At 56.0% G+C, this 57671-nt stretch carries 48 protein-coding genes, 5 tRNA genes and 6 pseudogenes (2 of these 59 running past the window's edge); 34 read left to right on the top strand and 25 right to left on the bottom strand.

The window, feature by feature from the left end; genetic code table 11:
* Positions 1–1073, top strand: the 3' portion of a protein-coding gene (locus tag GKC70_RS16030; RefSeq protein ID WP_342649260.1) for an MFS transporter. Its footprint begins 238 nt before the window's first position; the window shows 1073 of its 1311 coding nt (coding positions 239–1311); the start codon falls outside the window, past its left edge; the stop codon is at positions 1071–1073.
* Positions 1074–1080: 7 nt separating this feature from the next.
* Here GKC70_RS16030 and GKC70_RS16025 read toward each other — a convergent pair whose 3' ends face one another.
* From GKC70_RS16025 to GKC70_RS16010, 4 genes are all read right to left on the bottom strand, one after another.
* A complete protein-coding gene (locus GKC70_RS16025) occupies positions 1081–3021 on the bottom strand; it encodes a methyl-accepting chemotaxis protein (RefSeq protein ID WP_342649259.1) in 1941 nt (646 codons plus the stop codon).
* A gap of 207 nt (positions 3022–3228) precedes the next feature.
* On the bottom strand, positions 3229–3402 hold the full coding sequence (locus GKC70_RS16020) for a PA1571 family protein (protein ID WP_162889501.1): 174 nt from the start codon (positions 3400–3402) through the stop codon (positions 3229–3231).
* A 269-nt stretch (positions 3403–3671) separates the two neighbouring features.
* Positions 3672–3748, bottom strand: a tRNA-Pro gene (locus GKC70_RS16015).
* Positions 3749–3829: 81 nt separating this feature from the next.
* Positions 3830–4051 carry a YgdI/YgdR family lipoprotein gene (locus tag GKC70_RS16010; protein WP_029613518.1) on the bottom strand — a complete coding sequence of 74 codons (222 nt, stop codon included), beginning with the start codon at positions 4049–4051 and terminating at the stop codon, positions 3830–3832.
* A gap of 163 nt (positions 4052–4214) precedes the next feature.
* On the opposite strand from GKC70_RS16010, the gene moaB reads away from it, so the two are divergent.
* The 3 genes from moaB to yegS all read left to right on the top strand — a co-directional run bounded on the left by moaB (position 4215) and on the right by yegS (position 6975).
* Positions 4215–4754, top strand: coding sequence for a molybdenum cofactor biosynthesis protein B (moaB, locus tag GKC70_RS16005; protein ID WP_029613519.1), 540 nt, complete (start codon positions 4215–4217; stop codon positions 4752–4754).
* Entirely contained in the window at positions 4738–5964 is a 1227-nt protein-coding gene (glp, locus tag GKC70_RS16000) for a gephyrin-like molybdotransferase Glp (protein WP_342649258.1), read from the top strand. Before moaB ends, glp begins: the two co-directional genes overlap by 17 nt.
* 123 nt (positions 5965–6087) lie before the next feature.
* Positions 6088–6975 carry a lipid kinase YegS gene (gene yegS / locus GKC70_RS15995; protein ID WP_342649257.1) on the top strand — a complete coding sequence of 296 codons (888 nt, stop codon included), beginning with the start codon at positions 6088–6090 and terminating at the stop codon, positions 6973–6975.
* On the opposite strand, the gene GKC70_RS15990 is transcribed toward yegS, so the two are convergent.
* The 3 genes from GKC70_RS15990 to GKC70_RS15980 form a co-directional block, all read right to left on the bottom strand.
* Positions 6959–7615, bottom strand: a complete 657-nt coding sequence (locus GKC70_RS15990) for a response regulator transcription factor (protein ID WP_342649256.1) — start codon at positions 7613–7615, stop codon at positions 6959–6961. The two genes, yegS and GKC70_RS15990, sit on opposite strands and share 17 nt — an antisense overlap.
* Positions 7608–8501 (bottom strand): sensor histidine kinase, encoded by an 894-nt coding sequence (locus GKC70_RS15985; RefSeq protein ID WP_342649255.1) that lies wholly within the window; start codon positions 8499–8501, stop codon positions 7608–7610. Before GKC70_RS15985 ends, GKC70_RS15990 begins: the two co-directional genes overlap by 8 nt.
* A 384-nt stretch (positions 8502–8885) precedes the next feature.
* Positions 8886–9356, bottom strand: coding sequence for a histidine kinase (locus tag GKC70_RS15980; RefSeq protein ID WP_342649254.1), 471 nt, complete (start codon positions 9354–9356; stop codon positions 8886–8888).
* 314 nt (positions 9357–9670) lie between these two features.
* On the opposite strand from GKC70_RS15980, the gene GKC70_RS15975 reads away from it, so the two are divergent.
* The 5 genes and pseudogenes from GKC70_RS15975 to GKC70_RS15955 all read left to right on the top strand — a co-directional run bounded on the left by GKC70_RS15975 (position 9671) and on the right by GKC70_RS15955 (position 15091).
* Positions 9671–10606: a chemotaxis protein CheV gene (locus GKC70_RS15975; RefSeq protein WP_029613525.1), complete on the top strand. Its 936-nt coding sequence runs from the start codon at positions 9671–9673 to the stop codon at positions 10604–10606.
* Positions 10607–10667: 61 nt separating this feature from the next.
* A complete protein-coding gene (locus GKC70_RS15970; RefSeq protein ID WP_342649253.1) occupies positions 10668–11471 on the top strand; it encodes an MOSC domain-containing protein in 804 nt (267 codons plus the stop codon).
* Positions 11472–11569: 98 nt separating this feature from the next.
* Complete coding sequence (locus tag GKC70_RS15965; RefSeq protein ID WP_039576556.1) at positions 11570–12253, top strand: response regulator transcription factor; 684 nt, start codon at positions 11570–11572, stop codon at positions 12251–12253.
* Positions 12250–13571: pseudogene (locus GKC70_RS15960) on the top strand (ATP-binding protein). Before GKC70_RS15965 ends, GKC70_RS15960 begins: the two are co-directional and overlap by 4 nt.
* Positions 13572–13690: 119 nt before the next feature.
* Complete coding sequence (locus GKC70_RS15955; protein WP_342649252.1) at positions 13691–15091, top strand: aspartate aminotransferase family protein; 1401 nt, start codon at positions 13691–13693, stop codon at positions 15089–15091.
* A gap of 78 nt (positions 15092–15169) precedes the next feature.
* Here the strand turns inward: GKC70_RS15955 and folD are convergent, their stop codons facing one another.
* Complete coding sequence (gene folD, locus GKC70_RS15950) at positions 15170–16024, bottom strand: bifunctional methylenetetrahydrofolate dehydrogenase/methenyltetrahydrofolate cyclohydrolase FolD (RefSeq protein WP_039576569.1); 855 nt, start codon at positions 16022–16024, stop codon at positions 15170–15172.
* A gap of 259 nt (positions 16025–16283) precedes the next feature.
* Here folD and GKC70_RS15945 point away from each other — a divergent pair.
* The 11 genes from GKC70_RS15945 to GKC70_RS15895 all read left to right on the top strand — a co-directional run bounded on the left by GKC70_RS15945 (position 16284) and on the right by GKC70_RS15895 (position 25907).
* Positions 16284–16360, top strand: a tRNA-Arg gene (locus GKC70_RS15945).
* Between the two features lie 42 nt (positions 16361–16402).
* A tRNA-His gene (locus GKC70_RS15940) sits at positions 16403–16478 on the top strand.
* 54 nt (positions 16479–16532) lie between these two features.
* Positions 16533–16617 (top strand) — tRNA-Leu (locus tag GKC70_RS15935).
* A 35-nt stretch (positions 16618–16652) separates the two neighbouring features.
* Positions 16653–16728, top strand: a tRNA-His gene (locus GKC70_RS15930).
* Positions 16729–16909: 181 nt separating this feature from the next.
* Complete coding sequence (locus GKC70_RS15925; RefSeq protein WP_342649251.1) at positions 16910–17209, top strand: DUF6388 family protein; 300 nt, start codon at positions 16910–16912, stop codon at positions 17207–17209.
* 235 nt (positions 17210–17444) lie between these two features.
* On the top strand, positions 17445–18758 hold the full coding sequence (tig, locus tag GKC70_RS15920) for a trigger factor (protein WP_342649250.1): 1314 nt from the start codon (positions 17445–17447) through the stop codon (positions 18756–18758).
* A 90-nt stretch (positions 18759–18848) separates the two neighbouring features.
* Complete coding sequence (clpP, locus tag GKC70_RS15915) at positions 18849–19490, top strand: ATP-dependent Clp endopeptidase proteolytic subunit ClpP (RefSeq protein WP_029613529.1); 642 nt, start codon at positions 18849–18851, stop codon at positions 19488–19490.
* A gap of 108 nt (positions 19491–19598) precedes the next feature.
* Positions 19599–20882: an ATP-dependent Clp protease ATP-binding subunit ClpX gene (clpX, locus tag GKC70_RS15910; RefSeq protein WP_029613530.1), complete on the top strand. Its 1284-nt coding sequence runs from the start codon at positions 19599–19601 to the stop codon at positions 20880–20882.
* Positions 20883–21036: 154 nt separating this feature from the next.
* The gene (gene lon, locus GKC70_RS15905) at positions 21037–23433 is read left to right on the top strand and encodes an endopeptidase La (protein ID WP_342651538.1); all 2397 of its coding nucleotides are present in this window, start codon (positions 21037–21039) and stop codon (positions 23431–23433) included.
* 147 nt (positions 23434–23580) lie between these two features.
* Positions 23581–23853, top strand: coding sequence for an HU family DNA-binding protein (locus GKC70_RS15900; RefSeq protein ID WP_029613532.1), 273 nt, complete (start codon positions 23581–23583; stop codon positions 23851–23853).
* 182 nt (positions 23854–24035) lie between these two features.
* Complete coding sequence (locus GKC70_RS15895) at positions 24036–25907, top strand: SurA N-terminal domain-containing protein (RefSeq protein ID WP_342649249.1); 1872 nt, start codon at positions 24036–24038, stop codon at positions 25905–25907.
* Positions 25908–26026: 119 nt separating this feature from the next.
* On the opposite strand, the pseudogene GKC70_RS15890 reads toward GKC70_RS15895, so the two are convergent.
* Positions 26027–27063: pseudogene (locus tag GKC70_RS15890) on the bottom strand (patatin-like phospholipase family protein).
* Positions 27064–27217: 154 nt separating this feature from the next.
* Between GKC70_RS15890 and GKC70_RS15885 the strand changes: the two are divergent.
* From GKC70_RS15885 to GKC70_RS15875, 3 genes are all read left to right on the top strand, one after another.
* Entirely contained in the window at positions 27218–27496 is a 279-nt protein-coding gene (locus tag GKC70_RS15885; RefSeq protein WP_029613534.1) for a hypothetical protein, read from the top strand.
* Positions 27497–27511: 15 nt separating this feature from the next.
* Entirely contained in the window at positions 27512–28279 is a 768-nt protein-coding gene (locus GKC70_RS15880; RefSeq protein WP_342649248.1) for a CHAD domain-containing protein, read from the top strand.
* Between the two features lie 91 nt (positions 28280–28370).
* The gene (locus GKC70_RS15875; protein WP_342649247.1) at positions 28371–29168 is read left to right on the top strand and encodes a thioesterase family protein; all 798 of its coding nucleotides are present in this window, start codon (positions 28371–28373) and stop codon (positions 29166–29168) included.
* Between the two features lie 10 nt (positions 29169–29178).
* Here GKC70_RS15875 and GKC70_RS15870 read toward each other — a convergent pair whose 3' ends face one another.
* From GKC70_RS15870 to GKC70_RS15860, 3 genes are all read right to left on the bottom strand, one after another.
* The gene (locus tag GKC70_RS15870) at positions 29179–29547 is read right to left on the bottom strand and encodes an Mpo1-like protein (RefSeq protein WP_342649246.1); all 369 of its coding nucleotides are present in this window, start codon (positions 29545–29547) and stop codon (positions 29179–29181) included.
* A gap of 75 nt (positions 29548–29622) precedes the next feature.
* Entirely contained in the window at positions 29623–31101 is a 1479-nt protein-coding gene (locus GKC70_RS15865; RefSeq protein ID WP_342649245.1) for a methyl-accepting chemotaxis protein, read from the bottom strand.
* Between the two features lie 87 nt (positions 31102–31188).
* Positions 31189–31986: a TatD family hydrolase gene (locus tag GKC70_RS15860; RefSeq protein WP_342649244.1), complete on the bottom strand. Its 798-nt coding sequence runs from the start codon at positions 31984–31986 to the stop codon at positions 31189–31191.
* A gap of 127 nt (positions 31987–32113) precedes the next feature.
* Between GKC70_RS15860 and GKC70_RS15855 the strand changes: the two genes are divergently transcribed.
* The 4 genes and pseudogenes from GKC70_RS15855 to greB (GKC70_RS15840) form a co-directional block, all read left to right on the top strand.
* Positions 32114–33523, top strand: a complete 1410-nt coding sequence (locus GKC70_RS15855) for a transglycosylase SLT domain-containing protein (protein ID WP_342649243.1) — start codon at positions 32114–32116, stop codon at positions 33521–33523.
* Positions 33524–33627: 104 nt separating this feature from the next.
* The gene (locus GKC70_RS15850) at positions 33628–34062 is read left to right on the top strand and encodes a DoxX family protein (protein WP_342649242.1); all 435 of its coding nucleotides are present in this window, start codon (positions 33628–33630) and stop codon (positions 34060–34062) included.
* Between the two features lie 213 nt (positions 34063–34275).
* Positions 34276–34584: a hypothetical protein gene (locus GKC70_RS15845; protein WP_342649241.1), complete on the top strand. Its 309-nt coding sequence runs from the start codon at positions 34276–34278 to the stop codon at positions 34582–34584.
* A 98-nt stretch (positions 34585–34682) separates the two neighbouring features.
* Positions 34683–34829 (top strand): annotated as a pseudogene (greB, locus tag GKC70_RS15840) (transcription elongation factor GreB); the annotation flags it as partial.
* Between the two features lie 148 nt (positions 34830–34977).
* Here the strand turns inward: greB (GKC70_RS15840) and greB (GKC70_RS15835) are convergent.
* The 7 genes and pseudogenes from greB (GKC70_RS15835) to GKC70_RS15805 form a co-directional block, all read right to left on the bottom strand.
* Positions 34978–35479 (bottom strand): annotated as a pseudogene (gene greB, locus GKC70_RS15835) (transcription elongation factor GreB).
* Between the two features lie 29 nt (positions 35480–35508).
* Positions 35509–36060 (bottom strand): gamma-mobile-trio protein GmtX, encoded by a 552-nt coding sequence (gene gmtX / locus GKC70_RS15830; protein WP_342649240.1) that lies wholly within the window; start codon positions 36058–36060, stop codon positions 35509–35511.
* Between the two features lie 42 nt (positions 36061–36102).
* Positions 36103–36807, bottom strand: a complete 705-nt coding sequence (locus GKC70_RS15825) for a hypothetical protein (RefSeq protein ID WP_342649239.1) — start codon at positions 36805–36807, stop codon at positions 36103–36105.
* Positions 36808–36875: 68 nt separating this feature from the next.
* On the bottom strand, positions 36876–40289 hold the full coding sequence (locus GKC70_RS15820; RefSeq protein WP_342649238.1) for a VPA1269 family protein: 3414 nt from the start codon (positions 40287–40289) through the stop codon (positions 36876–36878).
* Between the two features lie 26 nt (positions 40290–40315).
* The gene (gene gmtY / locus GKC70_RS15815; protein ID WP_342649237.1) at positions 40316–41680 is read right to left on the bottom strand and encodes a gamma-mobile-trio recombinase GmtY; all 1365 of its coding nucleotides are present in this window, start codon (positions 41678–41680) and stop codon (positions 40316–40318) included.
* Positions 41681–41854: 174 nt separating this feature from the next.
* Positions 41855–43243 (bottom strand): DEAD/DEAH box helicase family protein, encoded by a 1389-nt coding sequence (locus tag GKC70_RS15810; RefSeq protein WP_342649236.1) that lies wholly within the window; start codon positions 43241–43243, stop codon positions 41855–41857.
* Positions 43240–43560 (bottom strand): hypothetical protein, encoded by a 321-nt coding sequence (locus GKC70_RS15805; RefSeq protein WP_342649235.1) that lies wholly within the window; start codon positions 43558–43560, stop codon positions 43240–43242. Before GKC70_RS15805 ends, GKC70_RS15810 begins: the two co-directional genes overlap by 4 nt.
* Before the next feature lie 351 nt (positions 43561–43911).
* Between GKC70_RS15805 and GKC70_RS15800 the strand changes: the two genes are divergently transcribed.
* From GKC70_RS15800 to GKC70_RS15770, 7 genes are all read left to right on the top strand, one after another.
* Positions 43912–44133 (top strand): helix-turn-helix transcriptional regulator, encoded by a 222-nt coding sequence (locus GKC70_RS15800; RefSeq protein WP_253168435.1) that lies wholly within the window; start codon positions 43912–43914, stop codon positions 44131–44133.
* Positions 44134–44724: 591 nt separating this feature from the next.
* Positions 44725–45258, top strand: coding sequence for a hypothetical protein (locus tag GKC70_RS15795; protein WP_342649234.1), 534 nt, complete (start codon positions 44725–44727; stop codon positions 45256–45258).
* A 38-nt stretch (positions 45259–45296) separates the two neighbouring features.
* Positions 45297–46247, top strand: coding sequence for a hypothetical protein (locus GKC70_RS15790; protein WP_342649233.1), 951 nt, complete (start codon positions 45297–45299; stop codon positions 46245–46247).
* 569 nt (positions 46248–46816) lie between these two features.
* On the top strand, positions 46817–48523 hold the full coding sequence (locus GKC70_RS15785) for an AAA family ATPase (RefSeq protein WP_342649232.1): 1707 nt from the start codon (positions 46817–46819) through the stop codon (positions 48521–48523).
* Entirely contained in the window at positions 48516–49943 is a 1428-nt protein-coding gene (locus tag GKC70_RS15780; protein WP_342649231.1) for a UvrD-helicase domain-containing protein, read from the top strand. Before GKC70_RS15785 ends, GKC70_RS15780 begins: the two co-directional genes overlap by 8 nt.
* A gap of 230 nt (positions 49944–50173) precedes the next feature.
* Positions 50174–51616, top strand: a complete 1443-nt coding sequence (locus GKC70_RS15775) for a hypothetical protein (RefSeq protein WP_342649230.1) — start codon at positions 50174–50176, stop codon at positions 51614–51616.
* Between the two features lie 2 nt (positions 51617–51618).
* Positions 51619–52548: a hypothetical protein gene (locus tag GKC70_RS15770; RefSeq protein ID WP_342649229.1), complete on the top strand. Its 930-nt coding sequence runs from the start codon at positions 51619–51621 to the stop codon at positions 52546–52548.
* A 9-nt stretch (positions 52549–52557) separates the two neighbouring features.
* Here GKC70_RS15770 and GKC70_RS15765 read toward each other — a convergent pair.
* The 6 genes and pseudogenes from GKC70_RS15765 to GKC70_RS15740 form a co-directional block, all read right to left on the bottom strand.
* Positions 52558–52728 (bottom strand): annotated as a pseudogene (locus tag GKC70_RS15765) (ATP-binding protein); the annotation flags it as partial.
* 129 nt (positions 52729–52857) lie between these two features.
* Entirely contained in the window at positions 52858–54402 is a 1545-nt protein-coding gene (locus GKC70_RS15760) for an IS66 family transposase (protein WP_342649228.1), read from the bottom strand.
* 18 nt (positions 54403–54420) lie between these two features.
* A complete protein-coding gene (gene tnpB / locus GKC70_RS15755) occupies positions 54421–54780 on the bottom strand; it encodes an IS66 family insertion sequence element accessory protein TnpB (RefSeq protein ID WP_029614001.1) in 360 nt (119 codons plus the stop codon).
* Positions 54781–54863: 83 nt separating this feature from the next.
* Positions 54864–55163: pseudogene (locus GKC70_RS15750) on the bottom strand (IS21 family transposase); the annotation flags it as partial.
* Between the two features lie 118 nt (positions 55164–55281).
* Positions 55282–56088: a hypothetical protein gene (locus GKC70_RS15745; RefSeq protein WP_342649227.1), complete on the bottom strand. Its 807-nt coding sequence runs from the start codon at positions 56086–56088 to the stop codon at positions 55282–55284.
* Positions 56089–56616: 528 nt separating this feature from the next.
* A protein-coding gene (locus GKC70_RS15740; RefSeq protein ID WP_342649226.1) for an IS256 family transposase crosses the window boundary here: on the bottom strand, positions 56617–57671 show its 3' portion. Its footprint extends 142 nt past the window's final position; 1055 of the gene's 1197 nt are visible here — the last part of the coding sequence; its start codon lies off the right edge, out of view — the gene reads right to left on this strand; the stop codon is at positions 56617–56619.

Below are 57671 nucleotides of genomic sequence, written 5' to 3'. Positions count from 1 at the left end.
TGGCCCATTTCGCCGACCACCTGGGCCGCAAGCGCGTTTTCAGCCTAAGCATTCTGATGATGGCGCTGCCGTGCCTGCTGATCGGCGTGATGCCCACCTACGCCGACATCGGCTACGCTGCGCCGCTGCTGCTGCTGGCCCTGCGCATCCTGCAGGGCGCCGCCGTCGGTGGCGAGGTGCCCAGCGCCTGGGCTTTCGTCGCCGAACATGCGCCACCGGGTCGACGTGGCTATGCATTGGGCTTTCTCCAGGCAGGCCTGACCTTCGGCTACCTGCTCGGGGCGTTGGTCGCCACGCTCTTGGCCCGACTCTATAGCCCGCAGGAAATCCTCGAATTCGCCTGGCGCTATCCCTTCGTGCTTGGCGGCGTGTTCGGCGTGCTCGGCGTATGGTTGCGCCGCTGGTTGAGCGAGACGCCGGTCTTCCTGGCCCTGCGCGAACGCCAGACGCCGCCCGTGGCGTTCCCGCTGCGCAGCGTGTTGACCGAGCACCGACGTTCGCTGATCCCAGCGGCGCTGCTGACCTGCGTGCTGACCTCGGCGGTGGTGGTGCTGGTGGTGATTACCCCCACCGTGATGCAGCAACGCTTTGGCATCGATGCCGGGCGAACTTTCGCCTTGAGCAGCGTCGGGATCGTCTTTCTCAATATCGGCTGCGTGCTGGCCGGACTGCTGGTCGACCGCATCGGTGCTTGGCGCGCGCTGATGCTCTACAGCCTGGTCCTGCCGCTGGGCATTGGCCTCTTGTATGCGAGCCTCATGGGGCAGTGGGGCTGGAGTTGGCTGGCCTATGCGCTGGCGGGTCTGAGCTGCGGCGTGGTGGGGGTGGTGCCGTCGGTGATGGTCGGGCTGTTCCCGGCGCAGATCCGCGTGTCCGGGATCTCCTTCACCTACAACCTGGCCTATGCGCTGTGGGCCAGTACCACGCCCTTGGCGTTGATCGCCCTGATGCCGTGGAGCCCCTGGGTGTGCGTAGGCTTCTGCCTGATCATGGGCGTTGTGGGCGCCGTGACCGGTGCCGTCTACGGTCTGCGCGCTCCTCTGTGTGTCGAAGAGCGCGCTGTGGGCTACTGAGTCGGGGTCAGGACTTGAAGCGTCCGACCAGGCCGTTGAGCTCTTCCGACAACTGCGACAACCGCCCGGAGTCCGATTGCGCCGAGCTGGCCAGACCCTCGACCAGGTGCGCCTCGTCGTAGATCTGCTGGATATGCCGGTTGATCTCCTCGGCCACGCTGTGCTGCTCCTCGGCTGCGGCGGAAATCTGCAGGTTCTGGTCGCGGATCTCGTTGACCGACAATTGGATGCCCTCGAAGCTGTCGCGCGCGCTTTCGATCGATGACACGCTGGCGCGCGACAGGTCCAGGCAACTGTCCATCTTCTGCGACACTTCTTGAGTCTTGTTGCCCAGCGCGTTGAGCAACTGATCGATTTCACCCGTGGAGTCGGCGGTGCGTTTGGCCAGTGCCCGCACTTCGTCGGCGACCACCGCGAAGCCACGGCCCTGATCGCCAGCGCGGGCGGCCTCGATCGCTGCGTTCAACGCCAGCAGGTTGGTCTGTTCGGCGATGGCGCGGATGGTGCCGAGAATCTGGTTGATGTTGCGGCTGCCTTCTTCGAGTTCGACCATCGCCTGCGACGATTCGCTCAGGCGCGTGCCCAGGCGGTTGACGTTGTCGGTGGTCTGTTCGATCTGCTGCTTGCCCTCGGCCACCCGACGATGTCCGTTCTCTGCAGCGCCCGCCGCACTGCTGCACGAGCGGGCCACTTCGTTGGCGGTGGCGACCATTTCGTTGAAGGCGGTGGAGACCAGTTCCACGGCTTCGCGCTGGCGACCGGCGGCTTCATTCATGCTGCCGGCCAGCTCGCTGTTGGCGCGAGAGGCTTCATGCAAGTTACCGGACGCGGCGCCGATATGCTGGATCAGCTGGCGGATCGCGGCGAGGAACTTGTTGAACCAGCCGGCCAACTCGGCGGTTTCGTCCTTGCCTTGCACCACCAGGTCGCGGCGCAGGTCGCCCTCACCTTGGGCTATTTGCTGCAGGCCGGTACTCACTTGGCCGATGGGTTTGACGATGACTCGCGAGAACGCAGCGGCGATCAATGCGAAGACCAGCGCCAATACCAGCACGATGACGATCGTGAGGTAGGTCATGGAGGTGGCGGCGCCCATCACTTCGCTATATTCGATCAGGCCGACGAAGCGCCAGCCGAGCACCGGCGAGGTCCAGACGTTGGCCATGTAGCGCACCCCGTCGATCACCACCTCGGTCGAGCCCTGATCGGTGGCCGCCAGTTGCGCATAAGGTGCACCGAGGTCCTTGAGCTGCTTGAAACCGTGGCTGGCATCGCGCGGATCGACCAGCACCGTACCGTTCTCGATCAGCATCACATAGCCGCTGTCGCCCAGCTTGATGCTCTTGATCAGCTCGGTGAGATTCTTCAGTGACACGCTGACCACGAACACGCCCTTAGGCTTGCCGGCAGCGTCGTTGAGGGTGCGGGCCGTGCCGACCAGGGCGACGTCATCTTTGTCGTAGTAGTACGCCGCCGTGCGCACGGTTTTGCCCGGTGCAGCCATGGCGGCCTTGTACCAGGGGCGGGTACGTGGGTCATAGCTGGCGAGCTTGGGGTCGTCTGGCCATTTGGCGTAGGTGCCGTCTTCCAGGCCGATGGAGAGGATCGCGGCGGCCGGATGGGTGGTGCCGTAGCGGGAGAAGGCGTCGATGACCTGTTGAGCGGAGGCGAGGAGTGGGCGGCTGGCGGCGTCGGCCGCGGTGTAGTCCTTCAGGGTGCTGACCGAGGTGTAGAAGGGGTCGGTCGCCATCTGCTCGACGTTCTGCAGGGTCCCGTCGAAGAACTGGCGCATGTTGCCGTCGATCTGACGAATCTCACGGGTGCTGCCATCGATGAACTGATCGACGGCCTCGGTGCGAATGTTCAGCACGGAGATGGCGCCGACCAAGGCCACCGGGATAAATGCCACCAGAACGAACGCAATCACCAGCTTATTTTTTATCTTCATCAGGACGAACCATTCGTGGGAAAACACGCAGGGCGTGGCCCGCCGTAAAACTGGCCACAGGCTATCTACCCTGTTTCGGCGCGTACCTGGCAAAGCTTTAGGGGTATTTCGTGTACAAAAATGTCCTCGATTGTTCTGAGAGCGTTTCCGGCCCGCCAGAAATGAAAAACCCGGCGCGGGCGCCGGGTGTAAGCAATTCGGTGAGGCTCAAGCCTGGCGGATCTTTTCCACTCGGCTTTCCTCCAGCTCCTTGCAGGCCTTCTGGATCATCTGCTCGGTGATCGGAATTTCGCGGCCTTGGGCATCGATGATCGAGCCGCACACCTGATGTTGAGTGTGCTGGGCGTTCTTAACGGTGTCGCTGCTATGTTGCAAGCTCATTTCCTGTCTCCTCTTCAGGTTGCAAGCTCAGACTAAACGCTCGCCGTGACTGACCTGTGACAGTTCCCTCGGTATCACGACACGTACAGTCCAACAGAAAGCATGAGAAAGCTCCAGTGCCCCATTTAGATCGATGAGCTATAGGCACTGTGCTCACTCGGCATGCGATCGCGCTGACCCTTCGAGAGTTCCAACAGGATGAACAAGCGGTGTTTCATGCTTTCCACAGGCAACAAAAAACCCGCACGAGGCGGGCTTTTCGAAGGATTTGGTCGGAGAGACAGGATTCGAACCTGCGGCCTTCTCGTCCCGAACGAGACGCGCTACCTGGCTGCGCTACACTCCGATGGGCAAAATCCTACTGCATCGCATTTTTCAACGCAAGCCCTTGTTGTGTAAAGGGCCTTTGCCTCAAACACGGCGCGAATCAGAGCTCTTTGACAGTCCGCACCTGGTCTTTGTTGATGCGTGCACGCTTGCCGTCGAGCTGCTCGAATTCGTAGAAGCCGGAGTCTTCGTCGTAGGAAGGTTTGTCCACGGCTTGAATCTCGCGGCCATCGTTCAGCGTGATGACGGTGGGCGATGCGCAACCGGCGACGGCAGCCAGGCCCAGGGCAAGCAGGAAGGCGGGGAGGGTCCGTTGGATCATCGTGTGTCTCCATTTCGATGGTGCATGATGTGCCTCTGACGCTACCTGAGCATGCAAAGTTCCTCGTGGCGTGCAGTGCAAGGACAATCGCGTGGATACCGATCCAGGACGGAGGCGGCCTTGTGCTATAACGGGCGCTTTACTTCCCGCATGACGGATTCCCATGAAAGCCAAGGCAGATACTCCCTTCGTGCCGCTGAACATCGCTGTGCTGACGGTCAGTGACACCCGTGCGTTCGACACCGACACTTCTGGCCAACTGTTCGTCGACCGGCTCACCGCTGCCGGGCACCGGCTGGCTGAGCGCGTGCTGCTCAAGGACGACCTGTACAAGATTCGCGCCCAGGTCGCCACCTGGATTGCCGATGACCTTGTGCAGGTCGTACTGATCACCGGCGGAACCGGCTTCACCGGTCGCGACAGTACCCCGGAAGCCGTCGCGTGCCTGCTGGACAAGCAGGTCGATGGCTTCGGCGAGCTGTTCCGCCAGATATCGGTGCCGGATATCGGCACGTCCACCGTGCAGTCCCGTGCGCTGGCAGGTTTGGCCAACGGTACCCTGGTGTGCTGCCTGCCCGGTTCGACCAACGCGGTGCGTACGGGTTGGGACGGCATTCTCGCCGAGCAACTCGACGCACGTCATCGTCCGTGCAATTTCGTCGCTCACTTGAAGCAGGCACCGGCCTGTGAAAGTCGTGGCTGAGGCGGCTGCTAGCCGGCCCTTGATGCCGGTGGAGCAGGCCTTGGAGCGCCTGCTGGCGCTGGCCGAGGCGGCGCCTATCGAGGACGTCGAGGAGGTCGCCCTGGGCGATGCCGAGGGGCGCGTGCTGGCCCAGGCGCTGGTTGCCAACCTCGACTTGCCGCCTTGGCCGAACAGCGCCATGGACGGCTACGCCGTGCGCCTGGAGGACCTGCACGATCAGCCTCTGGCGGTCAGCCAACGCATCTTCGCCGGCCATGCGCCGGCGGCTTTGCAAGCGGGCACCTGTGCGCGGATCTTCACCGGGGCACCGCTGCCCGAAGGCGCCGACTGCGTAGAGATGCAGGAAAACACCGAGGTGCTCGCAGACGGCCGGGTGCGTTTCCTGCACCCGCTTACCGCCCAGCAGAACGTGCGGCCCCAAGGTCAGGAAACCCGTGCCGGCGAACAGATCATGGCCGCGGGCACCCGTTTGGGGCCGATCGAGCTGGGTCTGGCTGCGACCCTGGGGCATGCCACGGTTCAGGTGCGTCGACGCCCGCGCGTCGCGGTGTTGTCGACCGGCGACGAACTGGTCGAGCCCGGACTGCCCCTGGGGCCCGGACAGATCTATAACAGCAATCGTAGACTGCTGGTCGGTTGGTTGCAGCGCATGGGCTGCCAAGTGATCGACGCCGGGATCCTCGCCGACGATCTGACGCTGACCCGCCAATGCCTGGAGCATCTGGGCGAAGTCGATTTGATCCTCTCCACCGGCGGGGTTTCCGTGGGTGAGGCCGACTACTTGGGCATGGCGTTGCGCGAGGCGGGCGAGTTGGCACTCTGGAAGCTTGCAATCAAGCCCGGCAAGCCGCTGACTTGCGGGCAATGGCGGGGTGTGCCGGTAATCGGACTGCCTGGCAACCCGGCCTCCACCTTGGTCACCTTCGCCTTGCTGGCGCGACCTTACCTGCTGCGTCGGCTTGGCGTCAGCGAGGTCGCACCGCTGCGCTTCTCGGTCCCGGCAGGCTTCGACTGGCCAAAGCCTGGCAGTCGCCGCGAGTATCTACGGGCACGCATCGAGGACGGCCAGGTGCGCCTTTATCCCAACCAGAGCTCTGGCGTGCTGCGCAGTGCAGTCTGGGCACAAGGGCTGGTCGAGGTGCACGAAGGTCGCACCGTGGCCATGGGCGACAGTGTCCCTTTCATCCCTTTCAGCGAATTGCTCGATTAGCGTCCGACCTCAAACAACTAAATCCATCCGTCAGGGATTCGCGCAGATTCGATCGACGGTGTGCAGCATTCGTCGATCTGCGGTGGTCGAGATTGCTATGGGTGTCTATCAGGAGAGTTTCGGATGCACGGGCACAAGGCGATGTTGATCCTGCACGGCAAGCAGGCGCTGAACGAAGAGGTACGCGAGGCGGTAGGGGCCGTGCGCGAACGTGGCCAGCATCTGGACGTGCGCTTGACCTGGGAAGCGGGCGATGCCCGGCGACTGGTGGAGGAGGCGCTGAGCGCCGGCTACACGCAAATCGTGGCGGGAGGCGGGGACGGCACCTTGCGCGATATCGCCGAGGCCATTGCCCAATCCGATGGTCAAGCCAGCCTGGTGCTGCTACCGCTTGGCACCGCCAACGATTTCGCCCGCGCGGCCGGGGTTCCGCTGGAGCCGGCAGCTGCATTGGCATTGCTCCAGGTGCCCGCGCGGGCAGTGGACCTTGGGCGCGTCGGCGAGCAGATGTTCCTGAACATGGCTACCGGTGGCTTCGGCAGTCAAGTGACGGCCAGCACCTCGGAGGATCTGAAGAAAGTGCTCGGCGGGGCGGCCTATCTGTTCACCGGTTTGTCACGTTTCAGCGAGCTGCAGGTGGCTTCGGCCACCTTGCACGGCCCGGACTTTCAATGGCAGGGCGAGTTGTTGGCGCTGGCTGTTGGCAATGGTCGTCAGGCGGGCGGAGGTCATGTGCTGTGTCCTGAGGCCCTGGCTGACGATGGACTGCTGGATGTCGCCATTCTGCCCGCGCCTCAAGCCATGGTTGGGGCACTGCGCGACTTGCTGAGCGGTGAGGAACTGTTCGTTCGGGCGCGGTTGCCTTGGGTGGAGATCGGCCAGGCTGAAGGACTGGCGCTGAATCTCGACGGCGAACCGTTGAAAGAGGGCGGTCTGCGCTTCGAGGCCGTGCCGGGGGCAGTGCGGGTGCACCTGCCCAGCGACTCACCCTTGCTCAGTCATCCAGGCTGATGATGCCTTCGCGCACGGCAAACAGCACCAGGCCCGCCACATCGTAGATCTGCAGGCGCTTCATGATCTGCGAGCGGTGGGTCTCGACGGTCTTTATCGATAATCCCAACCCATTAGCGATCTCCCGGGTGGATTTGCCGCGCACGATCAGGCGCAGGATTTCCAATTGCCGGGCCGTCAGGTGATGTCGGTCGCTGGAAGACGGCCTGCTGCTCTGGGCGCGCAGCAGGGCTTGATTGATCACCGTGTGGGCGATGGCTGGGCTCAGGTAACGTTCGCCGCTGCACAAGGCACCTAGGGCGTGCTCCAGTTCGCTGGCGCTGGTGTCTTTCAGCAGATAGCCGTGTGCGCCGCTTTCCAGCGCGCGCATGATCAAGTCCGGCTCGGTGTGCATCGACAGGATCAGTACTTTGCACGCGCAGCCGCTGTCGCGCAGTTGGGTCAAGGCATCCAGGCCGTTGGTCGAGCGCATGGAAATGTCCAGCAGGACGATGTCCGGGCTCAAGCTTTGTACCATCTCCATCAGGTGCTGGCCGTCATCGGCTTCGCCCACCACTTCATACCCGACGAGGTCGGTGACCAGCGCACGCACGCCGGCTCGAATCAGTGAATGATCATCGATCAGCAGCAGCCTAGTCATCGCAATGTGCCGTGCTGGCTCGTTCTTCGCGGCGTGCAGGCCAAGGGAACAAGACTTCGATGCGGGTACCTTGACCGGGCTGGCTGATCACCTCCAGGCGGCCTTGCAGCGCGGCTATCCGCTCCTGCATGCCGGCAATGCCGCCGTGGCCGCGCAGCCCTGCGACGTGGGTCGGTTCGAAGCCGATGCCATCGTCCTTGATGGACAGGCGCAGACCTTCCGGCATGCGCTTTAGGCGAATCAACAGGTTGTGTGCACGGGCGTGGCGCAGCACGTTGGTGACTGCCTCCTGGGTGATGCGAAAAGCTGCCATGGTCACCGCTTCGCCGATACCGCCCAGGCGCTGCTGGCATTCCAGGCTCCAATGCACGTCGCTGTTTTCCAGCGCTCGCAGTAGGTGAGCCCGCAAGCTCGCCTCCAGGCCCTGACTGCTCAGTTGTCGCGGATTGAGCAGCGCGGACACATCGCGCACGCTGTCCAAGGTGGTGTCGAGCGTGTCGCGCAGGATGTCGCAGTGCGGGTGCAGCGTGGTCGGCATCCGACGCCGTAGCCAGTCGAGCTGGAGCTTCGCGGCGGTGAGCGACTGTCCGATGTCGTCGTGCAGTTCGCGGCTCAGGCGCTGGCGTTCGCCCTCCTGGACTTCGAGCATGCGCTCTGCCAGTTCCTCGGGCTGCAGATGAATCGCGCCCCTGCAGCGGCACAGCTGCCACGCGACGGCGAGCAGGGCGATCAATTGCAGGATGAGCGCCGCTGTCGACAAGCGTTGAGCGCTGGCATAGGCGACCACGCTGGCGATCAAGGAGGCCGCACAGAGCACCGCAGTCGCCGCAGGCAGCCAGGTGACGCGCGGGCGGCAATGCAGAGGAATCTTCAAGCGTGAAAGCATAGATTGGAAAGCCACTGGATAATTGCCGGCGCAGGTCGCGAAACACGCCTTGGCGCTGTGAATGACCTGCTTATTCAATCAACAATGAACACGCTGATTAGTGTGGAACCCGCGTGTGGTGGGTGTTGTTTAGTGCGCATGGTATCACTTCGAATCGATTTGGTCGCGGCTGCTTAGTTGCTCTGAGCCGAGTTAATACGGGGCGCGCAGAGGTGTAAGTGAACCCTGGAGAAAATGGCCATGCGCTATTATCTCCACAGAATCAGAAACTTCTTGAATAACTAAGCTAATGCGCTATCACGGCCCTGACATAACTTGACCTATCTAACAAGTTATCGAGTGTTGATGGGGCAACACTTTGACTCGTTAGCGGGAATGGTCTCTTCACTCATTCAGGGAACGCGTTGCCGACGCGGGGGAGGGGCAAGGTTGGTCAAGGGCACTGGCCAAGGCGCCGACGAGCAATTGCTGCTCCGTGCCGTCCAAGTGCAGTTGGCCTGTGTGTGGATCGACCAACTCCAGTTGCCAATCCAGCAGATCAAGACACTCCGCCAGCGCCGAAAGCGCGCCAGACGGTAACCGACAACCCTCGCAGCTGGGCTGGAGTAACTGCCGCAGCACGGTTGAGTAACAGGATATTTCGCGCATCCCCGATGCGCTCGCGCCTTGGGCCAGCGTGTGCAGACATTCGTCCAGGCAGCGGCAGGCGTCGGGGTCGTTGCCGATCAGTGCCAGATGCTGCAAGCACTCTTGGGCGCGTTTGAGCAAGGCTTGCGCATCTGGCAGAAATTCCCGCAACACGTCGGAGTTAGAGGGCCCGCGTTCCATCGTCAGCCTCCGCTGCACGACGAGCAAGCAGGGGGTAACCACATCCAGATGTTCGCTGACAAAAGCCTGACTCCGTCCATGCACTGAGAATGGCGTCACATTAATGGCTAAAGGATATCGCGAATATCAGGTTGCTCCCGATTGAACCTAAGGGTTTCCCTGATGAGGTGTTTGCGAGGCGGCGCTAGGGCTTTGAAGTAGGTGGCAGCAGTTAAGCATGATGGTAAAGTGATATCAATCGCCGTTCGGGGATTTTGTCGTGTGCATCAAGCTCTGGCCAATTGTGCCGATACAGGTCAGATGCATCCAATATTTTCGCTTCAAAGCCTGGGGGTTGTGCAATGGCTGGCATTCTCGACACGGTAGATCAACGCACGCAATTGGTGGGCGAGAACCGCCTGGAAATCCTCATGTTTCACCTGGCTGGTCGACAGTTGTTCGCGATCAACGTGTTCAAGGTCCAGGAGGTGCTGCAACTGCCCAAGCTGACGCTCATGCCGCAGCGCCACACCTTCGTGTGCGGCGTGGTCAACCTGCGTGGGCAGACCCTGCCGGTGATCGACCTGTCCCAGGCGATCGGCATGCGTCCCCTGCAACCGGGGCCTGACAGCACCATCATCGTCACCGAGTACAACCGCTCGGTGCAGGCGTTTCTGGTCGGCGGCGTGGACCGCATCGTCAACATGAACTGGGAGTCCATCATGCCGCCGCCCACCAGCGCCGGCCGCCAGCATTACCTGACAGCCATCACCAAGGTCGATGACAAGCTGGTCGAGATCATCGACGTGGAAAAGGTCTTGGCCGAGATCGTGCCGTATAGCGCCAAGGTCTCGCGCGACAAACTCGAAGATCCGGTACTGGCCCGTGCTCGTGGTCGCGAAGTGCTGCTGGTCGACGACTCCAGCGTGGCCCTGGCGCAACTGCGCGACACCCTGTCGCAACTGGGGATGAAGCTGCACGTCGCCAGCGACGGTCTCAAAGCGCTGCGCCTGCTCAAAAGCTGGGCCGATGCTGGGGAGGATGTCTGCGAGAAATTGCTGATGATCTTCACCGATGCGGAGATGCCCGAGATGGATGGTTATCGCCTGACCACCGAGATCCGCAACGATCCTCGGCTGCGTGGGCTGTACGTCGTACTGCACACTTCATTGTCGGGTAGTTTCAACGAATCCATGGTGAAGAAAGTAGGTTGCGACAACTTCCTTTCCAAGTTCCAGCCAGACCGGTTGGTGGAAGTGGTGCGCGAGCGCCTGTCGCTCGATCACGCTGCGGTCTGAGCCCTGCACGCGACGTGCAGCGGGTATAAGCTTGGGCTTTGACGAGCGTGAGGCGGTTGGCATGTTTCTGAGTGCGTTGTACCGGTATCCGGTGAAATCAGGCCAGGCGCAGTGCCTGGCCGAATCGGCGCTCGACGCTCTTGGCCTGGACGGCGACCGACGCTGGATGGTGGTCGAGCAAGACACGGGTCGCTTTCTGACCCAGCGCGCCTGGCCGCAGCTTGGGCGGCTCAAGGCCTGCCCCGGTGAAGACGGCGCTTTGTTGCTGGAGGCGCCGGGGCAGTCGCCGTTGCAGGTGCGGGTGCCGGAAGCCGACGAAAACCTGCGAGGGGTCACTCTGTGGCGCGACACCTTGCGCGTGCCCGACGCTGGAGAGGCCGCCGCACAGTGGCTCAGCCAACTGCTGGACAAGCCCGTGCGCCTCGTGCATTGCCCACGCCAGCGTGCACGCTACTTGCCCAGCGGCTATGGGCTGGACACCGATCGGGCTGCCTTTCCCGACGGTTTTCCCTTTTTGTTGATCGGTCAGTCGTCGCTCGATGAGCTCAATCGACGCATCGGTCGCCCTCTGCAGATGTTGCGTTTTCGCCCTAACCTGGTGGTCGAAGGCGCCGAGCCCTTTGCCGAGGATGGTTGGAAGCGTATCCGTATCGGTGAACTGACCTTTCGCGTACTCAAACCGAGCGTGCGCTGCATCCTCACCACCCTTGACCCGGACACTGGCGAACGCAGCGCCGATCGGGAGCCGTTGACCACGTTGAAGACATTCCGCGAGCGCGACGGCGATGTGCTGTTCGGGCAGAACCTGGCCGTCGATGGCCGCGGACGTCTCGAGGTGGGCATGCCGGTGGAGGTGTTGGAGTAGCAGCTTGGGGGAGGCGACGGCAGGCGCTTGTCGCGCCATAATCGGCCCTTAATCGCACCCTGTTGCACTGCGCGTCCCATACCCGGAGATTCCCTTAAATGCATGTTCTGCTCTGCGAGGATGACGATCTGATCGCCAGCGGCATCTGCGCCGGACTGGCGGCTCAGGGGCTGACGATCGATCGGGTGGCCAGCGCCTCGGCGGCGCGGGCATTGCTGCAGGCAGCGCAGTTCGATGTGATGATTCTCGATCTGGGGCTGCCTGACGAAGACGGTCTCAAACTGCTGCGTCGTCTACGTCAGCAGGGCGAATTGCTGCCGGTGCTGGTGCTGACGGCCCGCGACGCCGTCACTGATCGTGTCGAGGGGCTTCAGGCGGGCGCCGATGATTACCTGCTCAAACCGTTCGACCTGCGCGAGCTCGCGGCGCGTCTGCACACCCTGCTGCGGCGCGTGGCCGGGCGTGCGGTCAATGTCATCGAGCATGGCCCTTTGTGCTACAACCCCAGCAGCTGCGAAGCGACGCTGGCTGGGCGGCCCGTGGATCTGTCGCGGCGCGAACAGGCGCTGCTCCAGGCGTTTCTGCAGAATCCTGGTCGGGTGCTGTCCGGCGAGCAGCTCAAGGATTGCGTATACGGCTTCAGCGACGAGGTCGAAAGCAACGCTCTCAACGTCCATATCCATCACCTGCGGCGCAAGCTCGGCAACAGCATCGTCGAGACCGTGCGTGGCCTGGGCTACCGTCTCGGTCCTGCGCAGGTCAACGAGGAGCGCGCGCCATGAGCCTGCGCGTGCGCCTGTCACTGATTCTCGGCAGTGCCTTCATCCTGATCTGGATTCTGGCGGCGGCCTGGATGCTGCGCGATTTGCGCCAACAAATGATGTTTTCCCTCGACCAGCGCCTAGTGGCCTCCGCGCGCATGGTGGCGGGACTTGTCGATCAACTGCCTCAGCCGCTGACCGGCAAGGACCGTGAAGCGCACTTTGCCGCCGACCAGTTCAGCGTTCCAGACGGCATGGCCTGCCAGGTCAGCTCCCTGCGTGGTGAGATTCTGGCCAGCAACCATAAGCACGACGGCAGCATGGACGACCAGCGCAGCGGCTTTCGCGATCAGACCATCGATGGCAGTGCCTGGCGTACCTTTACCTATAACCACGGGGATGTGCGCATTACCACGGCCGACAGGCATCAGGAGCGTGAGGCGCTCAATCGCTCGATTCTGCTGGCGGCCTCGGCGCCGGTGTTGATGGCCCTGCTCGGTAGTCTGGGGCTACTCTGGATCGGTCTGGGCAAGGGCCTGGAGCCGCTCAACCGCATGCGCGATGCCCTGCGTCGGCGTCGCGCCGACAGCGTCGAGCCGCTGCAGGTGTCGGGTATGCCCAGCGAGTTGCAGCCGCTGCTGGAAACCCAGAACCAGTTGTTCCTGCGCATCGCTCAGACCCTGGAGCGCGAGCGGCGTCTGACCGACGATGCCGCGCACGAGCTGCGCAGCCCCTGACCGCGATCAAGACCCATCTGCAGGTGGCGCGCATGACCGACGGCCAGGTACGCGAGCAGGCGCTGGAGCATGCCGAGCAAGGCACCGATCGCATGCACCGCACCTTGGAGCAGTTGCTGATGCTGGCGCGGGTCGAGGGCAGCTTGTCGTTCGACGATGGGGTGCAGTGCAGCGCCGAGCAGGTCGCACGCCTGGCGATGCAGGATGCCAGTGGTGGAGATAACCGGCGCATCGCGCTGCATTTGTCGCAGGAAGCGGCGCGCGTTTACCTGGGCATGCCGGCGCCACTGGCAGTAGCGGCATTGCGCAATCTGCTGGATAACGCGCTGCGCCACGGTGGCAGCGAGGCGGTGGAGCTGGAGGTGCAGATGGCCGAAGGGCAGGTGGGGTTCGTGGTGCGCGACCACGGTCCGGGTATCGCCGATGAAGATCTGGAGCATTTGACCGAGCGGTTCTGGCGCAACAGCAAGAGTCTGGGCAGCGGGCTGGGCTTGGCGATCGTGCAGGCGATCGTGCAGCGTTGCGCCGGCAGCTTGAAATTCGACAGTCGCAGCGATGGTCTGCGGGTGTGCCTGCAGGTGCCGGTGCGCGAGCTGACTTGAAGTAAGAAGCGGGCTAAATCCCCGCCTGGCTCAAGCGTTTCACAAGCAATGACTTCCCGGCACTCTCTGCGCTGACAGGCGCGTGACGGGCGTCTCTACTTGCTTGCGAGGGTTCGCCGATGTCGACCGTTTCCCGTCTCGCCCAGGCGCTGCCTGCCTGCGTGCCAGAGACCCTGTATACGTTTCGTGAGTCACCCCTGCTATTGCGTCAACAGCAGCAGGAGTCCAATGCGCGCAGCTATCCGCGGCGTATTCCGCTGGTACTCAAGCGCGCCCGTGGCATTCATGTGGAAGACGTCGAGGGGCGACAGTTCATCGACTGCCTGGCTGGAGCGGGCACTCTGGCATTGGGGCATAACCATCCGGTTGTGGTGGAAGCGATCCAGCGCGTGTTGGCCGACGAGTTACCGCTGCACACCCTCGACCTGACTACGCCGGTCAAGGATCAATTCGTTCAGGACTTGTTCGCCGTGCTGCCGGAGTCCTTTCGGCGGGATGCGAAGATCCAGTTCTGCGGGCCAACGGGCACCGACGCGGTGGAAGCTGCACTGAAGCTTGTGCGCACGGCCACCGGGCGCAGCACTGTGCTCGCTTTCCAGGGTGGCTACCATGGCATGACTCAGGGCGCGTTGAGCCTGATGGGCAGCCTGGGGCCGAAGAAAGCACTGGGGGCGCTACTGGGCAGCGGCGTGCAGTTCATGCCTTATCCGTATGATTACCGATGCCCGTTCGGCCTCGGCGGCGAGGCTGGCGTGCGGGCCAACCTGCATTATCTGGAAAATCTCTTGCTCGACCCCGAGGCGGGTGTGCAGTTGCCTGCTGCGGTCATCCTGGAGGTGGTGCAAGGTGAGGGCGGCGTCATTCCAGCGGACATCGAGTGGTTGCGTGGTGTGCGCCGAATCACCGATAAAGCCGGAGTGGCGTTGATCGTCGATGAAATCCAGAGCGGCTTTGCCCGCACAGGGCGGATGTTCGCCTTCGAACATGCCGGCATCGTGCCTGACGTGGTCACCCTGTCCAAGGCCATTGGTGGCAGCCTGCCGCTTGCCGTGGTGGTCTACCGTGATTGGCTGGATACCTGGGCCCCGGGCGCTCACGCGGGCACCTTCCGCGGTAATCAGATGGCCATGGCGGCAGGCTCCGCGGTGATCGACTATCTGGTGGAACACCGCTTGGACGAACATGCGCATGCCATGGGGCAGCGGCTGTGCGGCCATTTGCAGCACCTGCAGCGTGATTATCCGCAGTTGGGCGATATCCGCGGGCGGGGTTTGATGCTAGGTGTGGAATTGGTCGATCCGCAGGGTGCGCGGGATGCGCTCGGTCATCCGCTCGCCTCGCCGGAGCTGGCGCCCAAGGTGCAGCGCGAATGCCTGAGGCGCGGGCTGATTCTTGAGCTCGGCGGTCGGCATGGTGCGGTGGTGCGGTTCCTGCCACCACTGATCATCAGTGCCGAGCAGATCGATGAGGTCGCCGAGCGCTTCGCGCGTGCGGTACAGGCGGCGGTCGCCTCGGACTGAGTGAGCAGCCGTCTGTTCAGTTGGGCGCTGGCTTAGAAGAAAGGCACCTTTGCAGGTGCCTTTCTTTATAGGGTGCCCTCAGCCGTGCAGCTCTTCTGCTGCGTAGAGGGTGTTCTCCAGCAGACAGGCGCGGGTCATGGGGCCGACGCCGCCTGGAACTGGCGTGATCCATCCTGCACGCGGCAGGGCGGTTTCGTACACGACATCGCCGACCAGCTTGCCGTCGTCCTGACGATTGATGCCGACGTCAATGACGATGGCGCCTTCCTTTATCCATTCCCCCTTCACCAAGCCGGGCTTGCCCGCCGCCACCACGACCAGATCGGCGCGGCCGACATGGCCTGCCAGATCCTGCGTGAAGCGGTGGCAGACGGTCACGGTGCAGCCAGCCAGGAGCAATTCCATGGCCATGGGGCGGCCAACGATGTTGGAGGCACCCACGATCACGGCGTTCATGCCGTAAAGCTCCTGACCGGTGCTGTGCAGCAGGGTCATGATGCCTTTCGGGGTGCAGGGGCGCAGCAGTGGAATGCGCTGGGCCAGACGGCCGACGTTATAGGGGTGGAAACCGTCGACATCCTTGTCTGGACGAATGCGCTCGAGCAGCAGCGAAGCGTCCAGGTGGGCAGGCAGTGGCAGTTGCAGCAGGATGCCGTCGACGGCTGGGTCGTCGTTGAGGCGGTCGATCAGATCGGATAGGGCTTGCTGCGTGGTATCGCTGGGCAGGTCGAACGCCTGGGAGATGAAACCGACTTCTTCACAGTCTTTGCGCTTGTGCGAAACGTAGACTTGGGAGGCTGGATCGGTGCCGACCAGGATCACCGCCAGGCCCGGGGTACGCAGACCCTGCTGGCGGCGTTGCGCGACACGTTGGGCGATCTGCTGGCGCAGGTTGGCAGCGATCGCCTTGCCATCGATAAGGTGTGCAGTCATAGACGCGTGATTAACCATCGAGAAGGGAACAATAAAGAGGGCGTATTCTCGCACGACCGCAGCCGAGGGCAAAGGCGCGTGGTCGGGCAAATCTTCTAAGCCCTTCAATAATTTAAATTTTTTTGAGAAAGGTGTTGACGCTAATACAAGGTGCCTATTAAGATTCGCCGCACTTGTCGGGCACAGCCTAGCACTGGTTGGTGAAGTCGGGCAGAATGGGTGGTTTTCTGATCACTTGTTCGGTTTGGCATCAGCTCTTGCGCCCGTAGCTCAGCTGGATAGAGCATCCGCCTTCTAAGCGGATGGTCGCAGGTTCGAGTCCTGCCGGGTGCGCCATTAGGCAGCTTGGGCAAGCAAGTCGGTCTGTAAAGCGATATGGTGGGCGTAGCTCAGTTGGTAGAGCGCTGGATTGTGATTCCAGTTGTCGTGGGTTCGATTCCCATCGTCCACCCCATATTTTGCGAAGGCGCCTTGATGGTAAATCCGGCGCCTTTGTCTTGAGCGTCATGCGGACGTGGTGAAATTGGTAGACACACTGGATTTAGGTTCCAGCGGCGCAAGCTGTAAGAGTTCGAGTCTCTTCGTCCGCACCATGTTTCTCTAAGTTGTATGGTAACACTGCATTCTGGTGGGCGTAGCTCAGTTGGTAGAGCGCTGGATTGTGATTCCAGTTGTCGTGGGTTCGATTCCCATCGTCCACCCCATTTTCATTCGAGGGCGCCTTGATCTTGCGATCGGGCGCCTTTGTTGTTTCTGCTCGGGCTGTTGCGCTGCGTGAGGCGTGTCTGTTTTGCCGCTCGCGCGAGTCTACTGGTGGCGCGAGCCTGGAAGCTGATAGATTTCAACCGGTTGAGAAGCGGGTCGTGGCCGGTGGAGGGCTTACCGATGATTGCAAAAGAAGCACGTCAGGCTTTGGCATTGCAGCGCTTCTGCCAAAGCCATCCGCAACTGCTCGACGAGATTCGTGAGCTTGAGCCGCGCGAGCAGGCGCAGCAAATCGAATGGGCGTTCGAGGACGCGGCTCAGGAGCAGGGTATCGAGCCTTGGGAGTTGGCGTTGCAACTGATTGCAGAAACGCCGGAGCAGTTGCAGGTCATGCGCCTGGAGACCCATCGAGAGGTCGCAGATGCGCTGGGTATGTCGTGGCAAGAATACTGCGGTTTCAATGACATCGAGCCGTCTTGAGCGGCTTTGCGGCAAGCATTGAGCGAGTGAGTTCCAGGGTTCCTGGGTGATCACCCTCCAGGCCGCAATTAATGAGGCCTCAAGCGTTTCGGTGCAGGTTTATCAAGGAAAACGACCGTCGTAGCGTTCGGTATTCTGGGTGGGGTGACTTCTGGTGTCTGAATCACTAGAATATTCGCCCTTGATTCTGGAGTCGGGCTATCGCCGGCTAACGTCTGTGCAACGAGGAATATCCATGCAAGTTTCTGTTGAAAACACTTCCGCTCTCGAGCGCCGCATGACCATCGCCGTTCCGGCCGAGCGCGTCGAGAACGAAGTCAACAAGCGTCTGCAACAGACTGCCCGTCGTGCCAAGGTCCCGGGCTTCCGTCCAGGCAAGGTCCCGATGAGCGTTATCCGTCAGCGTTACGAAGACGCGGCCCGTCAGGAAGCCTTCGGTGACCTGGTGCAGGCCTCCTTCTACGAAGCCGTGGTCGAGCAGAAGCTCAACCCTGCGGGTTCGCCGGCCGTCGAGCCGAAGTCGTTCGAAAAAGGCAAGGATCTCGAGTTCGTTGCCATCTTCGAAGTATTCCCCGAGTTCACCGTCGCCGGTTTCGAATCGATCAACGTCGAGCGCCTGAACGCCGAAGTGGCGGATGCCGATCTGGACACCATGCTCGAAGTGCTGCGCAAGCAAAACGTGCGTTACGAAGCCGTCGAGCGCGCGGCCGAGAAAGACGATCAGGTCAACATCGACTTCGTCGGTAAGATCGATGGCGAAGCCTTCGCGGGCGGCTCGGCCCAGAACACCCCGTTGGTATTGGGCTCCGGTCGTATGATTCCGGGCTTCGAAGACGGCCTGGTCGGCGCCAAGGCTGGCGAAGAGCGCGTGGTCAACGTGACCTTCCCAGAGGATTATCAGAACCTGGACCTGGCCAACAAGGCTGCCGAGTTCACCATCACCGTGAACAGCGTTTCTGCGCCGGTGCTGCCTGAGCTGAACGAAGCGTTCTTCGCCCAGTTCGGTATCAAGGAATCGTCCCTGGAAGGTTTCCGCACCGAAGTTCGCAAGAACATGGAGCGCGAACTGCGCCAGGCCATCAAGACCAAGGTCAAGAATCAGGTCATGGATGGTCTGCTGGCCGCCAACCCGGTCGACGTGCCGAAGGCGCTGCTGGAAAATGAAGTCAATCGTCTGCGCGTCCAGGCTGTTCAGCAGTTCGGCGGCAACATCAAGCCTGATCAACTGCCAGCCGAGCTGTTCGAAGAGCAAGCCAAGCGTCGCGTGGTGCTGGGCCTGATCGTTGCCGAGGTAGTCAAGCAGTTCGACCTCAAGCCGGACGACGCCAAGGTTCGCGAGATGATCGAGGAGATGGCGTCCGCTTACCAGGAGCCTGAACAGGTCATCGCTTGGTACTACAAGAATGACCAGCAAATGAACGAAGTGCGTTCGGTTGTGCTGGAAGAGCAAGTTGTAGATACTGTCCTGCAGAAAGCGACTGTGACCGACAAGTCGGTCTCGTACGAAGAGGCTGTCAAGCCAGCACAGGCCTCTGCCGAAGCTGAGTGATTTGCTACTTTGTAGGAAACCCCACAAGCCAGCCTTCGGGCTGGCTTGTGCGTTATTAAAGCCATGACTATTTGGGAGTGAGTGCAGGACATGTCCCGCAATTCTTATATTCAGCAGAGCTCTGACATCCAGGCCGCAGGCGGTCTGGTCCCGATGGTTATCGAGCAGTCCGCCCGTGGCGAACGTGCCTACGACATCTACTCGCGCCTGTTGAAGGAGCGTGTGATCTTCCTGGTCGGGCCTGTAGAAGACTACATGGCCAACCTGGTCGTGGCGCAGCTGCTGTTCCTTGAGGCGGAAAACCCCGACAAGGATATCCATCTCTACATCAACTCGCCGGGCGGTTCGGTGACCGCTGGCATGTCGATCTACGACACCATGCAGTTCATCAAGCCCGACGTTTCCACCATCTGCATCGGCCAGGCCTGCAGCATGGGTGCGTTCCTGCTGGCTGCCGGTGCCGCGGGCAAGCGTCATTGCCTGCCCAACTCGCGAGTGATGATTCACCAGCCGCTGGGCGGCTTCCAAGGCCAGGCGACCGATATCGAGATTCATGCCCAGGAAATTCTCAGCATCAAAGCCCGCTTGAACGAGCTGTTGGCTTTCCACACCGGCCAGGATCTGGAAACCATCAAGCGCGATACCGAGCGCGACAACTTCATGAGCGCCTCGCGCGCGGCCGAGTACGGTTTGGTCGACTCGGTCTACGACAAGCGGCAACTGGTGTCCTGAGCCCAGGCGCCAGAGCGGGCGGGCGCCCAAGGCGCCTGCCTGCGGACTTGAAAAAGCCCGCAATTGCCTTCATCTTGTGTTGCAAGCCTACCGGATTGGATCGATCGAATGACTGACACCCGTAACGGCGAGGACAACGGCAAATTGCTCTATTGCTCCTTCTGCGGCAAAAGCCAGCACGAAGTGCGCAAATTGATTGCCGGGCCCTCGGTATTTATCTGCGACGAGTGCGTCGACCTGTGCAATGACATCATCCGCGAGGAGGTGCAGGAAGCCCAGGCCGAAAGCAGCGCGCACAAATTGCCTTCGCCGAAAGAAATCAGCGGCATTCTTGACCAGTATGTGATTGGTCAGGAACGTGCCAAGAAGGTGCTTGCCGTAGCGGTGTACAACCACTACAAGCGCCTCAATCAGCGTGACAAGAAAGGCGACGAAGTCGAGCTGGGCAAGAGCAACATCCTGCTGATCGGGCCGACTGGCTCGGGTAAGACCCTGCTCGCCGAAACCCTCGCTCGCCTGCTGAACGTACCCTTCACCATCGCTGACGCCACCACCCTGACCGAAGCCGGTTATGTCGGTGAGGACGTCGAGAACATCATTCAGAAACTGCTGCAGAAGTGCGACTACGATGTGGACAAGGCCCAGATGGGTATCGTCTACATCGACGAGATCGACAAGATTTCGCGCAAGTCGGACAACCCGTCCATCACCCGTGACGTTTCGGGCGAGGGTGTGCAGCAGGCGCTTTTGAAGCTGATCGAAGGCACCGTCGCCTCCGTACCGCCGCAGGGCGGTCGCAAGCACCCGCAGCAGGAGTTCCTGCAGGTCGATACCCGCAACATCCTGTTCATTTGCGGCGGGGCATTCTCGGGCCTGGAGAAGGTCATCCAGAATCGCTCCACCAAGGGCGGCATCGGCTTTAGCGCGCAAGTGCGCAGCCAGCAGGAAGGCAAGAAGGTGGGTGAGTCGCTGCGCGAGGTCGAGCCGGACGATTTGGTCAAGTTCGGCCTGATCCCTGAGTTCGTGGGTCGTCTGCCGGTTTTGGCGACGCTCGACGAACTGGATGAGGCTGCACTGATGCAGATCCTCACCGAGCCTAAGAACGCCTTGACCAAGCAGTACGCCAAGCTGTTCGAGATGGAAAGCGTGGATCTGGAATTCCGCAGCGACGCGCTCAAGGCCGTTGCCCGCAAGGCGCTGGAGCGCAAGACTGGTGCGCGCGGTTTACGTTCGATCCTCGAAGGCGTTCTGCTCGACACCATGTACGAGATTCCTTCGCAGAAGGAAGTCAGCAAGGTGGTCATCGACGAGAGTGTCATCGAAGGTACCTCGCAGCCGCTGCTCATCTACGAGAACAGTGAGCCGCAAGCCAAAGCCGCACCTGACGCCTGAGTCGGACGCGGCGTGAGTGAAGTCTGAAGGGGCCTACGGGCCCTTTCTGCTTTTCTGGCGCCAGCGCTTGTATTTTTGCCTACCTACCCCCACATTAGCCCCAAGCACTATTTCCACCGGTTTCCGGCCGACAGGCCGCTGTAGAGGCGAAATCATGAAGACCACTCTCGACTTGCCTCTTTTGCCATTGCGCGATGTCGTTGTTTATCCGCATATGGTTATCCCGCTGTTCGTGGGACGCGAGAAGTCCATCGAAGCACTTGAGGCTGCGATGATGGGTGAAAAGCAGATTCTCCTGCTCGCCCAGAAAAACCCAGCCGATGACGACCCGGGTGAAGATGCCTTGTACCGTGTCGGCACGGTCGCCACTGTCCTGCAATTGCTCAAACTGCCCGATGGCACCGTCAAGGTGCTGGTCGAGGGTGAGCAGCGGGGTGCGGTCGAACGCTTCAGCGAGATCGATGGGCATATTCGTGCCGAGGTCAGCCTGATCGACGAAGTCGAGACGGCGGAGCGTGAGTCTGAAGTCTTCGTACGTACGCTGCTGTCGCAGTTCGAGCAGTACGTGCAGTTGGGCAAGAAAGTGCCGGCAGAAGTGTTGTCGTCGCTCAACAGCATCGAAGAGCCTGGACGCCTGGTCGATACCATGGCGGCCCACATGGCACTGAAGATCGAGCAGAAGCAGGAAATCCTCGAGATCATCGAGTTGTCGGCGCGTGTCGAGCATGTACTGGCGCTGCTGGATGCCGAAATCGACCTGTTGCAGGTCGAAAAGCGTATTCGCGGCCGGGTCAAAAAACAGATGGAGCGCAGTCAGCGCGAGTACTACTTGAATGAGCAGATGAAAGCCATTCAGAAGGAGCTTGGCGACGGCGATGAAGGTCACAATGAAATCGAGGAGCTGAAGAAGCGCATCGATGCTGCGGGTCTTCCCAAAGATGCATTCACCAAGGCTCAAGCCGAGCTGAACAAGCTCAAGCAGATGTCCCCGATGTCTGCCGAGGCCACCGTTGTGCGCTCATACCTCGACTGGCTGGTCCAGGTGCCGTGGAAAGCCCAGAGCAAAGTGCGGCTGGACCTGACCAAGGCCGAGGAGATTCTGGACGCCGACCATTACGGTCTGGAAGAGGTCAAGGAGCGTATTCTCGAATACCTCGCTGTGCAGAAGCGGGTGAAGAAAATTCGCGGTCCGGTGCTGTGCCTGGTCGGCCCGCCTGGGGTGGGCAAAACCTCGCTGGCTGAGTCGATCGCCGCTGCCACCAACCGCAAGTTTGTGCGCATGGCGCTGGGTGGCGTACGTGACGAAGCTGAGATTCGCGGACACCGCCGCACCTACATTGGCTCGATGCCGGGTCGTCTGATTCAGAAAATGACCAAGGTGGGCGTGCGCAACCCACTGTTCCTGCTCGACGAAATCGACAAAATGGGTAGCGACATGCGCGGCGATCCTGCTTCCGCGCTGCTCGAAGTGCTCGACCCCGAGCAGAACCACAATTTCAACGATCACTATCTGGAAGTCGATTACGATCTCTCGGATGTGATGTTCCTGTGCACCTCGAACTCAATGAACATCCCGCCGGCGCTGCTCGACCGGATGGAAATCATCCGTCTGCCCGGCTACACCGAGGACGAGAAGATCAACATCGCGGTCAAGTACCTGGTGCCCAAGCAGGTCAAGGCCAATGGTTTGAAGAAGGACGAACTTGAGGTCGATGTTTCGGCGATTCGCGACATCATCCGCTACTACACCCGCGAAGCCGGGGTGCGCGGGCTGGAGCGTCAAATCGCCAAGGTGTGCCGCAAGGTGGTCAAGGAGCACACTGGCCAGAAGCAGGTGAAAGTCAAGGTCACAGGCGATCAACTGGAGCATCTGCTCGGTGTGCGCAAGTTCCGCTACGGCTTGGCCGAAACCCAGGATCAGATCGGCCAGGTCACCGGCCTTGCCTGGACTCAGGTCGGTGGCGAGTTGCTGACCATCGAGGCTGTGGTCATTCCGGGCAAAGGCCAACTGATCAAGACCGGCTCGCTTGGCGATGTCATGGTCGAGTCGATCACCGCCGCGCAGACCGTGGTTCGCAGCCGTGCACGCAGCCTCGGCATCGCTGCCGATTTTCACGAGAAGCACGATGTGCACATTCACATGCCCGAGGGCGCTACGCCCAAGGACGGTCCTAGTGCCGGTATCGGCATGTGCACCGCGTTGGTTTCGGCGCTGACCCAGATTCCAGTGCGTGCCGATGTCGCCATGACTGGCGAGATCACCTTGCGTGGGCAGGTGCTTGCCATCGGTGGATTGAAGGAAAAACTGCTGGCGGCGCATCGCGGTGGGATCAAGACCGTGATCATTCCCGAAGAGAATGTGCGCGATCTCAAGGAGATTCCGGAAAATATCAAACAGGATCTGCAGATCAAACCGGTTAAATGGATTGACGAGGTCCTGCAAATTGCGCTGCAATACGCCCCGGAACCCTTGCCAGATGTGGCTCCGGAGATTGTCGCGAAAGAAGAGAAGCGCGACAGCGATGCCAAGGAAAGAATGAGCACGCACTAGTTCGTATCTCATTGGGGGGCGATCGACACGCTTTCGTCGCCTCGCGCTGAAGCGCAGCGCCAGTGTCACCGAGCCACCCAATGATCGTTTCATGCGGTTTATTACATACTTAGAAACATACTCATTAGAGAGATAAGGGGACTTAGAGTGAACAAGTCGGAACTGATTGACGCTGTTGCTGCTTCTGCTGATATCCCGAAAGCTGTTGCTGGCCGTGCTCTGGACGCAGTAATCGAGTCCGTCACCAATGCTCTGAAAGAAGGTGACAGTGTGGTCCTGGTTGGCTTCGGCACCTTCGCTGTCAAAGAGCGCGCCGAGCGCACTGGCCGCAACCCGCAAACCGGTAAGCCGATCAAGATCGCAGCTGCCAAGACGCCAGGCTTCAAAGCTGGCAAAGGCCTGAAAGACGCCGTCAACTAAGTCGTCTCTTCAGCCGGATCCGGCCAAGTCGGTTCCGAGCACGTCGCGGCGGGGGCCGCAAACGTTCCCGCCGCCACGTTTGCTAAGAAAAGGCGCATCCTCGGATGCGCCTTTCTTTTATCAGGATTCTACCCACTCTCCGCGGTTGTCGATGCAGTGGTACGACCGTTTTTGGGGGACGCATGCTGCAGAATATCAGGGACAATTCACAGGGTTGGATTGCCAAGACCATCATCGGTCTCATCGTTGTGCTTATGGCACTTACCGGTTTTGAGGCCATCTTCCAGGCTGCCAGTCATAGCCAGGACGCTGCCAAGATCAACGGTCAAACCATCAGTCAGGCCGAACTGAGCCAGGCAGTGGACATGGGCCGCCGTCAAATCATGCAACGGATGGGCAAGGACTTCGACCCGGCAAGGCTGGACGAAAAAGTGCTGCGCGAGGCTGCACTGAAGCAGCTGATAGACCGCAAGCTGTTGCTGCAGGGTGCCGAGGATGCCAAGTTCGCCTTCCCGGAAACCGCGCTGGATCAGCTTATCCTGCAGATGCCACAGTTCCAGGTTGCTGGCGCCTTCAGTGCCGAGCGTTTCGACGGCGAAATTCGTCAGTTGGGCTATAACCGGATGCAGTTCCGCGAGGCGCTCAGCCAGGACATGCTGATCAATCAACTGCGTAACGGCATCGGCGGTAGCAGCTTCGTGACAGATCAGCAGGTCGATGCCTTCGCTCGTCTGGAAAATCAGACCCGCGACATTGCCACCATGACCTTCAAGGCCAACCCGGCAGCGGTGCAGGTGAGCGATGCAGAGATCAAGGCTCACTATGATCAGCACGCAAAGGAATTCATGACGCCCGATCAGGTGGTCATCGATTACATCGAGCTGAAGAAAGCAACCTTCTTCGACCAAGTATCGGTCAGCGACGATCAACTCCAGGCTGAATACCAGAAGGAAATCGCTAATCTTGCCGAGCAGCGCGATGCTGCGCATATTCTGATCGAAGTCAACGATAAGACTGACGACGCTCAGGCCAAGGCTCGAATCGAAGAGATCCAACAACGCCTGGCTAAAGGTGAAGATTTCGCCAAGCTAGCCAAGGAGTTCTCTCAGGATCCAGGGTCTGCCGCCAATGGTGGCGATCTGGGGCTGGCCGGCCCCGGTGTGTATGACCCAGCATTCGAAGCGGCGCTGTACAAGCTGAACAAAGATCAGGTATCCGCTCCGGTTCGTACCGAATACGGCTATCACCTGATCAAGCTGCTCGGCATCGAGGCGCCTCAGGTTCCGACCTTTGCCAGCCTCAAGGACAAGCTGACCCACGAGCTGAAAACTCAGCAGGTGGAGCAGAAGTTCGTCGAAGTCACCAAGCAGTTGGAGGACTCTGCCTTCGAAGCCTCGGACCTCGCCCAGCCTGCACAGGAACTGGGCCTGAAAGTGCATACCTCGGCGCCGTTCGGTCGTGAGGGTGGGGAAGGTATCACTGCCAATCGCGCGGTCATCCAGGCAGCCTTCAGCGAAGAAGTGCTGAATGAAGGCGCCAATAGCAATGGCTTGGAACTCGATCCGGAGACCGTGGTGGTCGTACGGGTCAAAGAGCACCGCAAACCTGAACAACTGGCCTTGGAAGCGGTGTCGTCCACCATCCGTGAGCATCTGGCCAAGGAAAAAGCCACCGCAGAGCTCAAGGTCAAAGCCGACAAGCTGATCGCCGGGCTGCGCGACGGCTCCATCGTGCCGGGCACCGCGCAGGAGGGTCAGCAATGGAAGGTCCTTGAGGCGGTGACTCGCGACCAGGAAGGCGTAGATCCTACCGAGTTGCAGGCGGCCTTCCGCATGGCCAAGCCTGAGTCCAAGGACAAGTCCGTCTACGCCAGCGTGGTGCTCAAGGATGGCAGCCTTGCGGTGTTGCAACTCAAGGGCGTCAACGAGGGTGCAGCAGCGTCCGAACTGGAGAAGCAGCAAATTCGTCAATACCTGGCCTCGCGTACGGGGCAGGCAGACTTCGCGGCTTATCTGAAACACCTGGAAGACACGGCAGACATCACTCGCTACTGAGGGACGCCTTGCTATTGAAACAGGCCGCTTAAGCGGCCTGTTTCATTTCAATACACACACGTGTTCGCAGCGCCCTACCGGCAGATCAGTCATTGTGCGGGCCGTTGAGCAACGCTCGTTCAGCGTTTCTGTGCTTCGTGTCCGTCGAGTGTATCGCGCGCGATTTCCCGCCCCAGCGCGATGAGTTCGGGCGCCTTGTAAAACTCGAAAAAACGGCATACCCGCTTGGGCACGTTGATCAGCACGTCTGGTGGATAACCTGCAATCTTGTACTGGGCTAATGAGGTTTGCATGACCTCGAAGCTTTGGTTGATCAGATCGAGTAGGGAAGCAGGTCCGACGTTGTCGATGATGAACGACCCGGTCGCCGACTTGGGCGCCCCTTCACGCTCTGGCGCTGCGGCCGGCTGCCCCTGTTGGTCGGTCGGGTCGCTCAACCATGGGTTGCTCTGGCTCATGCGCTCGGCGACGATTTCCTGCTCGATGCGCATCAACTGCTCCGCAGGCTTGCGCCTGAATGGAATGCGCGAACCCAGCGAACTGATCACTGATTCGAAACGCATCCGAAAAGCCGCCGGGCGTTCGACGACCGGCAACTGATACTGTTTCTGATTGGTAGCGTTGAGGTTGACCGCGATGATCAGGTCGCAGTGACTGGAAACCACAGGCACGATCGGCAGTGGGTTCAAGATGCCGCCATCGACCAGCATGCGATTGCCCTGCATCACTGGGGTGAATAGGCTGGGGATCGCTGCGGACGCACGCATGGCCTGATGCAGGCATCCCTCCTGAAACCAGATTTCCTGCTGGTTTGTCAGATCGGCTGCCACAGCAGTGTAGGGGATACGAAGTTGCTCAATGTTCATTTCCCCCACGATCTTGCGGATTTGTCCGAATACCTTGTCACCGCGGATGGCCCCAGGCGAAAGCTCACGTCGACCAGGCGCAGCACATCCAGATAGTCGAGGCTCTCGATCCAGCGCCGATACTCATCGAGTTTGCCAGCAGCGTAGATACCGCCCACCACTGCGCCCATCGAGCAGCCGGCGATACAGGCGATCTCATAGCCGCGGCGTTCGATTTCCTCGATCACACCAATGTGCGCGTACCCTCGGGCGCCGCCCGAGCCAAGTACCAATGCGACACGTTTGCTCATAGTTTTCCCCGCGAGAGTCGGCAATGATCGCCACAATGCACGCTTTGGCGCTCGGGCTTCAATGGTGCTGTGCGCTATGTCAGGCGCGACGGGCACTTTTCACCGTGCCGACCGTCGAAACAGCGACTGTTGTCCCTTCTTGAGGTATCACCCGATGAAAGCGTGGATCTTCGTTCCCTTGATGGCGCTGGCGGTAGCCGGTTGTGCAGGCAAAACGGCTTACCGCGACAGTTGCGCGACGCAACTCGATGCTGCCTGGAAAGAGCTCGATCTAGCCAAGGCCGAGGGGTTCGCCGGCACCGTCAGCTACTCCAAGGCGCTGTCCCTTCTGACTGGAGCCAAAACCCAGCAGCAGTTCGAAGCGTTCGAAGGGTGCAGCACCAAAGCCGAGCGTGCGCGCTTCTACATCCGTGAGTCCCGTGCCGGTCGATGACCGAGGAGAGTGGAAATGTCCGCGATGATGGATCATGTGGTTGCCCAGGTGCTGGCCCTGCACGTCCGTCTGCTCGCTTGTCGCGAGCGCCTGGCTGCTGATACCGACAGCGAGGCACTGCATGACCTGCGCACCAGTCTGCGACGCCTGCGCAGCCTGCTGCGGCCCCTGCGTGGCCTGCCAGGGATCGAGCAGCTCGAAGACGCGGCACGGTCCCTGGGCACGTTGACCACGCCCTTGCGAGACCGCGAAGTGCTTGCTGCGCAGTTGATCGCCAGTGGACACCCCGAGGCTGGCCAGCGGCGACTGCAGGGCAGGGCGGCCACCTTTGCCAGCGTTGCTGCCAGCGCACAATTAAGGCGTGTCCTGGCCATTCTCGATACATTCCCGCTGTTCCTGCGCGCCGCCGATCGCGAAGGTTTGGCGCACGAACTGCGTACCCGGGTCGATAAGCGGCTAGGCAAGCAATGGCGCAAACTCCAGGCCGGTATTGACGACCCGGCGCACGACCGTCATCGCCTGCGTCTGTTGATCAAGCGGGTGCGCTACGGCGATGAGGCTTATCCGCAGTTGCGCCATGCGAAGAAGCCGCTGCAGCGCCTGCTCAAGCAGGCACAGACGGATCTTGGCGACTGGCATGATCGTCTCCAGTGGCTGCTGCAGGTACGTGAGCATGCCGATCTGGCGCCCTGCGCCGAAATGTGGGCGCTGCAGTTGCAGCAAGCCGAGCGTCATTGCGATGTCACGCTCAAGTCGCTGCGCAAGGCGCTGTCACACCGATAGTCCCTGTAAATGACCGATATGTAGGCTGTCACAGATCTGTGCGCTGGGTACTCTGCAGCCTGGTTGCACTACGAACAGGGCTGTGAGCGCCATGAATCTAGATGAACTGCTGGTTGCCGTGCGTAACCACCCCGAGAACCTGAGCATTCCAGCCAGTTGGGGCCAAGGCCGCGCGTGTTTTGGTGGTCTGATGGCGGCTCTGGTGCATGAAACGATATGTTTGAAAGTCGGCGGTGACCGACCGGTACGGTCGCTGGCCATCACGTTCGTGGGCCCTGCGGTGCCCGAGATGCCGATTCGCTTCGACGCCGAGGTGCTGCGAGAGGGCAAGGCCGTGACCACCGTCCTGGGCAGGGCCGTTCAGGCGGGTCAGGTGGTGACGTTAGTGCAAGGCAGTTTCGGTGAAAGCCGTGCGTCTGAGGTGCAGGTGGGGGCCGGCCCGGCGGCGCCTATCAAGCCTCTCGCAGAAGCGACGCCAGAGTTACCCTACATCGCTGGCGTCACTCCGGCGTTCATGCGCCACGTTTCGTTGCGTTGGGCACTGGGAGGTCTGCCATTCAGCGGTAATGACTCACGAGAAATGGGCGGCTGGGTGCGCTTGCGCGATGTGGCGAAGGCGCCTCTGAGCGTCGGACACCTGTTGGCGCTGGTAGACGCCTGGCCGCCCAGCGTGCTGCCAATACTGAGCAAGCCGGCTGCCGGTAGCACGTTGTCATGGACCATTGAATTCGTTCAGCCGATACCCGAGGTCAGCACTTCGGATTGGTGCCAGTACCGAGTCGAGACCGAGCATGCCAAAGACGGCTATGGCCACGCTGCCGCCAGGTTATCCTCGGCTGACGGCAGATTACTCGCGCTGAGTCGTCAAACGGTGACCGTCTTCGCCTGAACGGGCCAGGTCAGCGCCGGTGTCTGTGGCGCTCACGCCAGGCGCGCAACCATCCACCTGAAAGCACAAAGCGCGGAAAGGTCACGAACTGTTCGGTCAGCAGACGTCTGAAAGCATCGCTTCGATCGCTGAACGGTTCGGGCTGCTCAGCCTCCAGTCGATGACCCTGACGTTGCATGCCAAGCGCTGCGATCAGCGCAAGAGCGCCCACCGCCAATTGAGTGAGGTCCATCGCGAACAGGCCCGAAAGCAGCAGTAGAAACGCCAGGATGAACAGAGGGACGGCGATCAAGTGCAGCACCAGATTGGCCGGATGGCGGTGGTGATGATGATAGCCGCGCCATTGCCAGGCGGGCAGGTTGGGTAGACGCTTGCTCATGGACATCTCCTCTCGGTCATGTCCAAAGCTTAGTGCGGCCCCTGGATCGGGGCCAATCGATGCCCTTTATGGGGGCTATAGCTTGAGCTGGCCGATGGCTTTGTTCAGCTCGCCGGCCAGCGTTGCCAGCTCGTTGCTGGTGGTAGCCGAACCCACGGTCTGCTGTACGGTTTGCTCGGTGACGTCGCGGATGCTGACCACCGCCCGGTTCATCTCTTCGGCCACTTGACTCTGCTGCTCTGCAGCCACCGCGATTTGGGTGTTGCTTTCGCGCATTTGAGCCACTGCCTGGGTGATCTCGGCGAGGGCGTCACCCGCTTCACGTGCCTGCTGCACGCAATCGTCGGCTTTGAAGGAACTTTCCTGCATGAAGTCCACTGCATCGCGGGTCCCATCCTGCAGTGCCGAGACCATGGTGGTGATCTCGTCTGTGGAACTTTGTACCCGCTTGGCCAGGTTGCGCACCTCATCGGCGACCACCGCGAAGCCCCGACCCAAGTCGCCCGCCCGCGCTGCTTCGATAGCCGCGTTGAGTGCCAGCAGGTTGGTCTGTTCGGCAATGCTGTGGATCACGCTGACCACACTGTTGATCTTCTGGCTGTCGTCGGCCAGTTGGCGAATCATCTCGGCAGTCTGCTGTACGCCGCTGGACAGGCCAGAGATGGAGTCCTGGACGCGGGTCACCACTGCCTGTCCACTGCCGGCGAGGGTATCGGCGCTCTGCGATAGATCGCGAGTAGCACCTGCATGCTGGGCAATGTGGTGGACCGTGGCGGACATCTCGTTGATGGCGGTGGCAGCCTGGTCGGTCTCGCTCTGTTGGCCGATCATGCCGTGGCGCACTTCGTTCATGCTGGTCGCCAAGCGTGCGGCACCTGCGTCGAGCTGTGCTGCCGTTCGCGCCACGGTACTCACCACGCGGTGGTAAGTGGTCTGCATGGCATTGAAGGCACCGGCCATCTGGCCCACCTCGTCGCCGCAGGCCAGCGGCACCCGGGCCGACAGGTCGCCGGTACGTTCGACATGCAGCATCACGTCCTTGAGCATGTTGAGCTGGCTCAGCAGGAAGCGGATGAGCAATTGCGAGGCGCAGAGCATCGCCAGCATGAGGATCAGCACGCACAGCGCATATTGGGTGAAGCGGTCAAAAAATACCTGGCGCAGGCTGGGTGACTGCGCCAGCACGGCAATGTGCTGGTCGCCCAGGCGTAGTACCTGGGCGCCGCGCAGGGGATCGGTGCCGAGCAACCAAGCTGCCGGTAGATCGACCCAGCCTTGGGCCTCGCGCAGTGACTCGAGAGACTGCCCTGCGAACGTAGGGGTTTGGCCTGTTTGCCAGGTGATGATCTGAGCCAGGGGAGGAAGGGGCTGGTTGGCGGGCCATCTGGCCAGCGCCTCAGCCTGAGCCAGGGCCTGCGCGTGCGCCGCCTCGGCACGGGCCTGTTGCTCGAGATTGACGGCGTAAAGTACCAGCAGCAAGGTCGTGACAAAGGCCACCGCATTGACGGCCCAAAACTTGTACTTCAGGGAAATATTGCTAAGCCAGGCACCCATGGAAGGTCTTCTCTGAGTTGAGCGGAAACATTATTGGCAAGGTGCCATCATTGTGCGCGCTCGATGAGTCGACTGTCATGATGTGCATCAAAGGAGTTTGAAAAAAGCCTTCGCCGTCGCCGTCGTGTGTTCAGCGCACTGCTCGACGCTCTCGTCACGGTGCATGGCGACCTCGCGCAGTACGTAGGGTAGGTAGGCGGGTTCGTTGCGTCCACTTTTGGGCTTGGGGCGCAGGCTGCGTGGGAGAAGATAGGGCGCGTCGGTTTCCAGCATCAGTCGGCCCTGGGCAATGTCGCCGACCAGCGGATGCAAATGCGTACCACGGCGTTCGTCGCAGATCCAACCTGTGATGCCGATATGCAGGTCCATGTCCAGATAGGCGAACAAGGCGTCGCGTTCTCCGGTAAAGCAGTGCACCACTGCAGCGCTCAGATGGTCGCGGTAGTCCTTGAGAATGGCTAGTAGACGTTGACTGGCGTCACGTTCGTGCAGAAACACCGGCAACTGCAGTTCAGCTGCCAGCGCTAACTGCGCGTGCAGGGCACTTTCCTGCAGGGGACGAGGAGAGAAGTCGCGGTTGAAATCCAATCCGCATTCACCCACCGCTCGCACGCGTGGCGCTTTCAGCAGTTCGCGCAGACGGCGCTCGCTTTCTCCACTCCAGGTGCTGGCCTCATGGGGGTGGACGCCGGCCGTGGCGAACAGGCACTGACCCTGCGCATCGAGTTGCTGACACAGCTCAAGTGCTTGCTCGCTCACGTCCAGGTTGGTGCCGGTAACCACCATCTGCGCCACGCCGGCCTCACGGGCGCGTTCGATGATTGCCGCTTCATGTTGATGGAAGCTGCTGTTGGTCAGATTGACGCCGATATCGATCAGTTGCATGGTGCTGTCTCATGCTGCGGGACGGCCACGATAGCAAAGTCCGCCATTTCGCGGGAAAACCAAGAACTTCGCACAAGATCGGTGGTCTTTTGCCATCATCTCTTGACCGTTCCCGGATGCACTTCCCATGCTGCGATTGTTGCTGACGACTCTGCTGTTGCTCGGATTGCTCAACATGATGCCTGCCTTCGCGCGTGAAGCCGGTCCGGTGCAGCACGCGCCAGCTTCTCAGGTCCGTGATCTACCGCAGATCCGCGCCAGCAAGGTGCTGAGGGTGCTGGTCAATCAGAGCCGTAACAGCTCAGGTGAGGTCAAGGGTGAGCCGGTCGGCGTCGAGTACTACCGCTTGCGAGCACTGGAGCATGCACTCAACGCACGGATGGATGAAGGACAGCGAATAACCTTCAAGGTCGTTCCCAGAGCCAAGGAGCAGCTCATTGGCGCATTGCGTCGCGGCGAAGGCGATTTGGCAGCGCCTGGTGAGTTGCTCGATGCGGCGCTGGTCCATGAAGTGGGCGTCAGTGCACCCGTGGTCGATCAGGTCGCACTCGTGCTGGTCGGGCGCAAAGGTGATCGGTCTTTCAGTCGAATAGAACAGTTGTCTGGACGCACGATTGCGTTGACCACGGCCAGTGCGGCGGGACCGGTGATCGAGCAGATCAATCAGCAACTGGCGCTGCGCAAGCGTGCGCCGGTGAGGATCGAGTGGGTAGACCCGACCCTGGCGGTGGAGGATGTGCTGGAAATGGTTCAGGCCGGTATCTATCGCCTGACCGTGGTAGAGCGTCCCATTGCCCAACGTTGGGCGCGTGTGATGTCCAAACTGCGGCTGGACACGCGCTTGCACCTTGGCCAGCCACAGGCCATGCGTTGGTATGTGCGCAAGGATGCCACGCAGTTGCTCAGCAGCATCGACCGCTTTCTGGCGAGCTACCGTGCCCCAGATAACCAGGATGCCGCGTTTGAGCGCATCTATCGACGTCAGTACCGCGTCAATGATCCACTGGCTCGGCAAGATCGCCGGCGCTTGGTATCGGTGCGTGCGGTATTGCAGAAGCATGCGGCCGAGCAACAGATCGATTGGCTCAACCTGGCCGCCCTGGCCTTCAAGGAGTCGAGCCTTGACCCCAAGGCGCGTGGCGTGGGTGGTGCTCACGGCCTGATGCAAATCACTCCCTCTGCTGCTCAGCGAGTGGGCGTGAACGATACCTCGACGGTCGATGGCAATGTTCAGGCCAGCGCGCGCTATCTGGCCATGATTCGTCGCAAGTTCTTTTCCAGCCCCCAACTCAATGAGCGTGAGCGCATGGCCTTTGTACTCGCGGCTTACAACCTTGGTCCCGAGCGGGTTCAGGCCATGCGGGCGCAGGCGCGTCGGCGCGGGCTGAACGCCAATCAGTGGTTCTTTCAGACTGAGCGAATCGCGATGGAGCAGGTGGGGATGGGAACAGTCAACTTCGTCAACAGCGTCAACAAGTACTTCCTGGCATTCAACCGTGAGCGATCAGGACTTGAACAGGGGATAGGGCGGCAATAGGTTCTAATTAATCGATAGGTTGGTTCGGTTATTTGCGATTTTCGTATCTTTAAAATCGATTAATATGGCGCTCATTCCCCACATCCGTTTAAGGAAATTGCAAGATGAGCCCTACCATCAAAGCCCTCCTTTCCACCCGCGCCGGTTTTGGCGTCAGCTTGTTGCGTGTTCTGATTGGTTTCATATTCATGGCGCACGGCGCACAAAAGCTCTTTGGTTGGTTCGGCGGCTACGGCCTTGAGGGGACCGGCCAGTGGATGGAAAGCATCGGACTGGCACCTGGTTATCTGATGGCCGTGCTTTCCGGCAGTGCCGAGTTCTTCGGCGGGCTGGCTTTACTGCTCGGGCTGCTGGCGCGTCCCGCGGCGCTGGTGCTGAGTGCAACGTTGGTGGTGGCAATTTTCACTGTGCACATTAGCAACGGCTTGTTTATGGCCAACAATGGCTATGAGTTCGCGCTTGCGTTGATGGCCGGCACCCTCGCCATTCTCCTAGAAGGCGCCGGTCGGGTGTCGTTGGATCGCCTGATAGCCCGCTGACATATGCCTGCAACCCGTTGGCGGCAAACTGCAAGTGAGCAGCCACTTGCAGCTTGCCATCAGACGCTCTAGGATAACGCTTGCGCCGATTTAAACAGCTACTTGCGGGGCGCAGGAAAGGTCTGCAAGGCCATCCGAAATACCGCTAAAGCGCTGGTTCGGTGACGCCTCCCACCGCTGCCCAGCGGGATCTGCGAGGCGGAGAGATACTCCATGAGTTGCCCACGTACCAGCGTCTGCTTGACTCCACTGCCAGCCGATCAGGCCGCACGCACGCCTCGCATCCTTTTAGGTGGTCAGCACCAACCCACACTGCTGCGCAATCTCGATGGATTTTCCCGCCGCAAGGGTCAAGCCCGCGCCTTCCTCATCCAGTTCGCCGAAAACGCCTGCGACCTTGCCCGGTACGCCAGTGACCGCTTCGATCTGGCAGTCATCCAGGCACCGACGGGCGAACAGGCTGGCGAAATCATCGGTCACCTTACCCGTATTGCTCGCCAGGGATTGATTACGCGCGGCTGATTCTCTGGCAGATGTCGTGCGCTGTGTTTTTTCGTTAAGCTCCCAGCCCCGCCAGGCCGATGTCGCCTGCGCAGGTAGTCGTGAGGAGAGCGAGCGGTTTGAGCACCAATATCATCACCATCGAAGGCCATGAGGCGCTCAAGAAGGAGCTGGATCATTTGTGGCGCGTCTACCGTCCGGAGATCACGCAGAAGGTGACGTGGGCGGCGTCTTTGGGCGATCGCAGCGAGAACGCTGACTGGAAGGAAGTACCCCTCGGCTTCATACTATTTAAGCTAAATTACTGAATTTAATGGTTTTTTATAATAGTATAGTACTGCTAGGCCATACTATTCATCCCAACCATCGCTGCTATCTAGTCCTAGGAGCAGCGGTGGCCGGTTTGCGTGTGTTTCAGGGCTTGGAAAATCGGGGTTCAACTTCCACCGTGCTGTATTCAATTTCTGAAACTTCCCAATAGGCATCGCCAGTTGGTGTACGTACTACAATCTCATCCCTACATTCTTACCAATGCACGCACGTGCCATCGGGGAGTCGATAGAGATAAAACCTTTTTGTCATAGATCTCATCGCCGCCCACAATGCGAAACTTCTTTATCTCATCGTCGTCGTTGACAATAGTTACCCAAGCCCCAAAGAAAACTTTACCTTCTTGAGCGGGGGAGTAAGGGACTACTCGCAGATCTTCGATCCGCTTTCGGAGATACCTAACGCGGCGATCTATTTCCCTCAGTCTTTTTTTGTTATATTGATAGTCCGCATTTTCACTTCGATCGCCCAGTGACGCAGCCCAAGTGACTTTTCTTGTAATTTCTGGTCTCTCTTCGCGCCAAAGCCAATCCAGTTCATCTTTTAAAGACTGATAGCCAGCTTCAGTAATTAAATTGGTAGCCATTCTTTGCCTGCTTTCGAATCAGTCTCTGGTTACAATGCTTTGAGAACTTTCTCTATTGCATCAAATGTTCCTGGGCGAAAAACTTTCACGCCATTTTTGTCCATCAGGTCGCCATGCTTTCCCAAGGTGTAGCCCCATTGTAGCCTGAACTCTTCCGAGATCAAATACAGAAGAGCCCTACGTTCTATTTCTGTTAATTTATTTTCGACTGAAAAAGGGGTGCGGTCGTCAACCCTAATCTCAAGATTAGGAGGTGTAATTTCTCTAAGTAGACTCCGAAGACGGTGATTCTCTGCTTCTTGTGCGCGCGCCAGAAATCTAACCTTTGTATCTTTAATGGCATCAATCCAATCTGACGTGGCTCGCGCACGTTCAGCTGGACCCGAGGCTTCTTTAAATGCTTGAATAAGTACGCGATATATTTGTCCAGACCTATTTCTCATGCTTTGGGCATTTGGAACTCCGCGATCAATTCCAAGACGCGCAATGGTTGCGAACGAAAAGTTTTTTTCTTCGTTCGCTAGCAGCTCGTTGCATACTTCGAAGACCGCATCAAGCGTGCGCTGTTTTTTATGCTGCAATTCTGCTTAAGGCTCTCTAATGTTTCAGATGGTGTCATGATCTTAGGCCCGAGGTAGGCTTTTTGTGTTATTTGTGAAAACTTCACTAAGCTCTTTTAGTGAAATGCTCTCGAGTCCAACCAACTCACCAAGTCTTATTTTTCCGCTAATAAGTGAGTCAACTCGTTCCCAGCTTCTCAGTCTAGACATCAATAGTCTAGCAATTTGATTTCCGACTAACAGCTGCTGCTCTTTGTTTAGTCTGAACATTCTTTGTGGGGAAGCGTTGTCTTCTAGCATCTTGTCCAACAACTGAGATCTAGCGGCCAAAGCGGAGTTGGCGGAGGCGCACTCATAAATCTCGGCGTTTTCACACACCTCGCTTAGCTGATGGAAGTGGGTGGTTTCTTCCAGGGCGAGTCTGAGTTCGTGACCTTCTTGCACGATAAGCATGAGCGACTCTTGGGGCTTGGGTTCAGATTTCGTTAGCGTGACCTGTTCGATTTGTTTTATAAGGCTAGCGCTAGCCTGTACATCGCACATCAAGACATCAAGCTTTTTGGCAGCACTCTCGGCTTCAGCTAAAAGTTTACGATGCTTAACTTCCAAGCTATGGTCTCGGCTTTCAAAGATTTCGCCCAATTTGCTTAATTCATATTCGCGTTCGTCGCAATCATCGATATCTGCTCTCAGTTCTTCAGCTTTAGCTTGAAGCTCGTCGTATTTTGCAAATTGAAGGTTAGCTTCTAGGGATATTTCATTTCCCAAAGCTAGTAGACCCCCTATGAATGCTGGGCCTGTTACAAAGTGACGACATCTTATGCAATTTTGACTGCCTAAGTAACCGCCAGGGACTGGCAGCCAGATATCGCCTTTCCCAAGAGACCCTCCGTCATTACATCTGGCCCAGCATATGGACAAAAACCATAGTCTCGAAATAAATAGCTGCCGGGAGACTTCTCTCTATAGATCAGATCAAGCGCTTCTTGGCTGTTTGCAACAAGTTGACCGTTGATATTGTCGATCCTACCCTGTTCAATCATACTTTGTGCGACAAAAGCTTGGTTCTGTAGTGCGCGCTTCTCGCCTTCTGAAAATTTACGTTGGAGTTCAATGCTACATATCTTTACATAGTATAAATTCATGACGATTGAAGTGTGGCCGGCAATCTTCATTGTGATTTCGATAGGTAATCCGAACTCGTGGGCATATGCTGTGATGAGGCTGACCCTCATGCTGTGAGGCGTGTACATGGACGAATAGCAGTGCAATTTTTCTTTAGGGCCTGTTAGCAGTGCTAAAGATAGGTCGCGAGGCTGTGAGTGACAAAGGGCTGCTGCGAGCCGAGGCGTGAGGATATTGGTTGACAAACCTGGCTCTTCAGCACCGAATAGCCGGAATAAGAAACAGTTTGCACCTTTTGCAAGGCGCTGACTTTCATTTAAATTGGTGCGAATACATTCAATCCATGGCATTGGGCGCGTTATAGGATTATATTTTTCCTGCCATTGACGAAGTTTGATTATCCAAGGGACTAAGTGAGGGGGGATCCATGGTACGCTGTAACCCTTATAGCCAATGCTGGTTTTATTGCTCGTAATGTGCATGCCGCAGTGGTCGCCCGGGTAGCGTTTTATAAAACTCTGATCTTTGGTTGTTCCGGCAAGCTGAGACTCATTTTTAATCCAGACCACGTTGCCATCACGATAAATCGGAATGTACTCATCGCCTTCACCGGAATCGCAGTAGGCGATTTGCCTGCCTCTGGCCGGTACTGAAACGAGAGTGAGAACTTTCATCCAATACATGGGGAACCACGCTTTGAATTTTGCACCAATCCATCGAGTGACAAGGTCTGGGTCGTTCTGGTTCTCAGTAAAAATATTAACATCAATCTCAACCCAATCAGCATCAAAGTCATGAAGGTGGGTTAAGTCCGAAAAATTGGTTGCGCCTTGGGGGATTATCCACTTTTGCATCGCAGCAACGTACTGATAGGCCAGCGCAGGCTTCGATGATTCACCTAGACCGCTATTATTTGTAGGGCCCGAGTAATCTAATTCACTGCCACGTAATGGATTGCTGATACCCTCTGCGATGATCAATTCGCCAGTATCGTCATCTTCAAGCGTAAAATCCTCACGAATTATGAAGCGCATGAATTCGTTGATGGCCATTACGAAACTGCGCTTCATGTTCTCTGGGATAGTGGCGGTTACATAGCTGTTGAAGTGTTGTAAGTCTATAAGTTTGTTTGAGAGAAATTCAGCTGGGTTGGCGCCAAATCCATTTGGCTGTACATAAGTTGCCAAAAAACGGCAGATTGAAAGCTGTTTGCTTCTTCCGCCGCGAGCCTCTTTCATAAAACGTTGTAAGTCCTCTAGCCACTTCGAATGGGCAGCATTGATGGACACTTCCGTGAATGGCTCCGGCTTCCCAAGAAATGCATACCAGTTGGTCCACTCTTTGTAATATACTTTGTCTGGAGTAGACGGCAGTCTTTCGTCTTTCGAAGACTTTACATAGTCTTTGTATTCCTTCATGGAAGTCAAGTTGAGGGGGTGGATGATCCTCAAAACTTCATCGAAAGTGTAGAAGTCTCTAATGGAGCACAAGTCATACCAGCTTGTCCACTCATCTCGAAACACACGTTCAGGATGGGCCGGTAAGGGTGGGTAGTCTTTATAGCGTTTTCGGTAGTCTTGGCTGTCTTTTATGTCAAGTCGATTGACTGCTATTCTGATATCCTCTAGGCAAGTGTATTTGACAGGTAAAAAGAAATGTATCCATGACTTCCAGTCGCTTTTAAACTGGTCCGGACATCCAGGCAGTCTTGGGTCCTTATGATAATTCTGTTCATATTGACGCTTTGTGGTGATTCCCAGCCTTTGAGCGGCTTCGCGGACCGCATCTAACGTGTCATATCGCTCAGTTAGGTTGAGATAATCCTCCCATGAAGTCCAGTGGTCTGGGTAAATACACGTTGGATCTCTACGCAGACGCCAATCGTCTTTAAATCTCAGATAATAATCTTTTCGGGACTTACAATCCATGCTTCTAGCTACAGACCTAGCTTCCTCAAATGTTTCATAAACATCCTTGGTTTTTCCGGGATGGAGAAATTTAACCCAGCCTTTCCATTGGTCTTTATACTTGGTCTCGGGATGAGCTGGTAGTTTTGGGTCCTCGTCGCGACGAGTAAAGTATTCACTGCCATACCTGATTCCTAATGATATAGCGGCTGTGGAAGCTAATTCATACGTTTCATACGATGGAGTGCAGTTATCGGTGCCCAAAAAATGACTCCAACCCTTCCATTCCGGATAATAATAAAAAGGGTTGGCAGGAAGTTTTGGATCATCTTTGTATCTTTTTAATTCAACATACTGAAAGCGGCTATCGATGCCGATTGCTAGAGCAGCTCTACTGGCTTCGCTAATGGATTGGTAAAAGTTTTTATATTTGCTTTTCCCAATGAAATCTAACCAGTTAGTGAATTCAGGGTAAAAGCGGAGATCACCAGGCAATTTAGGATCTTTATGGTGATCAGTGTTGTAGTGAGCGACGGTCGATATGCCAAGACGAGCTACAGCTGAACGTGCCTCACTAAGCGTAAGGTACTTTTCAATTGGCTTTTCACTGCCGCAAAAGTCGTACCATGAAATCCAATCATTGGCGTAATCAATGTATGGGTTAGCAGGAAGTCTTGGGTCTTCCTGCCAACGAAGTCTGTAAGCTCTACTGGTATTTATGCCTAGCTTTCTGACCGCGGATTTCGCTTGGATCAACTTGGCATATTTCTTCGCTGGCCTTTTTGTTCCGCAAAAGTCGTACCACGACTGCCATGCGTTCGCATATTCTACATCGGGACAAGCGGGTAGCTTAGGGTCAGTTCGGTAGTGGCGTTTATATTCAGAACTGCTTTTTATGCCGAGTTGCCTTGCTGAGGCTTGAGCTTCAAGTAATGTTAAATACTTCTCAGTTTTTTTTGGACATAAGTCATACCATGAAATCCAATCGTTAGAATACGCTTGGTAGGGAGAGCTTGGAAACGGTGGAGTAATAAGTCGTTGAGAATTGCAATCTGTACTGTTAATCATACTGATTTTGCAAGCGCGTGACTTTAGCTGGAGTGGGGGTGAGTATTTATCAAATAATTCTTCATTTTCCAAAAGCTCATAGCACGAAGCCCACTCGTGCGCATAAATTTTTTCAGGGCACTCTGCGGATTTTTTTCTTTTGTCCGACATTGAGATTCACTTTCGGTGTGGAGCTACTAACCATTGAGTGTAGACCAGCTTTCGTGGCTAGCCGCCATTTTTTGTCGTATTTCTTCATCTGTGGGCTGAATATAAACTAAACATGAGTCAGGGCTTCGATGATGCATGGATTTTTGAATATCAATCTGATTGAATCCATTTTCCCGAAGTCTATATCCGTAGCTATGTCTATGTCCGTGCTCGCTCGTGCCAACTATTTTGCGATGCAGCAACCCAATTCGTTCTACTGCTAGTTTATGTAGACGTTGAGCATTTTTGAGCGTTTCAGGTTCGCCTTTTGAATTTGTGAATGCGTATGGATGATCGTATTCTGGATCTGGGTCAACTCGCTGGAATTTGAGGTATTTAATCCATACATTCAAAAACTCTTGCGCTTTGTGACCGGGGAAAAACTTTACTGCAAAATAGCCATCTTTGTGGTCAAGCACTGGATTTTTCCACCCTAAATGCAGTCGTTCTGTTTTAAGGTGTTCGGTGCGAGGTATTAGACCGTAATGTATCGCAAGAAATTGTTTGCGTGTTAAGTATTGCTCGTCAGGAGATTTTCCATTGGCTGGGTGGTGAACTCTGACGATGGCTTCATTATTTTTATCGTCCAGTATAATGTCCGATAAATAAAGGTGTAGGGCTTCTGACTTGCGCAGGCCGCCATAATGCATGAGAAGAGTCAAAGCCTGTCCTTTATAGTCAGGCTGAGGTACGTTGGCATGATTGAATTCCGGCATGATAAAACCTTGATAAATCAAAAGATCAATTTTGTCTTCGGGGAATTTTTTTGCAGGTGCAATGTTTTCGGGAGGTCGTTGTGGGCCCTTAACTTCGCGCGCAGTGCATAACGCTTCACTGTATTTGTCAGGGTCCATGAGGTGGTTTAAGAAAACTCTATTTCTTTTGTTGTGGAACGCACACCAGTTCATCCTCTGCTCTGTAGAGGTTGCTTGCCTGAAGGGATTAGCACGTTTTATTTTGAAATCACTTTGACGGGCAAGCCAATCAGTATAGTCCGTTATCAAGAAAAGAAGGTCGGAGCAGTGCTCGCTAGATCTTGGCAACCAGAAAAGGTTCGTAGGGTCTTTTAGCACTCTGGGATCAATAGTGCCTTCTGTTAATGCCCTGACAAAAGATGCGAGGAGCTTGGTTGTTTGGTTAAAAAGACCTACGTTTGCATTGATGTACTCTACTAAAAGCTTGACAGCTTGTGTGGATTTTTCTTTCCAAGATGAGCTTTTTGTGTTGTTGTGAGCCAGGTAGCGCAGGTGAGAAATAAGTAGCCCACTCTCCGTCAATAGGGCGGGAAGTTTTATGGAACGTCCGGTGTCGTCATTTTGGTAGCGAGCTTTGACTTTAATAATATAAGCCATTGCTAGAACCTGGGTAGGGTTGTCCGAATTAGGGAAAGTTCTCATTGCTGCTATCGAGGCTTAATGAGAATTTGTGTTTGGCATGGAAAGAATGGTGCTGATATTTTAGTGCAATCATGCAAAAGCGCAAGTCGCAGCGCCAACTCAACCATCGAGATAAGCGTTTATTTGTGGCTATAAGATTTCCAGCAGTTCTAAACGAAATAGTGATGACACTCCCAGTTCGTATGTTGTGTAAGGTTCCCTAATTCGTGCCGTCGCAAGGTAGTTACTTCCATCGGGTAGCTCATCATAGGTCGAGTGAAGGTGGAGTGTGTCAATATATGTGTCACTTGAGTGATTTATAGAATCCTCTTTCTCCGGTCGAGATCCTACATGCATTTTGACAACTGCTAAGTCCTGGGGTAGGTCCTCAGAAATGCGTCGGGAGAACTCGATGAGGGATGGCTCGGCTACGACAAACAACCAAGCTTGATCATCGCTTGTTCCGGTACGCCTGAGAATCCTACCCAAAACCTGACGGTAGTGCAGTTCTGTGCGAATGCGGCTGAGATAGCAGCATACCTGTAATCTTGGAATATCAGTCCCCTCGCTAATCATTCCGACCGCTATAATCCAGCAACCAATTCCGGATCTGAACTCATTGATGCTATCTTGTGCGCCACCAGTTTTTGTTGTTACAACGCGACAGTTTTCGCCACGGCTTTGGAGCTTCTTAGCGATCATCTGGGCATGTTTTGTGTCGGTTGCTACGACAAGTCCGGCAGCAGTTGGATTTCTTTTCCTTACTTGAGTTAATTTTTTGCAGCCTAAGTCGAGTATGTGATCTAGTATCTCTTCATTTCTAAGGATGTCTTCGAAACATAGCGGTGAGCTTTCAAGCAAGTGTCCAAAATTTTCGTAATGAGATGTCAGGTGGTTCTGTTCAGATTTTTCAGTTAACTGTAAATGGTGGTTGTCGATCAAGGTGATTCTAGGGGATCTACAAACGTTATCTTCAATGGCTTGTTGGAGTCCATACCGATAATCACAAGCTAACGTCCCTTCTACTGCTGAGTAGCGTCCAAGCGCGATAGCCTTGTCATCTGACCTCCAGGGTGTGCCCGACAGAGCTAGTGTGTAAGCTGCTTGGTTTTGAATCCTAGATATAATGGTAGATCCCCAAGTATTACTGGATTCGATGTTATAGCCTGCACAATGGTGGATTTCGTCAAATACGGCGAGAACGCGATACTGTTGGAATAGATCCCAGAATTCTTCGCCCTTGGTGTCCATGCCCTGGTAAGTAGAAGCGTCACCAATTGCTCCCACATATCCATCCATTCGACGTCCAAGTACTTTCGAAAATACTACTCTGAAGCCGTCCACTACTTGACAGGAGGGCGCGAAACAAAGGACGAGATCTATACATTTTTTTTCGAGCATCTCTTTTGCCAATTGAGCAGCCATTCTTGTCTTGCCGGCCCCTGGCGTTGCTTGGCAAAAGAAATGTCTACTGTGCTGGAAGTGTCGCAGTGCTTTTTCTATACACGCTTTCTGCCACTCTCGTAGGACCATGCTCATTCAATACCCAATATTTTTAGGGTTTTTTCAACCGCTTTAAGGTGACCTAGCAGGCGAGAGCTACGATCTCTCGCTTCCAAGTAATCGCTTTCCAGTTTTGAGTGGAGGTGTGGCAGGTCATCCAGTAGCTGTTTGTATCGTTCCGCTTCGCCCATCGAGGTGAGGAAGTCCAGTCGGGTTTCTTTGACCATGGCTCGCAGCCGTCGAGCAGTGTGATCGGTAGTCGAGGCACACTTATCGGCATTTTCTGCAGAAGGCGTGGCGAAAGCTGCGACGGACTGAAAACCATCCTCAACCAAGCGAAGACTGACTGACACTGGTAGGTCCTGGAGGTGATACAGCTGATCGCGGCTACGCTTTTCTGAGGCCCGCACGACCCATCCGATCCTTTCGAGGCGGAGAATCTGCCTGAAAACATACCGTCGCAGATCAGAGGCTTGCTCGCGCGCTACACCGTATGACTGGGCGTAGGCGTCTCGAAGGCTACGCGGTGTGAAGCTGTCTAGCTTACCGCTTTGCAAGAGCTCGTAGACGTGCCTGTCGAGAGCGAATGAAGCCGGTTTCATACAGGCACCTGGGTGGCAAAAATGCGTCAATTGCGGATTATAATCCGTCGCCGATCACCCCGCAAACGATGATAGTCCCGCCTCATGTACACCGAGGCGGATATGCAAAAGCTGGCAAGGGCTCTTGGACGCAAAGTCCGAGAGCAAAGACTGGTGGTCGGAATTTCGCAAGACGCCTTAGCATTCGCCTGCCAGATGGACCGGAGCTACATAGGGCGGATCGAGAGAGGGGAAGTGAATCTTACGATTGAGAAGCTCTATCGCATTGCGAACGAGCTGGAATGCTCCCCGCAATCGCTATTGCCAACAGATCTGCGCGACTAACACGGGCTATGCTAGGTGGGTCTAATTGGATCGAGTGGCTCCCGCTTCCTACTAAATCTTGTATGCGCGACCACTCCTACGCAGAGTATCGGCTCAGCCCTCTAGCTGTGGCAGAATCCGAGGTAACATGTTACTTCTGAGGTTTCTCGGTCTAGGCTGCAGGAGCTTCGATATGAAACCCGTTCGTCTCATTGGCCCTTGCGAGGCTGTCCCAGTGGGATGCTGGTCCACAAATCAGCGCTGTTACGAATGGCGAAAGTACAGAATCCTATCTGAGGCTCAACGGGTGTTTGGGCAGCGGGTTCTTGCGATGCGTTGGGTATCCGATCCGGCGTATGGACTTGGCAGGAGTATGCCTTGCATTCTAATTACTAATCATTCTGGATTCGAACGGGTGCAAAATCTCTTGTTACGGATTGAGCACGGTGTCTACTCGTAATCTTATATCTCTTTTATTTGTTTCAGTTTTGGTTCGGTAATTGTTCGTGCGATATTTGGCTCTTTTGGAGGGGGCATCGCGGCACCCTAATGTCCTAATGCTATGCTTCGCAATAATCGGAAAATTTATGCGCGGAAATGGAAATCCAGTAGATGGGGAATGACTTCAATATTTTATCAGCTGTTCAGCGCTTTAGAAATCATCTGAGCTGGCGAGCAAGGTGGTGCTTTCCGAATCTTGTATCTCGTTTTACTTCAGATAGAGAAAGCTATTCTTTGTTGGATCGAGCGGAAAATGCTGAGTCTCTCCCTGGCCAGGATGAAGAAGCTCGTGTTGAGGTATTTTGGGCTGCCGAATTTTACGGTCCTAGTGAGGCGGATGCTTTATGTGAGAGTTTAGATAAGCTCCAGTGGAGCGCAGGTCTTGGCTTTCCAAGACGCGAGTCGGCGGCTGATTGGGTTCGCAGGCAGCGAGAGTATGGCAGCGGCAACGCTTGGTACAATATTGGGGTTGTAGCTGACTCTAAAGACAGCCGTGAATTTGTTCTGACACATAATAAAATGGATCTTCCGAAGGAAGTGAAATTTCTGAAGGTTGATATTCATCAATTTACTCCGGCAATAACCTGTGTAGTGGTTGCCTTTGTTTTGAATCAGAGTTTAAGGATGTCTATTTTCGTGGGCTGAAGAAAGATTATAAAGGTCGCTTCTTTAGGGGGCGTAGGGTGATTTCTCGTCGCGGCCCTCTAGATTTGAAACGTGAGGCTGTTGAGGGGGCTAGGTCGAAATTTAAAGAAATGGCGAAGGTGTGGTTCGGCAAGAATATGCCTGGGTACTTTTGCGGGGTATCTGCAAATGCGATGCCTACCGCAGAGCTTGTGGTTACAAAACTAGAGCCGCTCTTTTTGGGGCGCGGTGCTCCCTTTGAGTCATGGCAAGACTTGGTATTCAATGTTCGTCCTACTGAGGTTTGGTCTAAACATTCTAAAGGTGGTCTGAAATTTACTTTGGGTCAAAGTGGGATTCGGCGCGAAGGAGTACATCTAATTTCCTCGGTCTGCGAGTCGGAAGCTGAATCTCAAGACTTTAAGCATTATGGTGAGGGGGAGCGCAAGTATGTAAATTACGCTGTTGAGGTGTTTTCAGATGTTTTGGCTAACTACAGTGTGGTTGGATATCTCACTGAAAATCTAAAAGCGCTCAAGCTCAGCCGCAGTTCTCTACGGCTTTCGAAGATCGGTAAGGTAAAGCAGTTGAGATTGCTTGAGGATATTCAAAAATTCTTCGATCAATCTCTAGGGGCGCCAGTAATCGCATCAGAATTGAAGAGGCGCGCAAGTCATTCTTCAAATTTTCTTTACCGCTATGGCGATTACAGTGCGCCGGGCCTAGGGTCTAAAAATGAATTGCGATCGCTGCGGCATTTTTTTACTCAGGCCACGGACCATTATAGCGATACAATTCTTGTAGAGGAGCATTCTCTTCGAGAACATTTTGACCAAGTAGCAAATATCATAAGCATCCGTGAGAGCGTGCAAGCGCAACAGAAAACACAAGTACTGACCGTTTTGGCTCTATTGGTTGCCGTTCTGTCTATGGTTATCACGGCTTTGCAAAGTCCAAGCTGGGTGAAGGAGCTCGAATTGCTGTTGGCTACAATTGTTTCGTTCAAATGATCCTGAAATATAGCAAATCTACTCGCAGAGGTTGGTGGAGCTTGGCTAAATATCTAAGCTAACACCGCTATTATTCAGGATCGCAGCAGCTATTCAGATACGATTGTCACGGTCAGGGCTACCGGAATTCAGGTGAGTCTTGGCGGCTTAGGATTAGGCGGGGCAAATCGCATAATTCTGATGCGAGTTGAAGGGAGCGTAATTCACGCGTTGCTCCGAGTCGCGGTTTTTTAAACCGTCGCAGCTTGGTGATTCTGTTTCAGGAGTAGAGCACGACATGGTCCTGGCGCTCCTCTGCGGAGTCACTTCATGGGAATTTATTGCCCCGAACCTAATCCTGCGATACGTAACGCCTTTAAGTGCCGCTTACCTCATCGACCAGGGTGTCTCCTAGTGGCTGTTTCATCAGTTTCGTGCTTATCTTGGTGGCCATCATTGTGCCGGCATCCATTGACCGGCTTAAGGCACCAAGGGTTGGCGGCAATGATCGGCAGCGTTTGGGAAACCAAGTGGAAGCGCGGCATAGCTGGCCGTGCTTCAGTAGGTGAGGTTCAAGGAGGTGCTGGTCGGTGAAAATTAGAAGACTGAAGATCAAAAACTTTCGAGGTGTCAGCGAGCTGGAATGGAGCTTGCCGAAGGGGCACATTTTTTGCCTGATTGGCAAGGGCGACTCTGCTAAATCTACCATTCTGGAGGCGATACGGTATGTGTTCTACCCCCAGTGGAACCTCACGCTCAGTGACTCCGACTTCCATAAGGGCAACATCAACGACCCCATTGTCATCGAGGCGACCATCGGCGATCTGATTGATGATTTCTGTTCGCTCAAGAAGTACGGTCATCACCTACGGGGTTGGGACAACGAAACGCTTGGGATTGTCGACGAGCCGGATGACCATCTGGAAAATGTCCTAACGGTTAGGCTCACAGTCAGCAAGGACCTTGAGCCTCAGTGGGTCGTGACTTGCGAACGAAATCCAGAAGGAATTCAATTCAAGCAGGCTGACAGAAACAAGGTCAGCGTGGGCTTGATCGGGGCTTTCAGTGAACGGCAACTCTCCTGGGCTACTGGTACCGCCTTGTCGAAGCTGACGGAGGCACAGAGCCTGAATGAATTGTTGGCAGACGCCTCCAGGACTGCTCGATCGTCACTAGACGTTGATCGGGCGGAGACGCTGAAGAATTTCGACGCTGCAGCAATGAAGTCTCAGCACATTGCTAAGCTTCTGGGGGTGCCGGTTATCGATGCATACAAGGCACACCTCGACCTGACCTCAATCAACCTGAAGGTTGGTGGACTGGTGCTGCATGACGGTGAAATTCCGCTGCGTCAGTTGGGGCTTGGATCAAGGCGTATGCTGTTGTGTGGGATTCAAAAGGTGGGACTCGATGAGGGCCATATTACCCTGTTTGATGAGGTGGAATTTGGTTTGGAACCACACCGAATCACTCGGTTAATCAAGCACATCAGAGAGGACGATCGTGGCCAATATTTCCTGACGACCCATTCACCAACGGTCCTGCGCGAACTTACAGTTGAAGAGCTCTACGTCGTTCACCGCGCAGATGGCGTCGTGCAGGTCATTCCAGCAGCTGGGAAAGGCCTTGAAGAACACGGATTGCAAGGAAAGGTGCGGTCGAGTTCTGATGCTTTTCTCGCAAGAAAAGTTGTCGTGTGCGAAGGTGCGACAGAAGTCGGCTTCCTCCGCGGCTTCGACGATCATCAGGTCGGGAACGAAAAAGATCCGTTGTCCTTCCATGGCGTCGCTTTGCTGGACGTGCTTGGAGGTTCGAAGGTGAAGGCGATAGCCAAGGCCTTCAAGGCGCTCCATTACAACGTCGCGGCTTTTGCTGACGCCGATGCTGATGACCAATTTTCTGCGGATGATGCGCAAGAGCTCAACAAGTTGGGCATCCCGGTGTTTATGTGGAGTGACAAGCTCTCGTTGGAAGAGCGGGCTTTTCAAGATCTCCCTTGGGCCGATGTAGTCGTGAGCGTACAGCTTGCTCGGGACAGCTTCGGCTACTCAGTTAGCGACCAGGTTGCATCCAAGCTGGGCAATAAGCTGGATAGCGATCTTGGTGCCTGGAAAGACAGCCCAGAACTGAGAAGGGCTATCGGCATTACAGCCAAAAAATCCGGCTGGTTTAAAGACATCACACGTGGAGATCGCTGGTTCAGGGCCATCCGGCCTGCCTTCGCGGACAAAGAGTTCGCTAAAACGAACCTTGCCATCCAGCTCAATCAACTGTGGGCGTGGATCGAGAATGTCTGAAGAACTGGCCCTCAAGTTGAGCGGGTGTAGCTCCAAGGGGTACGTGATCGCGCCAGCCGGCTATGGAAAGACCCATCTCATCGCATTGGCAGTGCGTGCTGCGAGCGGTAGGCAACTGGTTCTGACCCACACGTTCGCAGGTGTGAACTCGATCAAAACCAAAATGACCGCACTGGGTGTGCCGTCCTCAATGTACCAGGTGGATACGATCGCTAGTTGGTCATTGCGTCTGTGCTTGGCTTATCCGAAGACCTCTGGATGGTGTACAGATAGCCCAGCAGATGATCAGTGGAATCAGCTTTACGCGAGCTGCTCCGAACTCCTTAGAAGGTCGTTCATCCGTCGTGCCGTTGCTAGTACCTATGCAGGTCTATACGTCGACGAATATCAGGATTGCTCAGAACTTCAGCATTCACTTGTGTACAATCTGGCGGAGTTTCTACCTTGCCGGGTGCTCGGCGATCCCATGCAGTCGATTTTTGATTTCGATGATGCCAAGCCAGTGGATTGGGAAACGAGCGTTTATCCCACGTTTGAATGCTTAGGTGAGCTGGACATCCCTTGGCGCTGGATTGAGAATCCAAGGCTCGGCGCCTGGCTCAGAGATGTGCGCAACAAAATCCAGGCTGGGCAGAGGATTGACTTGCTAAACAATCGACCGCCTTGTGTCATTCGGTACCGCATCGAGCCCGACAACTTGGAAAAGAAGCAATATTCATCGCTTTACGGGCTGCTAAACCACAACGAAAGCGTCATTGCATTGCTCGGTGGGGATCAACAATCGAAGAACAAGACACACCTCTTGGCCCGAAAAATGGCTGGTAAGTTTTCGTCAATCGAGGAGATCGAGGGTAAAGGGCTTCATACGTTTCTCAAACAGATGCACGGTGCGAAAACCACCCAGAAAAGCTTTCTACTCGCAGTGGAGTTTGCGAAGAAGTGTTTCACTGGAGTCAGCAACGTGCTTACGGCGGGCACCAAGCGCGGCGAGTTTGCGGTGCTGCGTAAAGGTACCAAGTACCCATCGCTTCTATTGGCAGCAAATGCTTACCTTGAAGATCCCACTAGCTCGAATCTGTTGAAGTTCTTCGTGGAGTTGAAGGTCAACCCAGCAACCGGAGCCTATCGACGGGATCTGTTGAACCGGCTTCTGCAGATTCTGAAGCTGCATAGTGAAAACTACGGGATGACGCTTATTGAGGCAGGGAAGAGCTATCAACGAGACATGCGACATTTGGGACGACCTACCAAGCACAAAAAGCTTATCGGGACCACATTGTTGGTTAAGGGATTGGAGTTCGATCATGCTGTTATCCTGGATGCGGACTCACTTGATGCTAAAGACCTATATGTTGCCATGACGCGTGGGACGAAGTCGCTCACCATAATTGGAGTCGAAAGGCATGTGCCGGTGAGATAGTCATGCGTTGTCGCTATCGGTCTAAACAGTCGCGAATTATTAAGGAGATGAACATGGGTAAAAAACGATGGGAGTGGACTTGTCATGTCTAGTGGGGTGTTTGTTGTCGGTGGGTTTTTGGCGGGGTTTGTCTATCAGCTAAAATGTAGTTAACAATGGCTGGGTTCTTTTAGATTATAGTTGTAGGCTCATAATCAAAAACGAACGCCAAAACTGATTGGAGCAGTGTTGTGTCAAGAATTCAAGCAGTGAGAGTTGAGGAGCGGCTAGTTGAGCTGCTGCCGGTAGGTATAAGTAGGCTTGGTAAGTTATTTGAGGTTGATAGCGTAAATTTACTGTTGGGGACTAATGGCTCGGGTAAAACCCGGATGTTGATGTCGCTCGCGAATGCTGTTGGTACTTCTCAAGATGACTCCGTCCAGTTTTACTTCCAAAACACTCCTAATGGAAACTATGAGCCGCCCCCTCCGTACAGTGAAGATGTTTGCGCTATTTATTTCTCGGCCTTGCCTTACAGGCGGAGACTTGTAAGGAGGCCAGGTGTTATAAATGCGTCTCCTACCATTAAGACATATACTGATAGTCGGCGGATAGAGCAGCTTGGCCAAGTTGCAAAAGTATTAAATGTCGATACTCGGCTGGTGGGTGTTTTCGGATATTCTAGAACTATATTCCGGGCCGTGCTTGTTCGTGTTCTGAAGGATTCTAAGGAGATTAATTCATCAGATCTAGAGCGTGCAATTAATGATCTTAATGGCTTGGAAGGTAGAATAATTTCCGCGGGAATAGATAGCTATAAATCCCTGGATATTGAAAGAGAGTATCTGTTAAGGAAGATCGAGGAGGTTTTGGAGTGGGAGATAGAGGCCAGGATTGGGAGAACTGACCGGTGTTTGTTTTTAGCTGCGTTGGAGTATATGCGATCAAAAGGGAAACGTTATGACGAAAACTCAGCGGCGCTCGCATTTTTTGGTCACATAGGTTTGGTTTCAGCGCCCACTAAAATATCGGCCTTTAAAATGTTGGAAGAAATAGTAGAAAATACTCGGGCCGTCCTGGAGAATTATGCTTTTAAGAATGACTTTGACTGGTCTCAAAGAGTTCAAGGGTTTCAAATCGATGGCATTGCCCAGTCGGAAATGGTTCGTCGTTATGAAACTCCTATAAGAATAGAATGGTCGAATTTGAGCTCAGGATTACACGCTTTAGTGGAACAATTTTCATTGCTCGACGAAGCAATAGGTAAAGCCGCTGCGCAGGGGCGTCTATCTATTTTGCTATTAATTGATGAGGGTGATGCTTATTTGCACTTGGATTGGCAGCGCAAGTATTTTTCTATGCTGAATAAGTTCCTTGGCGGTCTTAAGCGGAAGCACAGCATAAAAAACTTGCAGTTGATTATGGCGACACACTCTCCGTTGTTAGCGGCGGATATTCCTGGCGAGCTTGTTACTAGCCTTGACTCCAGCGCCGCTATAAACTCATTTGCAGCGCCTTTGGAGGAGGTAATTGCTGGGGCATTTGGCTCTAATTCTCTAGGTGCGTTTGCTGCTGACAAAATCAATGAAATTTACAAGCGGGCGAAAGAGCAAAGACTTACTAGCGAAGATCGTAATATGGTTGAGATTATTGGAGATGTAGCTATTAGATCTGCTTTGAAGCGGAGCTTTTGAAAGTGATCATAAATATTTCTGATATCTGGGATAGCGCCGCTGCCGATCACGCTGTATACCTCAATGCAGAAATTGATAAGGGAGTACAAGAGTTAACCGACTCATTTATTGATATTGCTGTTCGTGAGTTTTTGGAGTTCAATAGAAAGATAATAGTGTATGGGGCACCATTAGAACTGTCAGTGTGCATTGAGGATTATAAGCGTCGCTTCGATGGTGGTTTCATGCGCGAATGTGTCGATGAAAAGCTCAAGAAAATTTTTGACTTTTCGGAATTCTCAAAAAAATCATCGAAGCCTTGGACTGCCTATCACCTTTGTCTCCGGGCAAAATATAAGACATGCTGTTATTGTCATATGGTGGGAACGGGAACTTCCCTCCCTGATGAGGAGCTGAAGGGATACAGGCCGCCGATTGATCATTATTACACTAAGTCTGATTATCCCTTTCTGGCTCTAACTATTTCAAATTTCATACTTTGTTGTGAAAAATGTAATGGTAGTCAAATGAAGCATGCGGTTGATTTTGCGAAAACTATTCATCTAAATCCGTTGGTCGATGATGAGTCAATCGAGTTTGAGCTTCATCCTTTACCAGTGGCAGATGAGGAGATTGCTAAAGCTCTTGCTTTAGAGCTGCCATCTACCAGCTATCGCTTGACTGTCGAGGTCAAAAAAAATCACGCAGCATCTAATGCTTCTATTAGGACTTTTCAGTTAAAAAGTCGTTACCAGGATTATTCTGGTCAAGCATTTTATCTCGCAAGAAAAATGAAAGGCTACGCTGCGCGTCAATCTATGCTTGATGCGGCGTTGGATTTTCCGCTCACGTTGAATGATCATCTAGAATTTGAGCTGCAAGAGTACAAAAACTTTCCATATGGTAAGGTTAGGATATGTATTGCAAAGCAATATGGTGCGATACGAGATTGAGATTTTTCAGTTGGGCAGTACCGAGCGCACTGCCCAGTCGGCTCGCTCCTGATCACGGAGATGCTCGATCAGCCATCTCGATGACGCAGTGGAAGATTCGCCTTGTGCGGCCAGCTCTGCCCAGGCATCGGCCATGCCGTGCAGGCGTGAGTCTTTGAATTCCTCTGTGAGATCACGCATTCCGCACCTCCTCATCCGTGCTGCGCAGCCGGTCATAGCGCGCGGTATTGGCAACAGGGGACACCTTCAGTTGCAGGTTGGTTTGTACGCGATCCATAAACCCCACCTGCCCAACAGTGGGGGAACGGGTTACCGTGGCATCTCTGGCGAGCAGTTCCACGGTAGCAGCGCTTCGTAGTCTGCTACCGACGAGGCGTGCGGTAGCCGCTCTAGTACGTGGCGCAGCCACGTATAAGGCTCTTGGCCGTTGACCTTGGCGGTCTCGATCAGGCTGTAGATCTTCGCGCTGGCACTGGCGCCGTTGACGGTGTCGCTGAACAGCCAGGCCTTGCGCCCTATGACAAACGGCTTGATCGCTCTTTCGGCCGTATTGTTATCGATGGGCAAGTAACCCGCTTCGACATAGCGCTCCAGTCGACTCCAGTTGTTCGCCAGGTAATGCACTGCCTTGCCCAACGCACTTTGTGCGGTCACCTGCGACTGGGTTTTATCCAGCCAGCTTTTCAGTTGTGTCAGGATCGGCAGGCTTTTCTCCTGTCGACCAGCAAACCGCTGTTCATCACTGACGTCTTTGAACTCGCGCTCGATGCCGTACAGCTTGTTGATCATCGCCAGCGCGATATCAGCCCGTCCGGTTTTACCTTTGGGCTGCACTTTTTGCGCGTCCACGAACTTGCGTCGCGCATGGGCCATGCACGCCAGTCGCTCCACGCCCGGCTGCAACGCCAACGCGTTATAGCCGGCGTAATCATCAGTCATGACATAGCCACGGTAACTTTCCAGCAAGCGCAACGGCACCTCCTGCGCACGGCTGGACGTGTAATCAAACAGCACAACTTTTCGATCCGGTGGGCCACTGGCTTGCACCCACATCCAGGATTGGCTGGTCGGATCTCGATCCGGTTCTTTCAACACCTGTACACGGGTTTCATCGCAGTGAATCACTGGGCTTTCCAGCAACCGATCACGCATCAAATTAAGCAGTGGCTGGAAATGCTCGCTGCACTGGATCACCCAGCGTGCCAGCGTTTGCCGAGGGATATCGATACCGTGGCGGCTAAGTACCGTTTCAAACCGATGCAACGGTAAACCGTCGACATACTTGGTGGTCAGTAGCATGGCCAGCACGCTGGGGCTGGCCATGCTTTTCTCGATCAACTGGGCAGGCTTGTCGGCGGTGACCGGTGCGGCTTCACAGCCACGGCAAGCGTAGATCTTGCGGATATATTTGATGACCCGGATCTGCATCGGCACGATATCCAGTTGCTCACTGGTTTCTTCCCCGATGGCATGTTTGCGGCAACCGCAAGCACAGGTCAGTTCGTGTTCGGGCAGTTCGTGGATGACTTCGATACGCGGCAGATCGGCCGCCAACGGCTTGCGTTTGCCACGGCGTGGTGTCGGTGCGACAACTTCTTCATCGACGTCGCCAACCAACGGCATTGGCTCGCTTTCAGGCTCATTGAACAAGGCCAACTGTGGCGTGTTGGGTTCCACGGATTGCTCGGACTTGCGTCCAAACAAACGGTCACGCAACAGCTTGATCTGTTCTTTCAGGTCGACGATGTGAGTCTGATAAGCCTGAGTGGTTTCCTCCTGACGATTGAGGGCCTCAAGCAACAGTTGCTTAAGCAAAACAGGATCATCAGGAAGGTCATCGGGCAGAGAAATCATGGCCCGGATTATACCGGGTTACGCCACGTAGCGCGGCGTCAAAACCTGATGAGGACGATTACGCCAGAGGTCAAAACCGTCGAGCAGCCAGTTGAGTTCCTGGACGGTCAGAATGATCGCCTCGTCGGTGGCGTCAGGCGATGTTTTGAAACGCTCGGATTCGAGGCGCTTGAGCCAAAGGCAGAAGCCGTTTCGTTCCCAGTAGAGGATCTTCACGCGGTTGCGCGGCTTGTTGAGAAACACGAAAAGCACGGGGTCAAACACCGCCACTTTGATATCCAGTTCGACCAGAGCGGCCAGGCCGTCAATCGACTTTCGGAAGTCGACGGGCTTGGGGTAGAGATAGACTTTTTCGACTTTGGCGTCGGGTCGCATCATGACGGGGCTGGCTCCAGAAAGAGATCGGGAGCACAGCATTGGGGATCAACTTCGCGCTTTGAATGTGGGGTTCATGGAGCGGTTACGTTGGTTTCGACCGAGGGTGGTGCTTCACGGGCGGTCAGACGGGCCACGATATTGAGGATGTGGTCAGCGCTCAGGCTGCCAGATTCCAAAACCAGCTCAACCGCCACGAGGACGGCATCCAGGCCCGCGATGGGCACGGCGGCCAACACCTGGGTCATGACCCGATCACCCTGTAAATGCCGCCGCAGCCCGCGTCTGAGCAGGCGTAGGGGCTTGGGCAGATCGGCAAACGGGTCACCATTGCGTAGGGCTTCCGGTTTACGTTCAATGAGGGGGATGTAGTGTTGCCAGTCGTAGCTGACCTGATCGCGATCAAATAGCGCCTTCACGCGAGTCATACTTACATGTCCGTAGCTCATGGTTACAAACAAATAGAGGATGGAGCTCATGCCCATCCTCTCGAATAGCGTCTATCTATCGGGGACCTGGGCGATTCTTAGATGAGCTTCCTTCACGTTTTGAATCGCTGTCATCACCAGCGCTTAATGTGGAAGGGTTGTGTGGGGCTGGAGTTGCGTTGGATGCAGTTGCAGGTCGATTTCGATTGCGCTCGTCAATGAAGGGTTGCGCCCACGCTTCCAAGCTTTGAAAGTTCTCGAACGGCTGTCCATTGACATCCCCCAATAGTGAGGTGCCAAAGAGCATAATCGGAAGCGTTCCTCTACCTGTTGATCCGCCCCCACTCGTTCTGGTCCATAGTAACCACTCTAGATAAGGAAGAAACTCATCGCGACCCAATCCAGCTTTGTTCTGTGTTGCGTTGAAGGCTAAGTCTGTACCTTTCCAATGTTTCGGAGCGTCCAGCACAGATTTACGGTGATTGGGTGCATGCCATACGGCCTCACACAACGGGAGAGTTTGGCTGCGGCATACTAAATCCTCATAAACTCCATATTTAGTCTCTAAATTACCATTATACTGTTTCTTACCCCACATTGCGTAGTGGCATTGCTGGTGTACCTGAAGGATCTCAGAGTGTTTGAACAGGCCCTCGCATAAGATACATGCAGCTGGCTTGCGGTCTTCACTTTTCAAATCACCTAAACTTGATTTGAATTCGATTAAGAAAAATCGATCGTTGCTGGAAAACATTGCATCAGCGTTAAAGACGCGGTCGGCGCCATTGAGCGAAATTTTGAGTTCAACGGAATTGTTGCGCCGGCACGCCTGAAACAATTCGCCATGAAATACATCCACTACGCTTAATTCTCTACCTGACACCCTAGACCTCCTCAATTCAGGCGCCAACGATTGTGGCGCGATGTCGCAATGCTGTCACTGATTAGGGGAGATTTGTGCATTACTGTGCGTGAGGTTAATTCTGGCTACCACGGCGGCCCAGTTGTGCAGGGCCTCCAATTACGAGACCGAAGAGTCCAAGATGCCCAGTGTTGATTCTTGGTTTATGTCCGGGAGAGGACACGTAGTGTCTTAAGCCTATCGTGCACTTTTCAATCCAAATGGTGGAGCGTGCATTTTGGGCCCAGGCGCTAGTTTATCGTTGATTCTCGTCTCATCTAGAATTGATGTAAACGGCTGCGTTTGTGTAAGGGTCAAGGTCTCTGTGCGCGGAAAGTTTTTGCGTTGTTATGAATTAATTTGCAACTCTCCATAGAATGATGAGCGTCCGCTTGGTTCGATAATTGGTACTGCAGGCGAAGACAGTAGATGTTGCTCACGAGGTGTTAAACTGATCCTGTCCCAGGAAGTGGTGTAACTCATCATGGCTCTGGCCACTGAGTTTGCCGTTTAGTTGATCACAGCCGACAGCTTGGCCTGTGGATTATCGCTGACGGCCTCGAAGGTCTCCAACTGCATATTGCGCCGTTGCAGGCACCACTCGTCGTTCTGCTCCAGCAGCATCGCGCCTACCAGCCGCGTGATCGCTGGATCGTTGGGGAAGATACCCACGACATCGGTGCGGCGCTTGATCTCAGCGTTGAGCCGTTCCAGTGGGTTCGTGCTGTGCAGCTGCTGTCGGTGCGCTTTGGGAAACGCCATGTGCTCCAGCACTTCATCCTCGCAGCCGTCCATGAGCGTCGCGATCTTGGGATATTTTTCACGCAGTTGATCGGCGACCAGGCGCCACTGCTGATGACATTCGGCACGGCTGTCCTGGGCGAAAACCGTGCGCAGAAGCGCCGCCACCATGGTGCGCTGGCCCTTGCCGACATGGGCCATGGCGTTGCGCATAAAATGCACGCGGCAGCGCTGCCAGGTCGCGTTAAAGACCTTGGACACCGCCGCCTTGAGGCCTTCGTGAGCATCGGAGATGACCAGCTTTACGCCACGCAGGCCGCGCCGCATCAGGCTTCGCGGAAAATCCGTCCAGAACGGTTCTGCTTCTGAAGGGCCAACCCGCATGCCCAAGACCTCGCGGCCACCATCGGTGTTCACAGCCACGGCGATTATTACGGAGACCGAGACGATGCGCCCGGCCTCCCGCACCTTGACGTACGTGGCGTCAATCCAGAGGTAAGGCCAATCGCCTTCAAGTGGGCGATCAAGGAAGGCGTGGACGCGCTCATCAATTTCGCCGGCCAACCGTGATACTTGGCTCTTGAAGTTGCCGGTCATGCCCATGGCCTTGACCAATTCGTCCACAGAGCGCGTCGAAACGCCCTGGATATAGGCTTCCTGGATCACCGCTGCCATCGCTTTCTCGGCAGTGCGTCGAGGCTCAAGGAAGCCTGGAAAGTAGCTGCCTTGGCGCAGCTTGGGAATCTTCAGGTCAACATCGCCAGCGCGGGTTTGCCAGAGGCGATCCCGGTAGCCGTTTCGGCTGTTAGTACGGTCAGGGCTTT

The organism is Pseudomonas sp. REB1044, assembly GCF_038813925.1.
Lineage (GTDB): Bacteria > Pseudomonadota > Gammaproteobacteria > Pseudomonadales > Pseudomonadaceae > Aquipseudomonas > Aquipseudomonas boreofloridensis.
The sequence above is the reverse complement of the archived record's forward strand: the minus strand, read 5'-3'. Positions and strand labels throughout refer to the sequence as shown.

Bases quoted from the DNA above. Each gene is read 5' to 3' on its own strand.
- GKC70_RS16025 (WP_342649259.1), bottom strand. From the start codon at position 3,021: ATGAAGATAAAAAATAAGCTGGTGATTGCGTTCGTTCTGGTGGCATTT.
- GKC70_RS16020 (WP_162889501.1), bottom strand. From the start codon at position 3,402: ATGAGCTTGCAACATAGCAGCGACACCGTTAAGAACGCCCAGCACACT.
- GKC70_RS16010 (WP_029613518.1), bottom strand. From the start codon at position 4,051: ATGATCCAACGGACCCTCCCCGCCTTCCTGCTTGCCCTGGGCCTGGCT.
- moaB (WP_029613519.1), top strand. From the start codon at position 4,215: ATGAAAGCCAAGGCAGATACTCCCTTCGTGCCGCTGAACATCGCTGTG.
- yegS (WP_342649257.1), top strand. From the start codon at position 6,088: ATGCACGGGCACAAGGCGATGTTGATCCTGCACGGCAAGCAGGCGCTG.
- GKC70_RS15990 (WP_342649256.1), bottom strand. From the start codon at position 7,615: ATGACTAGGCTGCTGCTGATCGATGATCATTCACTGATTCGAGCCGGC.
- GKC70_RS15985 (WP_342649255.1), bottom strand. From the start codon at position 8,501: ATGCTTTCACGCTTGAAGATTCCTCTGCATTGCCGCCCGCGCGTCACC.
- GKC70_RS15975 (WP_029613525.1), top strand. From the start codon at position 9,671: ATGGCTGGCATTCTCGACACGGTAGATCAACGCACGCAATTGGTGGGC.
- GKC70_RS15970 (WP_342649253.1), top strand. From the start codon at position 10,668: ATGTTTCTGAGTGCGTTGTACCGGTATCCGGTGAAATCAGGCCAGGCG.
- GKC70_RS15965 (WP_039576556.1), top strand. From the start codon at position 11,570: ATGCATGTTCTGCTCTGCGAGGATGACGATCTGATCGCCAGCGGCATC.
- GKC70_RS15955 (WP_342649252.1), top strand. From the start codon at position 13,691: ATGTCGACCGTTTCCCGTCTCGCCCAGGCGCTGCCTGCCTGCGTGCCA.
- folD (WP_039576569.1), bottom strand. From the start codon at position 16,024: ATGACTGCACACCTTATCGATGGCAAGGCGATCGCTGCCAACCTGCGC.
- GKC70_RS15925 (WP_342649251.1), top strand. From the start codon at position 16,910: ATGATTGCAAAAGAAGCACGTCAGGCTTTGGCATTGCAGCGCTTCTGC.
- tig (WP_342649250.1), top strand. From the start codon at position 17,445: ATGCAAGTTTCTGTTGAAAACACTTCCGCTCTCGAGCGCCGCATGACC.
- clpP (WP_029613529.1), top strand. From the start codon at position 18,849: ATGTCCCGCAATTCTTATATTCAGCAGAGCTCTGACATCCAGGCCGCA.
- clpX (WP_029613530.1), top strand. From the start codon at position 19,599: ATGACTGACACCCGTAACGGCGAGGACAACGGCAAATTGCTCTATTGC.
- lon (WP_342651538.1), top strand. From the start codon at position 21,037: ATGAAGACCACTCTCGACTTGCCTCTTTTGCCATTGCGCGATGTCGTT.
- GKC70_RS15895 (WP_342649249.1), top strand. From the start codon at position 24,036: ATGCTGCAGAATATCAGGGACAATTCACAGGGTTGGATTGCCAAGACC.
- GKC70_RS15885 (WP_029613534.1), top strand. From the start codon at position 27,218: ATGAAAGCGTGGATCTTCGTTCCCTTGATGGCGCTGGCGGTAGCCGGT.
- GKC70_RS15880 (WP_342649248.1), top strand. From the start codon at position 27,512: ATGTCCGCGATGATGGATCATGTGGTTGCCCAGGTGCTGGCCCTGCAC.
- GKC70_RS15875 (WP_342649247.1), top strand. From the start codon at position 28,371: ATGAATCTAGATGAACTGCTGGTTGCCGTGCGTAACCACCCCGAGAAC.
- GKC70_RS15870 (WP_342649246.1), bottom strand. From the start codon at position 29,547: ATGAGCAAGCGTCTACCCAACCTGCCCGCCTGGCAATGGCGCGGCTAT.
- GKC70_RS15865 (WP_342649245.1), bottom strand. From the start codon at position 31,101: ATGGGTGCCTGGCTTAGCAATATTTCCCTGAAGTACAAGTTTTGGGCC.
- GKC70_RS15860 (WP_342649244.1), bottom strand. From the start codon at position 31,986: ATGCAACTGATCGATATCGGCGTCAATCTGACCAACAGCAGCTTCCAT.
- GKC70_RS15855 (WP_342649243.1), top strand. From the start codon at position 32,114: ATGCTGCGATTGTTGCTGACGACTCTGCTGTTGCTCGGATTGCTCAAC.
- GKC70_RS15850 (WP_342649242.1), top strand. From the start codon at position 33,628: ATGAGCCCTACCATCAAAGCCCTCCTTTCCACCCGCGCCGGTTTTGGC.
- GKC70_RS15845 (WP_342649241.1), top strand. From the start codon at position 34,276: ATGAGTTGCCCACGTACCAGCGTCTGCTTGACTCCACTGCCAGCCGAT.
- GKC70_RS15820 (WP_342649238.1), bottom strand. From the start codon at position 40,289: ATGTCGGACAAAAGAAAAAAATCCGCAGAGTGCCCTGAAAAAATTTAT.
- gmtY (WP_342649237.1), bottom strand. From the start codon at position 41,680: ATGGCTTATATTATTAAAGTCAAAGCTCGCTACCAAAATGACGACACC.
- GKC70_RS15810 (WP_342649236.1), bottom strand. From the start codon at position 43,243: ATGAGCATGGTCCTACGAGAGTGGCAGAAAGCGTGTATAGAAAAAGCA.
- GKC70_RS15800 (WP_253168435.1), top strand. From the start codon at position 43,912: ATGCAAAAGCTGGCAAGGGCTCTTGGACGCAAAGTCCGAGAGCAAAGA.
- GKC70_RS15795 (WP_342649234.1), top strand. From the start codon at position 44,725: ATGGGGAATGACTTCAATATTTTATCAGCTGTTCAGCGCTTTAGAAAT.
- GKC70_RS15780 (WP_342649231.1), top strand. From the start codon at position 48,516: ATGTCTGAAGAACTGGCCCTCAAGTTGAGCGGGTGTAGCTCCAAGGGG.
- GKC70_RS15760 (WP_342649228.1), bottom strand. From the start codon at position 54,402: ATGATTTCTCTGCCCGATGACCTTCCTGATGATCCTGTTTTGCTTAAG.
- tnpB (WP_029614001.1), bottom strand. From the start codon at position 54,780: ATGATGCGACCCGACGCCAAAGTCGAAAAAGTCTATCTCTACCCCAAG.